This window comes from Syntrophorhabdaceae bacterium (genome assembly GCA_036504895.1).
Lineage (GTDB): Bacteria > Desulfobacterota > Syntrophorhabdia > Syntrophorhabdales > Syntrophorhabdaceae > PNOM01.
The window spans coordinates 1-52,338 of sequence record DASXUJ010000006.1; the positions used below are offsets into that span (position 1 = coordinate 1).

The following is a 52,338-nucleotide window of genomic DNA, read 5'->3' on the forward strand; positions in this document are numbered from 1 at the left end:
CATCATTCTTAATGAATTGCTCACCAATGCCATGAAACACGCCTTTGACGGGATGGAAGAAGGGATCATCAGGGTGGCCCTGTCAATGATCGACAGCCATGTGGTTTTTATCGTTGAAGACAGCGGGAAAGGCATTTCCGAAGACGTCGATGGGTTGAATTCGGAAGGTTTCGGGCTCCAGCTCGTGAGCATGCTCACGGAGCAGCTCGAGGGCGTCCTTCGCATCGAGCGAACCAACGGATCGCGGTTTACCCTGGAGTTCGACCTCTAAAAAATATTGCTCCCGATTTTATCCAGGGTGAACAGGGATACCTGGGTTTTTTCTTTTTTTTCGGGTATAGTATTTAAATAAATTGAATTTAAGACCGCGAGAAATAAGGAGCCATAGCCGGGGGGAGGTAGACAGCGAAAGCACGTATTCTTGTTGTCGAAGATGAGAGAATCGTCGGCAAAGACATAGAGAAAAGATTGAAAGACCTGGGTTACGAGGTAATGGGAGTGGTTTCCACCGGCATCAAGACCCTTGAAAAAATCGAAGGGTCCCTTCCGGACCTTGTCCTCATGGATATAAAGCTGAAAGGAGATATGGACGGCATAGAGGCTGCCGAGGCAATCAAAAGCCGTTTTGACATACCCGTAGTCTATCTCACCGCCTATGCCGATGAAGCCACCCTGGACCGTGCCAAGGTGACGGAGCCCTTCGGGTACATTCTGAAACCTTTCAATGAAAGGGAGCTTTGCGCCACCGTGGAGATGGCGCTTTATAAGCATAAAATGGAAAAGAGACTCGCCCAGAACGAGCAGTGGCTCTCGACTACGCTGAGGAGCATCGGCGACGGGGTCATCGCCACCGATGTAGCGGGCACGGTGACTTTTATGAACCCGATGGCCGAAGCTTTCACCGGAATTGGACAGGATGACGTCCTCGGCAGGCAATTCTCCGAATTTTTTGTGATCACTGAAGAGGGGCTTCATAACCTTCCGGAAAATTTTCTCATAAAGGCGATTACGGAAGGGGTGGGTACGGCGTCCCTGGTCCATTCCACCCTCATGGTACGTAATGGGCGCAGGATACCGGTAGATTCGAGTGTTGCGCCTATCAGGAACACGAAGGGGGCCGTGAGCGGTGCGGTGCTGGTATTCAGGGACGTGACGGAGCGGAAGACTGCGGAGGAGGTGCTTCGGGAGAGCGAGGAGCGGTTCAGGCTCAGCTTCGACCAATCGCCTGTGGGCGAGGCGATCGTTTCCCTCAATCTCCGGTTCCTCCGTGTAAACCGGGAGCTTTGCCGCATTACAGGGTATTCCAGGGAAGAGCTTGCCGATCTCGGACTGCGGGATGTGATTCACGAGGATGACCTTGGGATAAGCCTCGAGCAAGCAAAGGGCTTGAAGTCGGGCAAGGTCAACCAGTATCAGATGGACGCGAGGTGCGTCCGGAAAGAGGGGCCTGCCATCTGGGTCCATCTCACTTCGGGTCTCATGAAGGACAGCCAGGGTAAACCGCTCTATTTTCTCGTCAACGTGGAGGATATTCATGAGCGCAGACAGCTTGAATCCCAGCTCGCCCATTCCCAGGAGATGAAGGTCCTGGGGCAGCTCGCCGCGGGGGTTGCCCACGAGGTGCGTAATCCTCTGAATGCCATATTGGCGATTACGGAGGCGCTTTTTCAGGATATAGGAAGCAACGAAGAGTACGAGCCCTACCTGGAGCACATAAGGACCCAGGTCAATAGGCTCTCCGCGTTGATGAAAGATCTGCTCGAGCTCGGCAAGCCGATACAATCCTCTCTTCTTAGACGCGAATCGCTCCAGGCCATATGCGCGACAAGCCTCGACCTCTGGAAACAGACGAAGATTTCGGAGACCCATCCTGTCCGCTTCATCTCGGAGCTTGAAGGAGATGACGTGCAGGTGACCGTGGATAGCTCACGACTCCAGCAGATATTCCTCAACCTCCTCGATAACAGCGCCCAGCATAGTCCCGAGGGTGGCGAAATCGATCTTGCCCTCCTCCTGCCTTCTTCCGGAACCGCGCGGGTCAGGATTGCCGACAGGGGCGCCGGTATTCCGGCGGATAAGGTGGAGAAGGTCTTCGAGCCCTTTTTTACCACCCGCAGGGGAGGGGTCGGCCTCGGCCTCAGCATCGTCAAGCATTTCATCGAGTCCATGGCAGGCTCGGCACGGGTATGGAATAACGATCCTCCTCCGGGATGCACCGTGGAGGTGGCGCTGCCGGTTGCCCGCGGAGACGATTCATGAAGCCCCGTATCCTCCTAATCGATGATGACCCGGGCATAAGGTTCGGTTTTTCGAAATACCTCTCGAAAACAGGATACCATATAATCGCGGTATCCTGCCTGGCGGAAGGCAAAGAAGCCCTCATCTCGGAGCGGTATGATGCGGTGCTCCTCGATCTCAACCTCCCCGACGGGAGCGGTCTCCCATGGATCGATGATTTGAGGGCGGCCCAGCCCGAGATCGCCATAGTGGTTATTACCGGTCTGAGCGACGTGCCTACCGCGGTGGAGGCCATGCACAGGGGGGCGGATAATTTCCTCACCAAGCCCGTCAACCTGTCCGAGCTCGATATCTTCCTCCAGAAAAGCATCGAAGTGGGGAGCCTTCGACGAAGGAACATCGTAAATCAGCGCCTCTCAAGGCGCGATACGCCTTTTTTCGGGAAAAGCGCTCCCTCGGCACAGGCCATGGAGATGGCCTCTCTTGCCGCGGAAAATGAATCGGTGGTCCTCCTTCAGGGCGAGACCGGAACGGGAAAAGGGGTTCTTGCGCGCTGGATACACGAACACAGCAGCCGCAGGGACGCCCCTTTTGTGGAGATAAACTGTTCCAGCCTCAAAGGAGACTTGCTCGCAAGCGAGCTCTTCGGCCATGCGCGGGGGGCATTTACCGGCGCGGTGCAGGACCGCCAGGGGCTCATAGAAGTGGCCGACGAAGGAACCCTCTTTCTCGACGAGATCGGTGATATGGACATCTCCGTTCAGGCCCACCTCCTCAAGGTGATCGAAGAAAAGCGGTATAGGAGACTTGGAGAGGTGAAGGTCAGGAAGAGCAATTTCCGCCTTATCTGCGCCACCAATAAAGACCTCGAGACCGAGTCGCGGGACGGCAGGTTCCGTCAGGACCTTTTCTTCCGCATCTATATCTTTCCCATCACCGCTCCTCCCTTGAGGGAGCTGGGAAGCGACATACAGGGATTCGTCCGCTATTTCCTCGACCTGTTGCATGCGGCCAGAGCGGAGATTTCCCCGGATGCCATGGAAGCCCTCGTCTCCTATCCATGGCCGGGCAATGTGCGGGAATTGAGAAATGTCCTCGAAAGGGCCCTGCTCCTGTCGCGGGGAGGCCCGCTCGCCCTCGACCATTTTCCCGGAATCAGACGCTCTGCTGAAAAAGAAAGGAATGAGCCGTCCAACAGGAAGCTTAAGGTGCTTGAATCGGATCACATTCAAAACATCCTGAAGTCAGTGGGGGGCGATACGGTAAAAGCCGCGGCCATGCTCGGCATCTCCCGGGCAACACTCTATAGAAAGCTTAAGAAGGTGTAAGTCCTCCCCCTTGAAGCGCTGCTTAAGGCACCAGGTGTACTACTTTCGGCTTTTTGCTTCAACGCATAAACGCCTCACACGCTTTATACTCATCAACGCTTTACACGCTTCACACGCATCATTCTCATTCATTCTCATCAATGAGACGGCAATTGCATGAATGAGAATCTCCTGACGACGCTATTTCCATAAAACCCTTTCAGCACGGGGCGTTTCGCAATTCCATAGTTTTGGCATCCATCTTGCTCTTTCTGTGGAAGCCATGAAGTACGAACAACCAGTTGTTCTCAAAAACTCCCCGGGTTTGTCCACTCTCCCTCAACCCGGGGAGCCCCCCTTATTTCAGGGACCTTCCGTGGCCAGGGAAAGGGAAGGGGAGGCAGATGCCGGCCGATGCTTCGATCACGATGAAAAGAGCGCGACGGAAATGGAAAAGAGGGTGCTCATTGTCGATGACGAAACGGCCATACTTTTCGGGTTCAAGAGGCTTATACAGCGCGATGGAGTGGTCGTAGACACGGCGGAGACCGTGGAAGAGGCCGTGAGTCTCATGGGAAAAAGGGAATATCATTTCATTATTACGGACCTCAAACTCTCCGGCTCATCCAGTGAGGGGGGATTTGAAGTCTTGAGGCACTCAAAAACTTACAAACCCGGGGCAAAAATAATCCTCGTCACCGGGTACGGCACCCCCGAAGTAATGGAAAAAGCCTTGGCCGAAGGCGCTTCGTGCTATTACGAAAAACCTGTTTCAGCCGCCACACTCCGTGAAGCTCTAAAGAAGCTCGGTCTTTAAACGAAGGCAGAGGGTGTTTGATTTTACAATATGATTCGTGATCGATGAAGGGGAGTTTTTCAGTATGGAGACAAAAAGTGAGCCCCAGGGCAAATTAAAAAAATTGTGCCCCCCAGGAATTTCACCATTCAAGTCACAGAAGCAAAAGACGGGGCCTCCAGGCGCTCATCATGCCCACTACCGAATCCCAGGACAAAAAAAGCATGAAGGCAGGGCGCGGGCCGGATCATTAAGCCCTTCAAGCCTGAGCAGCTCCCCTGCCGTGGTGAAGAAGGTGCGGGGATGAGGACAAGGGCAAAGACGGTATAAAATGGCGTTTACCTTCTTCTTCAGGGACCTTCAGATACTCGACCTTATAATGGAGCATGCAGTGCCCCAATTAATGGGCAGGAGCAACGTGAAAGTCTGGGATGCAGGATGCGCCATGGGACAGGAAGTTTACTCTCTCGCGATCCTTTGTGCCGAGCATATGGGCCACTTTGCCTATAAGAACCTCAAGATTTTTGCAACGGACATAGAAGAGAGCAACGATTTCGGGGACATTGTGCGATCGGGGATATACCCGATAGAGGATCTGCAAAGGGTGCCCCCTTTATTTTTTGAGAAATATTTCGCCCCCCTGGAGGGAGGGAAAGAACGACGCCAGGTCATAGACGCGGTGCGGGGCAGGATTACTTATCAGCGCCATAGGACAAACTATCTTTCAAGAAGTGCTCATGCTCCGGTTATTCCGTTCAGATGACCACCCATCCCGAGCATCCGACCCTTCCTCCCCGGGAGACGGGTTGTCTCCCACAGCCGGGGCATACGACGAGAAAGAGCGTTGAAGCCATGAGCAAGGCAAATATTTTAATTGTGGAAGACGAGCTGATTGTGGCCCACGACATCCAGTACAGCCTCAATGTGCTGGGATATATGACGATGGGAATCGTCTCGTCCGGTGAAGGCGCCATAGCGGAGGCACGGAAAAGCCGTCCCGATCTCGCCCTGATGGATATAAGGCTTAAAGGCGCTATGGACGGCATAGAAACCGCACAGATATTGCGGGAAGAGCTCGACATACCGGTAATATACCTCACCGCCTATGCCGATGAGGGTACCCTCGACCGGGCGAAAGTTACGGGACCCTTTGGTTATATTCTCAAGCCCTTTAATGAGAAAGACCTATCCTCCACGATCGAGATGGCCCTGTATAAACATCGGATGGACCGGCAGTTGAAAGAGAGTGAAGAGCGATACAGACAGCTCGTGGAGCTCTCTCCCGATATTATCGTGGTCCATAAAGAAGGCCGGATCGAATTCATCAATGCCGCGGGAGCGAGGCTTCTCGGGGCTGACGACCCAGGGACTTTTATAGGAAATCCTTTTTTCGGCATCGTGGACAAAAGTTTTCACGGTCCCCTACGAGACGCCATCGACCGGATTGCCCGTCAACGCGAAAGTCATCCCGTACTTGAGGGGAAATATGTCCGGTCCGACGGACAGAGGATCGACGTGGAAGTGGTGAGCGTACCCATCACCTATAAGGGCGCCCCCGCGATTCAGTCGGTTGCCAGGGATATTACGGGCCGGAAACGTCTTGAAACACAGTTTCTCCACGCCCAAAAGATGGAGGCCGTGGGAACCCTTGCAGGGGCCATCGCCCATGACTTCAACAATATCCTCACCGCGATCATAGGGTGCGGCAATCTGCTCCTCATGGGTATGAAGGAGAGTCCCCTCGAGCGTTACGTGGCCCAGATCCTCTCCTCAGGAGAGAAAGCGGCCAACCTGACCCGAAGCCTCCTCTCTTTCAGCAGAAAAATGGAGAGCCACCCCGAGCCGGTCGAGCTTAACGGCATCATAAAGAGGATCGGAAAGCTCCTCGCGAGGCTCATCGGGGAAGAGGTAAATCTTTCCACCTCCCTCTCGGACCGGGACCTCATGGTGAGGGCAGATGCCGGGCAGATAGAGCAGATATTGATGAACCTTGCAACCAATGCGAAGGATGCCATGCCCGAGGGCGGCATCCTTGCCATAAACACGGGACGTATCACCATGGACGACCAATTCATAAGCGTCCATGGCTACGGTGCTCCTGGAGAATATGCGGTGATTACCGTGGCGGACACGGGACAGGGGATAGAAAGGGAGACGGCGCCGAAGATTTTCGAACCCTTCTTCACCACAAAAGAGCTGGGAAAAGGAACGGGTCTCGGACTCTCCACGGTGTACGGCATAGTGAAACAGCACAAAGGGTATATAAACGTATACAGCGAGTTGGGCAAAGGCACTCTTTTCACCATATACCTTCCTCTCATCGCATCCAAAACAGAGGAAAAGGGGGCCGAGGAGCACCACTTCCCGCCCACAGGCAACGAAGTGATCCTTTTGGCGGAAGACGACGACCAGGCAAGGGACCTCATAAAGAAGATCCTCGAATCCCACGGATATAAGGTAATCGCGACCGTGGACGGAGAGGACGCCCTCGATGCGTTTAAAAGCCATTCCGATCGGATCACCCTGGCCATCTTCGATGTTATTATGCCGAAAAAAGGGGGAAAGGCCGTCTACGAAGAGATGGCAAAAACGAACCCCGGGCTCAGGGTGCTTTTCATGAGCGGCTATACCGCCGAAGTAATCGAAAAAAAGGGAGTATTGGAACAAAAAGTCAATTTTATTCAAAAACCGATCATGCCCGACAAACTCTTAAGAAAGGTGAGGGACGTGATCGACCGGGAATAGGACCGGCGCCCCGTCCCTGATTTTGTCTTGAATCCGGCTTTCGACTTTCTTGATTAATCATACCGCCTCTGATAGACTCACCTAGTGCTTCGACCCTTCTCTTCATTGAGGAAAGGAAAGCGCCTTTCTTCGCGTTTTTTCACGAAGCAAAGGGATTGGGGTACTATCGAATAAGTGGGAACATGAGGGGAGGAATCATGCGGGTAGTCATCGTCGGCGGCGGGTGGGCCGGTTGCGCCGCGGCTGTTTCTGCAAAAAAACAGGGCGCAGAGGTTATTCTCGTCGAGCGCACCGACATGCTTCTCGGCACGGGCCTCGTGGGCGGCATCATGCGGAACAACGGGCGATTCACTGCAACCGAGGAGGCTTTCGCAATGGGGGGAGGAGACCTCTTCTCCCTTATCGACCATAACCTGCTCCACAAGGATATCGATTTTCCGGGACACAGGCACGCGTCCCTCTACAATGTGGCCACCATGGAGCCTATTGTCAGGGCTCATCTCGATGCACAGGGCATCGAGATTCGCTTTTCGACCCGCATCGACAACGTAAAGACCGCAAACGGGCGCATTGAAAAGGTTTCGGGAAAGACCGGGGACTTCGAGGCGTTTTTTGAGGGGGATGTGTTCGTGGAGACCACGGGCACCGCGGGAGGACCCGCCGTCTGCGGAAAGTATGGCAACGGGTGCGCCATGTGCATCCTGCGCTGCCCGTCCTTCGGGGGCAGGGTCAGTATCGCGGCGAAATGCGGCGTAATTGAGATGCTGGGAAAAAGGGGTGAATCCACGGGAGCCATGAGCGGCTCGTGTAAGCTCCTCAAGGAGTCCCTTTCCAAAGCCGTGGTCGAAGCCCTCGAAAAAGACGGGAAGGTGGTCATTCCCCTGCCTGAATCGATGAAGAGCGCGGAGAAGCTTGCCGCCAAGGCGTGCCAGCAGTATGCCCTTCCCGAATTTCTCGACAATATCATCCTTCTCGATACGGGCCATGCAAAACTCATGACGAGCTACATGCCCCTTCATCTCCTGAGGCAGGTACCGGGCATGGAGCAGGCCCGGTATGAAGACCCCTACGCCGGTGGCCTCGGCAACTCCATTCGATATATCGGCATGTCGCCCCGGGATGACACACTCAAGGTTATGGGGGTGGAAAACCTCTTCTGCGGGGGTGAAAAGGCGGGACTTCTGGTAGGCCATACGGAAGCCATCGTGACCGGCACACTCGCGGGTTATAACGCAGTGAAGCACGCCAAAGGGGAGCAGCCTTTGACCCTTCCCCCGAGTCTCGCCTCCGGCGATGCGATAGCTCATGTACGCGACCGGATGGCTACGGCCGAAGGTCTCGGATATAAATATACCTTTTCGGGCTCGGTCTATTTCGACCGCATGAAAGCAAAAGGGCTTTATACCACGGACGTGGAGGAGATTCGAAAGCGGGTCGAAGAGGCGGGCATGGGGGATGTCTTTTCGTGAAGCCCCGGCCGGTCTCCAGGGACATTATGGGCACATGCAGAGGTCTCTATGGTTGAATTGACGGCGGCCCATTGGATCTACGCCCTTTTCGTTATCCTCGTCCTGATCGCCATGTCTTTCAGGCTCGATACTCCGCTCGTCTGTATCGTGGGCTCCTTCACCCTCTCATGGGTAATCACGGGAAATCTCATCAAGGCGGTGCAGGCGATCTTCAATTCCATCAGTGTGGCCGTGGGCGAGCTTCTCGGGCCGGTGGTCATCATCTCCATGATCGTCTCCATGGCAAAGATGCTCGAGGAATGCGGGATTGCGGACATGATGTTCCGGCCCGTCCGGAGGCTTCTCAAATCTCCTTCCATTGCATTCTGGACCATCGGCCTCGTAATCCTCCTTGTGGCCTGGATCATCTGGCCCTCCCCGGCCATTGCCCTTGTGGGGGCGCTCCTGCTGCCCGCTGCGGTCGAGGCGGGCCTGCCCCCGATATGCGCGGCCATGGCGATCAGCATGTTCGGGTACGGGTGTGCCCTCACCACGGATTTTATTATCCAGGGTGCCCCCGGCATTACGGCCAAGGCATCGGGAGTCCCCGCTGCGGATATCATGGCCAGGAGCCTCCCCATGCTCCTTACCTGGGCCGCGATCGCCCTGCCTCTTTCGTTCCTGTCGGTCAGGAAGGACCTGAAAGCGAATGGCGGCAAGCCTATAAAATGGGCCCCTTTCGAGGTCTCGCCGGAGGCCGCGGCAGAGCAGGAGAAATGGGGCAAGGCGGCCCCCGGTTTCAAGGGATGGGCTCTCTGGATTATCGGCCTCCTCTTCTGCCTCGATATCGGGGCCATGCTCTTCTTCAAAATCCGGGGAGGCGACGCCACGGCTTTGCTGGGTGGCACGGTAGGGCTCATTATGGTGATCGTGAGCTTCGGGGTCTACCGCTTCGAGGGGTTCGGCAAACTGGCTGACCATTCACGGGGGGGCTTCATGTTCGGGGTGCGTATTTTCGCACCCGTCTTCCTCATCGCGAGCTTTTTCTTTATGGGCGCGCCGGGAACGGCCAAGGCGGTCTTCGGAGAGGGGGCCAGGGGCCTTCTTTTCGATCTCGGTCAGGCCCTGGCCCAGGCGGTGCCCCTGAGCCGTGTGCCCGTCGCGATTGTTCAGGGAGTGGTAGGAGGGATCACGGGACTCGACGGCTCGGGCTTTGCAGGATTGCCCTTAATGGGCACTCTCGCCCAGGCCTTAGGTGGGCCCACCCATCTCGATGTGGCGACCCTGGGCGCCCTGGGGCAGTTCTTTGCGGTCTGCGTCGGCGGCGGGACCATCATCCCCTGGGCGGTCATCCCGGCCGCGGCCATCACCGGGACCGATCCCATCGAGATCGCAAGACGCAATTTATGGCCTACCCTGGCCGGTTTTGTGGGGGTGACGGTGGTAGCCATCTTCTTGCTGTGACATTGAAAGAGGAGGTCTTATGGTAGCCTGTAAGAACATACTCTTCTCCACCGATTTTTCAGGACATGCCGGGGCGGCGGTCCCCTTTGCCGTTGACCTGGCGATGAAATACGGGGCCCTGCTCCACGTGGTTCACGTCTATCTGGAGGCAGGCCATATTGCGGAATTCGAGTCCCGCCCCCGGGGCGACGGCGATACGAGGCTCATTCAGCCAACGGGTAAGGAGGCGGAAAAAAAACTCGATCGGCTTTGTGAGGAGATATCGAAGGAACTGGGCTCGTGCCGCAAAAAACTCCTTCGGGGGAAGCCCGCCGCGGAGATCGTCCGGTACGCGAAAGAGGAGGGGATCGACCTTATCGTCATGTCGAGTCACGGCCTCACCGGCCTTAGCCATGCCCTATTCGGAAGCACGGCGGAAAAGGTGGTCCGTGAAAGCCCGTGCAGCGTCTGTGTCATAAAGAGTAAAAATGATTCTTTGAATAAATCAAATATGCATGAGGAGGAGGAACAGAATAATGAGGGTATTGAAGAGTGAAGTTTCTGTGCTGCTTGGGGCAATCATGCTCGTCTGCCTCGCAGGGGCGGCATTCGGCGCGGACAAGGCAATCACGGTGGACGACGTCAAGGAAGCCCTTAATGTTATCACCAACGGCCGGGTGATCATGAAGCCCGAGACGGCCTTCGGCACGGGCAATCCTTTCGTGGTGACGAAAAGCTCCAATATACCGGGAAAGGCGATCACCGAGACCCCGGGGCTGGTCGTGGGCAATCCGAAGGCAACGGTGAAGAAGATCGGCGTGGGGATGACCCTCACGGAAAGCGCCATCGAGCTGGCGGGCGCAACAGGCGTCGACGCCATGGTGCTCCACCATCCCGTGGCGGACGCGGCGAGTAGCGGCGGCGTGCCCCTCCGAAACTACTCCACCCTCTATGGCCTTGCCATATTCGAGGTCCATGAGGCCTTCCACGGCCGTCACCCCGGTATCGCGTGGATGCACGGCCACGTGCCCTTCAAGGCAGATATCCATTATGGCGGCATCTCGGGAAACGTGGTCTTCGTGGGTAAACCACTTCCCGAGGTAAAGACCATAGGGGATATCATAGACCGCCTTACCACGCTCTCAGACCTCGCCCGGGAGAGAACGATTCTGGCCGACGAGAAAAAACAGCGCGCCATTCCGGGTCTGGAAGAAGCGAATATCGCGGCGGGCCCCGAGATTCTGCTGGGCTCGAGGGAGAACAAGGTCGGAACCGTGCTCCATATTTTCCCCCACACAGGGTTTACCCCGGACCATATGCGCCGCCTCAAGAAAGAGTACCCTCAGATCGATACGGTGATCGTCTCGATCAGCCGGGTAAAAAAAGATAATCCCCTGATCGGAACCGCGAAAGAGCTGGGACTGACCATGGTGGCAGGGAACTCCCACGCCCTCGAGATCGTGGAGAATGGCGTGCCCCTCGCCTATGCGCTGAAGAGCCTGCTCCCGGGGGTTGAGGTAGTGCTGTTCCGCGAGAGGATGACGTCTGCGCCCCTCGATGATTTCGGATCCAAAACAATGAGGGATTACGGCCGGGAAATGGCTTCCAAATATCTCGTACCGAAAAAGTAAGGCCCTGATAATAAAAAGGCCGCTCCCATCAGAGGTGAGCGGCCTTTTTGCGTCCAGAGGTTCTTAAGGGGATCAAACCCGGGCAAGGTGCTCATCGGAATGAATCATGGAAGAGCCGCGGAAGACCGAGCCGCCGGAACATCATACAATCTCGTCCGGAATATATCCGTCAGACGGCTCTTTAACCTCTCTGCCCTTCCCGCGACCAATGAAGCTCAGAATGAAGAGGACGGCGAGGGGCAGCACGAGGACTGCCATCTGCTCAAGGGAAGGCCGGGAGAATTCCGGGCTATGGGAGAAGGCGAAGCGCCTGAAATTGGTGATAGCCTCACTGTTTACCTCGATCCACATCCACACCAGGAAGGCCGTAACATTCCATCGGATGACTCTTGTAATGGTGAAATAGAGGACAAAGACCGCTACCGTGTCGAGGAGCCAGGCAACCAAAAGGTTTCGCCATGAAATCCCTGTGTTGTCGGCATAGAGGAAGGCGGCAAAGACGGCCAAACCGAGGATGAGCGTCTCCCGGCGCAGAAACCGGCGGACAAAGGCAGCCATGACAAGGAAGAGGAGGGAGGCGACGATGAGGGACGGCGCCTTGTCCGCGAGATTCAGAAGCTCCGAAAATTGGTTTATTGTAATATTTGTGGTTGCGGCCTGAGGAGTAAAAAGGTCCGGGGCGAGCCACGCCTTTGCCGCGGAGCCCAGGCGATCGAAGCCGGCGCCTATTGCCGCGGCAGCGAATCCGAGGAAGAGACCCTGGCGGTTCTCGATCGATCGGAAACGGGAGGGACGAAGAGGCTCGAGAAGGGTCGCGAATTCGCCATATTCCGGAATCCATGCCCGAAGTACCATGCGCGACAGGAGGACGAGAAAAAAGACGCCCACGGGCATCCAGATTACCTGCACGATGATGCCGAGCACGCCGGTCAGGGTGTAGACCGCAAGGGACTGGGCGGTTTCGTAGAAATAGGCGTGAAAGAAACGGGGATAGCCGTTCAGAGCTTCAAGGAGCGCAGGGATCGCACCGAGGGCGACGCCCCAGAAGACCGCCTGTCTCACATCATTGCGGCGCGCGAGTCGGCGCCGGAAAAGGAGCACGACCTGTACCACAAAGAAAATGAGGAGCCCCACCCCCAGAAATATGGCGAGAATCTGCCTCACGCTGTTCCTCAACCCTTTCTGCAGCACCTCCCTCTTTCTCTCCCACTCCTCCGGGACCTCATATTGAGGGACTGAGAGGGCAGTCACCCGGTCTCCCGATACGACCATGGAAAGTTTTCTCTGGAGGTCTCCCACCGCGAATCTCCGGTCCCGGTAAGTAAGCTCGTAATCGAGGCGGTTCGGCCGGTCTACCTTGTCGGCTTCCATGCATTCCCATGATTCCAATGGAGACGGCCTCGCCCTGGAGAGAAATGCCCCTGCCACTCCCTTGGCAGTCTCCTCCGAGAGCCGTGCCCCCGGGTCTGTCTCTGGGAGCCTTTCTTTGATGGCCAGGAGCCGGCCCCTTTCGTCAATCGAGACGACCATGGTTCGAACGGTTTTTTCCTTATACCAACGGGTCGTCCATAGCGGGTCGTATCCGTAATATCCCCTGAACCGCTCCCATGTGCCGGCAACGCCGTATTGGCTGATTACGTACCGGGGGAGACCCTCGGTCCGGTCCCGAAAAATTGTGTAGGATCTGAAGCCGGCAGGATCGATACCGGATGCCTTCAAGGCCTTTTCACCCAGGGCCGCCCCTTGCTCCCGTGTAAATTTGACGGGAGGCGCTTTTCCGTAAAAGTTCCAGGACGGGGCAAGAAAAGAAAGACCGAATATGAGTGCCGCCGCGAGCAAAAATGCGGCGAATCTCTTCCACGGAACTTTCTCCACACATATCCCTATGGATTCGCCGATTACTTCAGGGGCCGCCGTTGCGGGACCCATCCTCTTTTTATGGCGAAACAAAAGGGACATCAATTGCCTCCATGGGGCGAGGGAGAATACTTTGCGGGCAAAGAAAAGCGCAAGGAGCGGCAAGGTCAGGGCGAGAAGGCCGTTCAGCACGAGACCGGGCTGCCCGGATTGGAGCTGGGGGACGATTCCCACGAATACATTATAAATGAAATGGGATACAAGGGTGGTAACCAGGCCGTAGCGGAGAAATACCCATCCGTAGACGAGGCCCGCAAGGGTAAGCTCCGCCCCGCGGATCCAGACGGGCTCCTGGGGATAGGTCGTGTGGGCGAACCCCCAGATAAAAGCGGGAATAACCACGGCAGGCCAGACACGGCCGAAGAGCCGGTAGAGGATGGCGATCGCAAAGAGGCGAAAGGTGAGCTCCTCCGTAAAGGCAGCACTGAAGCCCGTGTAGATGGCGGTCAGGGAGGGGAAGTAGGTGGCGAAGCTGTTGCTGAATTTAACCTGCACCGGAGACCAGACGCCGATGAACCTTTGTCCGGCCACATAAAAGAGAGTGACATAGCCGATGGCGGCGAAGGCCATGGCATATCCGAGAAGGACCTGCTTTCCCGCGTCTCCCGATGCGAGAAAAGTCCGGGAGAAGACGTTCGAGACCCATGACCTTTCAGGCAGATAGAGGCGTCCTATCGAATCGGTCGCCGCAAAGAGGGGGATAAAGAGAAGGAAACCCGCGATGGACGCGAGAATGGGCATGGCAAGGTATTTAAGCCAGAATACGTTCAATGACTGGGTCGTGTCGTAAAAAAGAAAAGAAAAGGGAAGCTTGTTTATCTGCTCGAGGAAGACCACCGCCCCGCAGAAACCGGCGATTACGAAAGAGCGTCGCCATTTCACATCCGCCGCGTGAGCGCGCCAGAAAAAGACGACGGCCATCCCAAGGTAGAGAAGAAGGATGGGAAGGTAGGCCAGGTTTGCAAGGAGCTCCCGCCTGGCGGTTAAATCCTCCTGCGCAAGGGTCCAGGTCTGGGGAATTTTAAGCCACTCCGAATACGCGCCTATCCTGTCGCCCTGAACCGTCACTCCCACGCGGTACTCCGATCCGCCCGTGCCGCGCCAGTCGAGGGACCTCCAGACGAGAGTCTGATCGAGTCGCCGGGGACAGTCCTCCATGGTCCGCTCGATGTACTCATATCGGGTAAGATCGAAGGCGAGCTCCTTTGCGAGGAAGGCCTCTGCAATGCCACGGGCGTCGTGTTCGTCGAGACGTGCCCCGGGGGCGGACTTGGGGATCTTCCTGCTGAACCCCGCGAGCCGCCCGTCGGGGGTGTATTCGACACTGTACTCCACTTCCTCGAGTTCCCGGAACCACCTGACCGACCACCGCCATACGGCGACCGTTTTGCGAAAGAGGTCGTTGGCCTTCTTCAGCCCGAGAAGGCGCTCCAGAAAATCGATTTGATTCCTCTGCTCCGTGAAAACCGCCACGCTCCTGTATCCGGAAAGATCGAACCCGCGGGCCTTGAGGAATTCGCCACTCTTCGCCGTGATCTCGCCGCGGGAAAGCTTCATATCGAGTGAGGCCTCGGGAAAGGCTTCATTGTAAAAGAACGCAAAGGCGATGAGCCCCAGGATACCGGCGACGATAAACCAGGTTATTGCCCATTTCGGGGCACGCGCGTTCATCGGCTCAGAGACCTTTCAGCCATTCGGGCCGCGGTACGCGCGAAGCCGGCGATTTCCATTGCGCTCTCCTGTTTGTGAGTATGATGGGGTAATGAACTCTTTCCATTCTCCGGTAAATCCCGCTCATTTTCAAGGTGAGTAATTATAACCTAAAATCGGTAAATGTCATTGCCCACAGGGAAATAAGGGTGAATATCAGATAGAGGGAGATTGCCGTGAGAGTGAGACTTCTTAATATCGGGGGAAGAATGTTTTTGAGGCTCGGTGTCGAGCGCGCCGGCATGAGAAGACCTGTGGAGATCCCTGCTACCGCAGCTCCAAGGAGGGAAAGATAAAGGGGGTAGCCCACATAGGAATATTCACCCTGGAGGATGCAAAAGGGGCAGTGATGGGTGGGGAGCTCGTAGAAGTAGAGGGAGATGAAGGAGATGAGCGCGATTATGCAGACGACGAAGGTGACGGCGGACAGGAAGGAAAAGAGGTATCCCGTCGCCGCAGTCTGTTTCCGGATGAAAAATATGCCTGATGCTGAGGTGCACAGGATAGACGCAAAAAAGACCGCCCTTACCGGCGCGACCGGAAGGGCCGGGAGGATCGCACCTACCCCCTTGCCTTCGGGACTGAAGAGGCTTCCGCAGCAGGACGTGATCACGTGGGCGTCGAGCTTGAGAAAGTAGGCCCCCTGAAATATCGTTTCCGCCACGATCAGGGGCGCAAGGGCAAGGAGGAAGAGGTATTTTTTCTTTATGAGAGGGTAATCGATTGCCCTGTTGTCCGTGAAGTTGAGTATGAGCCATATACCCCCGAAAATAAAATTGATGATCTTGAGCGACAGGGCGGGATAGCCGTAGCCGTTCACGTGAAGGGTGCCCGCGGCGCACATGGCGCCCACGAAAAGGCAGCTCACCTTGTCGGCGGTAAAGATGAAGAGAAAAAGGGAGAAGAGCTGAAAGGAGAAAGCATAACTCATGACGGTCGAGATGAGGTAGGTCTGCCTTTCGAGCCCGAGCTGCAGCTCGCTGCCGCTTCGTAAGTCCCAGTGCCTCACGATTCTGATTCCGTGGGCTGACCCGTAGAGGACCAGGAAGGCAACCACGAGGGAGCCCAGGGAGAGGGCTATGATCCCGGGATGCATGATCACGGCTGGACCCCGGAACCCGCGACCCTCCCGTCTCTGAAGTCGATCACTCTTTCCACTACCAGGGACTCATACATGAGGGGGTCATGACTCGCGATGAGTATGGTCTTGCCCTTCCGGTTGAGGTCTACCATGATCTCCATAAATTCTTTTGAAAGTTTCGAATCGAGATGGGCAGTGGGCTCATCGGCGATGATGATATCCGGGTTATTGATGAGGGCCCGGGCGATGGTGACCCGTTGGGCCTCCCCGCCGGAGAGCCATTCCACCTTTGACGACGCTTTTCTCGCCATGCCGAAGAGGTCGAGGAGGTCGAGCGCTCTCTTTCTCAGGATCGCGCGGTTCTCGCCGCCGGGATAGGCGGGAATCATCACGTTTTCGAGGGCCGTGATCCCCCTCAAGAGATTGAAATGCTGAAAGATGAAGCCGAAGCTCGTGCGCCGTATCTGGGCGAGAAACCTTTCGGGCAGGCTTGTGATCTCCCTGCCCGCGACCTCGACCCTGCCCGAGGTAGGTTTGGTCATGGCGCCGATAATGGAGAGGGCGGTCGTTTTCCCGGACCCGCTGGGCCCTCTCAGGACCGTGATTTTCCCCCGGTCTATGGTGAGGCTGACACCGTGGAGGGCGGTAAACTCATTGGAGCCCCCCTTGTTGAATATCTTGGTTACATCCCTGAGATCGATCATGGTTCTAAAGCCTCATCACTTCGTCGGGATCGATTATCGCCGCTTTCCATGAAGGGATGATGGTCGCCGTGGTGTAGGGGACCACGGTAAGGAAGAAGAGGGCGGCGATCTGGTAGGCATCAATGGAGGGAACGAGCCGGAAATGGGGATAGAGGACGGACCATCCTTTGAGCACGGGCTCGAAGAATATGTATGAAGCGAAGAACACGTGGCAGTACCCGGCGATCACGCCAACCAGGAACGAGGTGAGGGACACGGCGATGCCTTCCCATGATTTCATGACTATCACCTCCGAAGTTTCCCATCCCACCGCCTTCAGGATGCCTATCTCCCGTCTTTCCTCGAAGCTCAAGGATGTCGCCTTATCCCACGCGAGTATGGCGAAGGCGAGTACGGCGCCGCCCAGGATGAAGATGAGAAGACCGCCTCTCCAGTCAAAGATCGCGTCATAGGTGCGCAATATCTCGTCTCTCAGGATCGGCCTCGTATCGGGGAGGAGCCTCTTTATCTTGTTCGCCACCGTGACCGTCTCGTTCTTGTTCCTCACGACCAGGGTGATATCGGTCCAGTATCCGTTGTTCATGGAAAAGAGGCCTCGGAAATCTTCCTGATTGATCTCGATAAGGTCGGAAGAGACTATCTCGGACTCGGAGGAAAAGACCCTGTTCACTTCGAAGCTCATGTAACTGCCGTCGGAAGCCTTAAGGGGCGCCACATCCCCTTTGCCCACGTTCAGGGTCCTTGCCACGCCCCATCCCACGTTCATGGCCCCTTCCCGGGGTCCCATGCCGTGCTCCCGGGCTATGACGGTATAATTAGCGCCCGTGGAAGGCTCGAAATAGTATCCCCAGAGGCGGCCCCTGACTTCGCGGACCCCTGGTATGCCACTGATGACGGGTATGTAATTTGCCGGCATGAGATCATGGCGCCCCGCTACAATCCGTTGCACCGTGACCTCGGGAGAAAGGGCGAGCACCCGGGAGGCTTCTTTTTTTATCGATGCCGTGAAAAAGAAGATGGAGGAGAGGATAAAGACGATGATCGTATAGATGAGGAACAGGGCGAGGTTCTTCCCTCTCTTCCTGAGAAGTGACGAAAGGGCGAAATCGATGATGTTTCGCTCTTTTTCAATCCAGGCCATACGCGATACCAGGGGGAGGCGCGATAATCGAGCCCGAAGGGAAATGTTCCAGCGAGAGAGGGTGGTCCTGAAACGGGGTAGCCCTGTCGGCCACGGAAGGATTTCTCGTATATCTCGCATCGGTAAAGAGACAGAGGTCTGTGAGGCCGTAGTCCTTCACGAGGACTTCGCGCTCTTTGATAAAGGCGGCATCGGAGCGGGCCCTGTATGCCCCGTGGACAAAGAGGAGGGCGACCAGGAGAAAGCCTGCGGCGAGGGTGCCCAGAAAGGGGGTGGATCGCCTCATTGCCCTCAATCGAGGGACCCCAGGAGAGTGTTGCTGACTTCCTGGAACCTTAGCACCCTCTTTCCCTGGTGGTCTTTCATGAATGCCCGTGCCTCCGCCTCCTTTTCAAAGGGGATAAGCTCCTTTCCCATGGGGCCGTAGACGTCGCTGCCGAATACATAGAACGCTTTCAATCCGTCGATGAGGGTGAGGCTGTAATAGTCGGTCACCTGTAGGTTGCCGATATCGGCCTGTTCTTTCCTGGGACTATACTTTTTCAGATTGAGGAGGTATCGGAACATGTCCTTCGAACCGTCAAAATAGTCGGACGAACTGTCTTTGAATGTAACCTTGGCCAGGAAATCGGTATATTTCGCCACGAACATGCCGCAGACGGGGCACTTGGTTTTCGGTCCCGGCCCGGCAGGGCCTTTTTCAAGGCCCCATCCTGATGTCGCTGCCAGAAAGACGAATGAAAGAAGAAAGAGAGAAACCTTTTTCAATGACCGTGTCCTTTTTCCATGGAGAGTTTCATTTTCGCCATCCGCCGCTTTTCCCGTATCATCTTGGTATCGGCGTACATATCCTCGTATGCCGCTTTTATGGCATCGTCAAAGGTCGTGATCTGCCCCCCCGTCTCCTTTGCGAATGCCTCCGCCTTCGGCTTGTCGGAGAATGCCCACTTCGCCCTTTTGGTCATTACCCCCTGGGTGCTGCCGCCCACGACCCAGAAGGCCTGTTCGGAATTGATCAGCTCCTTTGTCCCGAAATCTGCGACCTGAATCGCTTTCGGGGTTTTGTCGAGACTTACCGCAAGGTCTACGGCAGCGCAATGGAGGCTGCACAGGGGCATCTCGGCCCCGTCGCTGTAGACTACGAGCATTCTGCTCTGGGCGAATTTCTCCCGGTCCATGCCGCAATAGCCGCACGATTTATGTTTCTCCACGTCGGTCCATGCGAAAAGAATACCGGCCAGGCAAAAAACCATGGCCCCCGCCACACCCATCCACAGTATACTCTTCCTCTTTCCCATTTTCTCCTCCTTTTATGGATGATTGTAATCATTATTGCAAATTAATTGAGGTCGCAAATACCACATTCCAGAGAAAACTATATGGACGAAAGGGGATCGTGTCAATTGCCGTGAAGCGCAAAATAGAATAAATGAAGGGATCGAATAAAAAGCTCCTCCTTTCTTGACGTGCCGGGAAGGGCTGTTTTACACTATGGGGGCAGTTTATTTTATTCTCGAACAGGGGGAGTCAGGGATCTGCGTCGCGTCCGGGGTATGAAATTCATAGGAAAGCTGATGATGCTCCTTCTGGGGGTGTGGATTTGTATACCCTCGGCCTTCGCGCGGGATTTTGTAGTCCGTCGGAATGTGGGCGGCTACACTCTCGACATCGCCATTGACCGGAATCCTCCTATTCTCGGTCTCAACAAGGTGAAAATAGGGGTGAAAGACACGCAGGGAAAGGCCCTCACCGACATTCCCGTGACGGTGAACTACTACATGCCCCCCATGCCGGGCATGCCTCCCATGAACTATACGGTAAAGGCCCTTCCCCGGGGTGCGGAATATACGATGACAATGGATCTCATCATGACGGGTCCGTGGAATATAGTGATAAAGGCGACCGTGCAGGGGAAACTTCTCAGGGTGACGGTCCCGATTGACGTGAGGTGACTATTGGGCTCGGACCGGAACATAGGTGTGTCTTCCCGGACCATCAAAATCTCGATTGGGGGGGCAATAGTTATACTGCTCATCGCGGCAGGCCTCTTGTGTCCCTTTCATAAGGAAGAAAAGACGGCTCCCCCATCCGGAGCGGTGTTGGGGAATCAGTCTGCTTCTCCGGCCGGAGCCGCCCCCGGAGAGAGTGAAGCAACGAAAGTGGAAGTGCCTTCCGATGCGCAGCGCCTCATGGGCATCAAAATTGCGACGGTAATGACGGCGCCCCTCAGGAAGACCCTGAGGACCACGGGAAGGGTCGAGATTGACGAACGGAAGATCACTACCGTAAATATGAAAGTCGACGGTTGGGTAGAGACCCTCTACGTCAATTATGCAGGACAGCGTGTGAAGAAAGGCATGGCCCTCGCCGAGATTTATAGTCCTGAGCTCATGTCGCTCCAGCTGGAGATGATCAACCTTTCGAAGCTCGCGGAGCAGGGTTCCCGTTTTCAGAGAAATATCGAATTTGCATGGGGAGACCGGTATGGGACCACGGGCAGGCTGACCACCTTCGACACGGAGTCCCTTTTCCGCGTGGCCCGGCAGAAGCTTTCCCTCTGGGAGATCCCGGAGGAGCAGATAAGGAAGATCGAGGAGACAAAAACCCCGATCAGGACCGTCACGGTCCGGAGCCCCGCACACGGATATATCTTTCAGAAGCCCGTGGTGAAAGGCTCCCGGGTGGCCCCGGGGGAGAAGCTTTTTGATGTGGTCGATCTCTCCACGGTCTGGATCCTCGCGGATATCTATGAATATGAGGTGCCTTTCGTGAAGGCCGGACAAAAGGCCAGGATCACTCTCAGCTATTATCCGGAGAAGGAGATAGAGTCAAAGGTCGATTTCGTATACCCCTCCCTCTCCGGTCAGACGAGAACCGTGAAAGCTCGTTTTATTGTACCCAACCAGGACGGCCTCCTTAAGCCGCAAATGTTCGCCAATGTGGAGATGGAGATCGATTTAGGGGAGAGGCTCGCCATCCCCGAAACGGCGGTACTCGACACGGGGACGCGGCAGGTAGTCTACGTGGACGTGGGGGACGAACATTTCAGTCCGAGAGAGGTGAAGCTCGGTGCCAGGGGCAACGGCATGGTGGAGGTCCTGAAGGGCCTCAAGGCCGGCGAAAAAGTGGCTTCTTCAGGGGTTTTTCTCATAGATTCGGATGCAAAGCTTAAGGGCGTGAGCCGGTGATCGCACGCATCATCGAGCTTAGCGCGAAGAACCGGGTCGTCACCATATTAGTGGTCCTCATACTGGCGGGGTGGGGGTATTGGGCCCTTACCCAGTCTCCCCTCGACGCGCTCCCCGACCAAAGCGACACCCAGGTGATCGTCTATGCGGACTGGCCCGGCAGAAGTCCGGACCTGGTGGAAAACCAGATTACCTACCCCATCACTTCAACGCTCCTTGCCACCCCAAGGGTCAAGGCCGTGCGGGGGTTCTCCTTTCTCGGCAGCTCATTTATCTATGTCATATTCAAGGACAACACCGATATTTACTGGGCAAGAACGAGGGTCCTCGAATCCCTTCAGGCCGTGCGGGGGAAGATACCCCGGGAAGTGAACCCCGTCCTCGGTCCCGATGCCTCAGGGGTAGGCTGGGGGTTTTCTTATGCGCTGGTACCCGGCAGCGGTAAATTCGAGCCCTCGGAGCTCCGCTCCCTTCAGGACTATTACGTGAAGCTCGCGGTGGAGAGCGTGCCCGGTGTTGCCCAGGTGGCGAGCATCGGCGGGTTCGTCAAGCAGTACCAGGTGACCGTGGACCCGAACCGGCTCCTCTCTTACGGCATACCAATCAATAAAGTCTTCGAAGCCGTGAGGAAAAGCAACAGCGACGTGGAGGGGAGGGTAATCGAATTCTCCGGCGCCGAATATGTCGTACGGGGAAGGGGATATATCCGGAATCTCAAGGACCTCGAATCGGTGCCTGTGGGCGTGGACGGAGGCGGAACCCCGGTCCCTCTCAGGAATATCGCTTCTGTCGTCCTCGGCCCGGAATTGAGGCGAGGAGTCGCCGACCTCGACGGACGGGGAGAGGTGGCAGGGGGCATCGTGGTGGTCCGCTACGGTGAGAACGTGCTCGACGTGCTGGACCGCGTGAAGGAGAAGATTAAAAACGATATCGAGCCCGGCCTCCCGAAGGGGGTGAAGATAGTGCCTACCTATGACCGGTCGGACCTTATCCGGCAGGCGGTCGGCACCCTTCGGAACGAGATCGTCCTGCTTTTCCTCGTGGTCAGCCTCGTGAGCCTCGTCTTTCTGCTCCACCTGCCGAGCGCCCTGGTCGTGGCCCTCACGCTGCCGGGCGCGGTCCTCATCTCCTTCATTTTTCTCTATTACCTCAGGGTCACCTCCAACATCATGAGCTTAAGCGGCATCGCCATCTCCATCGGCGTGCTCGTGGACGCATCCATCATTATGGTGGAGAACGCCCACAAGAGGCTGGAAGAGCTGAGGCAAGGCGGGGAGGGTACGCCCGGGAGGAAAGAGGTGATTATCGAGGCCGCAAAAGAGGTGGGGCCTTCACTTTTCTTCGCCCTCATGGTCATTACCGTGGCCTTTCTTCCCGTTTTTACCCTTCAGGACCAGGAAGGCAGGCTTTTCAGGCCCCTTGCCTTTGCGAAAACCTTCGCCATGCTCGCCGCATCGGGCCTTGCCGTCACCTTGACGCCGGCGCTGATGACGATTTTTATCAGGGGCACTATCCGTCCCGAACATGAAAACCCGGTGAACAGGGCGCTCCAGAGGGTCTACGGGCCCGTGGTCCGCTTCAGCCTCGGAAACCGCGGCAAGGTGATCGCCGTGGCCCTGCTCCTCATGGCTGTTACCGCCTATCCTTGTATTAAACTCGGCAGTGAATCGATGCCGGCCTTTTTTGAGGGCGCCTTGTTCTATATGCCCGTCACGGCTCCGGGCATCGCCATTTCAGAGGCGGCTTCCCTTCTTCAGGCCCAGGACAGGATCATCAAGAGTTTTCCTGAAGTGAGCAGTGTGTTCGGAAAGGCAGGCCGCGCCGAGACGGCGACCGACCCCGCGCCCCTCGAGATGTTCGAGACCACGATTAACCTGAAGCCGAGGGCCCAGTGGCGCAAGGGTATGAGCGTCGAAAAGCTGACCATGGAGATGAACGATGCCCTGACCATGCCCGGTGTATCGAATGCCTTTACGGCACCCATAAAGGCGAGGATCGATATGCTCTCCACCGGCGTCCGCACTCCTCTCGGAATGAAGATCTTCGGTCCCGATATCGGTGAGATAGAAAAGATAGGGATCACGGTGGAGCAGTTCCTCAAAGATGTCCCCGGCACGAGGAGCGTCTATGCCGAGCGGGTCAATACGGGCTACTATCTCGATATCACGGTGAACAGGGAAGAAGCCTCCCGCTACAACCTCTCGGTCGATGAGGTGAACGAGATCATCCAATCCTCGATCGGCGGCGTCAACGTGACCACCACCATCGAAGGCAGGGGGCGCTATCCCGTCAATGTCCGTTACGCGAGGGAGCTTCGGGGTGATGTGGATGCTTTGAAACGGGTCCTCGTGCCTGTTGCCATGTCTTCGGCACAGCCCGATCTGCCGCAGATAGCCTCCCCGGGCTCCGCGCACGTGCCCCTGTCACAGCTCGCGGACATAAGAATTGAAAAGGGCCCTACCCAGATCAAGAGTGAAGCGGGCATGGCTACCGGATACATCTATATCGATCATGCCTCGGGAGATACGGGGACCTATATCGGAGAGGCGAAAAAGCGGCTCGCCTCCTTCAAGCTTCCCGACGGGTACCGCATCGAATGGAGCGGCGACTATCTGAGGCTCGAGAACATGCGGCGCCACCTGATCACGGTCGTGCCCGTTACCATCCTGCTCATCCTGACCCTTATCTATCTGAGCACAGGCTCCTTCGTGAAGACCGGGATCGTGCTCCTCTCCGTCCCCTTTTCACTCGTAGGCTCCTTCTGGTTCCTTTATATTTTCGGATTCCACATGAGCGCCGCAGTATGGGTGGGCATTATCGCCCTTGCGGGACTTGACGCGGAGACAGGGGTGGTCATGCTCCTCTATCTCGAACTTTCGTATTGGAAGAGAAAGAAGGAGGGAAGGTTGAGCAATTACTCGGATCTCACCGGGGCGGTGATGGAAGGCGCGGTAAAGAGGCTGAGACCTAAGATAATGACCGTCGCGACCATGCTCGCGGGCCTTATTCCCATTATGGCGAGCACCGGCATCGGCTCCGAGATCATGAAATCGATCGCCGCGCCGATGATCGGTGGGCTCCTAACCTCCACGGTGCTCGAGCTCGCCATCTATCCCGCCGTCTATCTCTCCTGGAAGAGACGGGAGCTGGCAAAGGTATTGACTGTTCCTTAAGCCCCCTTTACTTCCTCATGTACATGAAATCGACTTTTCCCGTCGCCATGAGGCAGAAGTGGGTGAAGCCGTATTTCTTTATGATCGACAGGGCGCGGTCGGCTTCCGATTTACGCTCCCCGAAGGCGATGAGCGTCCGCTCTCCTTCGCTCAATACCCAGCCCGTTTTTATCTGCCGGACCGTGATCGCGGCCGGAGCGAATGCCTTGCACGCCTCGCCCTTGAATTCTCCTGCAGGCGCCGAATCTCCCGAAAGCATATAATGAAAAGAGGGTTTCGGTCTCCCTATAAAACATGATTTGGTGATACGGTACCGGCTCATGACGGCAAGGCTGTTTTCCGCCTCCCTCTTGTCAACACCGAAGCCGAAAAGCACTTTTTTCCCGTCGCCGATCTTCCATATGTTCTTCTCCTGGTAAGCCCTCACCGCAGCCGCGTCGAAAAGCTCGCAGTCCTCTTGAATCTCGTTCGTTACTGCGGCTCCTTCCGCTCCCGGAGTAGTGCACCTCCCGCTGAAAAAGACGGAGTCGGACCTCACTTTGTTATTGACCGGAAATACGGCCTCGAGGTGGACCCAGCCCTCGAATGGGCTGGTACCGCCTTCGGCGCCGACGGAGAAAGTATGGCTCACCTCTTTGGTTCCGGCCTTTTCGAATGTGAGGATCTCGGGATTAGACGGGGGAGCATCCTTGCGGACGAACTTGTAGGCTACCTTTGTGGGATTATTCGCTGAAATATAGCCTTTGAGGGTAAAGGAGGCAGGGCAGGGTCCTTTGTGCAGGACGGGATTTATTTCAAGAGTTGCCGTTACGGAAACCCCGGTGCGCAGGCGGCGGGGATTGAAGGGGATGCCTTTTATTATTTCCTGCGGCTCGTCGACCGGCTCCGGCCCCGCCGCGGTACTTTCCTGCTCCCCGGCGGCGCTCTCTTCGGGAACGGCTTCCGCCCCGGCAAATCCGGAAACGAAAAGTAAGGTAATGCTGAATAGTGCCAGGGTCGCCAAAGCTGTCGCCCCTTTCTTCCGGATCGCCATAGGTCTCCTCCTGTTTCAGGTAATCGTCGAGTGATTGTACAAAGGGAGGCCCTTCTTGTCAATATCTAAAGCCGGCCGGAGGAGGAGACGCGGGCAGGATGAAAGCATCACGGGCTCTTTTTGCGGAACCACCGATTGAGGAAGAATATCATTTTAATGCGAGACGCCCCGGACCGAAGGGCCGTTCCGTCCCGGTGACTGGGAAGCTCCTGTTGACGGGCTCCCGGGCCATGTGGTAAGAGAACGGACGGCCCGATATCCATAGTAGACCTACTAAGAGAGGGAAAATGAAGGGGCTTCACCACAGGCAATGAAAGGTAAGGAATAATGCGCCACTCAGAATTACGCGGTAAGGCCCTCGCCTTTCTTCTCCTTCTCTGGCTCCTCTGGTTTCTCAATTTCTGCCTGAGGTCCGTCTTCTCCCCCCTGCTGCCTCTCATGGAAGACGAATTTCTCATCTCCCATGCCCGTGCGAGCAGCATATTCCTTTTTGTCTCCGCGGGGTACGCCCTTTCCATGTTCCTCTCGGGCATCTATGCGGGCAGGGTGGGTCTCAAGAAGACGATCCTCTGTTCCCTTTATATTTCTTCCATGGTCTGCCTTGCCATTCCTTTTGTGAAGCTTTTTCCCGCGCTCTATGGCCTTGGGTTCGTCCTCGGATTCTCGATCGGACTCTATCTTCCCGCGGCCATACCCATGATCACGGAATTTTTCATAGAACGAAAATGGGCGAGAGCGATCGCCATTCACGATTCCGGGGCCTCGATTGCAATTCTTGCGACCCCGCTTATCGCTCTCGCGCTCCTTCGCTACCTGTCATGGAGAGGCATCTTCGGCATCTTCGGCGTCGCCTGCCTCGGGTGTGCCGCTTTCTTTCATTTCTCGGTCTCCGAGCTCAGGATCGCCCGCTCAGAGGGCAATCTCTTCAGCGGGATCTTGAAAACAAGGTTTTTTTGGATAATGACGCTTTTGTGGATTTTTGCCGCGGGGGCGAACATAGGTATTTACCTGATAGTGCCGCTCTATCTCACCAAGGAGCTGTCTCTCTCTATGCATTACGCGGATGTCATCCTGAGTATTTCCCGTTTAGGGGGCGCGGCAATAGCCCTCCTGTGCGGATTTCTTGCCGACAGGTTCGATCTGAAGAAGATGATGTTCGTCATGCTCCTCATGGCCGGTATTTTTACCGTACTTATGGGTGTGGCGCCCGCCTCCGCCATAGGGGCCATGCTTCTTATGCAGGCGATCTTCATCACGGGTTTTTTCCCCCTTTCGATGGTATTCGTCACCCAGGCCTTCGGGAGGGAGGAAAGAGGTATGGCCACGGGTCTGATGCTGACCCTCAGCATCATATTCGGAGGAGGGCTTATCCCCTATTTTCTTGGCCTTTCCGGAGACCTCATCAGTTTCAGGTTCGGCATATCGCTCCTCGGGGTCATGGTCATTCTGTCGGCCTGGCTCCTCTTTCTCCTTCGAAAGACCGCCAACCCCATCCTTCTGCCTGGAACGGACACGTTGAAGGGGCAGGAAGACTGATTATATTAATACATGCGTTAAAAACTGCTTCACAGGGAGGGGCCTATGGAAGTGAGGATGTTCGCGAACAACGGCAATGCGGACGAGCTGGAGAAGGATATCAACACGTGGCTGTCCCGGGGTAAAGTCAAGGTAGTCGACATCAAACAGAGTTATACGTGCGACTCCAAGACCTGTTATGCCCTCGTATCCGTCTGGTATGAAAATGTAGACGATATGAACCGCATATAAATAAGAAGGTTTAGCCGCCCCATCAGCTCTCCCCAACAGTGAGGGGGAAAGTGAGGGATGTGCGATCCCGTAAGGAAAGGACCCATCCAGGGCCTCTTCCCGGGCCCGGTGTGCCGCCGGATTTACTCTGCCCGCCTTTTTATGATATATTTCCAGTATCTTTTCAATAATCTATACCGGAATAATGCCGTTTTTTCCTTTCCCCGCCCGGTGCGAGGTCCTCTTCGGAATCGGGGAAGAACGCGTGCCTTCTGCGGGGCAGATGACCTATTACCGGCTTCTCGCCGGGAGGAATAGAAAAGGATGACAGAAAGAAGAAACAGAAAGGTAGTCTTCCTTCCCGGAAAGAATTCGGCAGAATCCGTAGTGACTATACCTCGCGGCGCCGAGGCCCATGATGAATGCCCTCCCTTGCCGCTTTATGAGATGGAAGAGCCTTTCCGCGCGCTCATAGAAAACTGTGAAGAAGGGGTGGTGAAGAGAACTGCCTTTACTGTAACAGGATATTTTCCGAAATGATCGGGTGTGACGATCCCGAAGGCAGAGCAGGGGAAGCTCTTTCGGCCACCTTCTGTCCCGAGCGTCCGAAGGCTGACTTCCCTGTCGCCGAGCAGCAGGAAGAGCCTGCGAAGCCCCGGCGGATGCGGTGCAGGCTTCTCAAAAAGGATGGAACGACAATCCCGGTGGAGCTTTCTTCGTTCCCGATCGTCCTTCGCGATCTCCCCTTGTCCCTCGGGCTCGTGAAAAGCCTGGAAAAAGAAAATGGGCTCGAAGGTGCATTAAGGGAGAGCGAGTCGAGATACAGGGCCCTTTTTGAGGGGGCAAATGATGCCATACTCATCACCCGGGGCGAAGTTTTCGTTGCGTGCAATCCGAAGGCCCTTAAAATGTTCGGATGCGAGAAGGAGCAGATAATCGGGCGTACTCTTTACCGGTTCTCAGCTCCCCTGCAGCCGGACGGCATTGATTCCCGGACCGGCATAAAGGCGAGGGTAGGTGCGGTCCTCTCGGGCGAGCCCCAGTTCTTCGAGTGGCGCCATTGCCGCCTGGACGGGTCCCTTTTTGACGCCGAGGTAAGTCTGAGCGAGATGCGGACGGACAAGGAGACGCTCCTTCAGGCAATTATACGGGACATCACCGACCGCAGGCGGGCGGAGGAGGCGGCAAGAGAGAGCGAGCGGACCTACAGGGAGCTCGCCGATCTCCTGCCCCAGACAGTCGTGGAATTCAATGAAAAGGGATACCTTACTTTCGTGAACCGTAGCGGGTTCGAAGCCTTCGGCTACAGCATGGATGATCTGGTGCAAGGCCTCAGTGTATTTCACGCGATCGCCCAAGGAGAGCATGCCAGGTTGAAGCGGAATATGGAGCGCCTCCTGGAAGGCGAAGCGGTAGGGGGAAACGAATACACCATGCTGAGAAAAGGAGGGTCCGCCTTTCCCGGACTCGTCCATGCGAGTCCCGTGACGCGGGAGGGGAAACCGTCGGGCTTCAGGGCCATTGTAGTTGATATTACCCTTCGGAAACAGGTCGAAGAGGCGCTTGCCAAGAGCGAAGAGGCGCTGCTCGCCATGATCAACGCCACCCGGGAAGGCCTCTTCATGATTGACGGAGAGGGCCGGATACTCGTGGGCAACGGGGTATTCGCCGCGAGAATGGACAGGGGCCTCGATGAGCTTCGCGGGGCGTCCCTTTACGACCTCCTCCCTTTCGGGAGTAAAGACTTGTTCAGGGAAAATATCCGGAAGGTATTTGCCTCAGGAGAAACGGTCATGTTCGAAGACGTCCGGGAAGAGAGAGTATATCAGGCTTACGCCTATCCCGTTTTCCCTCTCTCCGGCCCAATCGAGAGGGTTTCCGTATTCGAGCGGGACATCACGCACCTCAAGGAGGCGGAGAGGGCACTCACCGAATCGGAAGAGCGTTACCGGCAAACCGTGGAGAATTTTCCCGAGGCAGTAGTGCTTGCCGAGGCCGAAAGCTTCTTCACTCTCAATCCCGCGGCCCTGGAGCTTTACGGAGTTAATCGCCCGGAAGGTCTTAAAGGCAAAAAGATTCTTGATTATATTGAGTTAAGGAACCGGGAGGTAGTGGCCGACCGGATCGCGCGGGTCACGCACACGGCCATACCCCTTTCTCTTCGGGAGATACATCTCCTTCGTGTCGACGGTGAGGTCATTCCCACAGATCTGACCCTGGGGACGGTGAACCATCACGGAAAGCGGATGCTTCAGGTGATCTTCAGAGACATCAGCCAAAGGAAGAAGGCGGAAGAGGCGCTCCGCGAGAGCGAAGAGAGATACAGGAACATATTTGAGAATGCCATGGTCGGAATATTCAGGACCTACCGGGAAGGCGGGCATATTGATATGAACCCTGCCCTCGCAAGGATTCACGGCTTCGAAAGCGCGGCGGAGATGACAGCTGAAATCAAGGATATGAGCTCCGTGCTCTATACGAACCCGGAAGACCGGGCCAGGTATGCGGCGGGCATGAGGTCAGCAGGTTTTCTCCAGGATTTCGAGGTCGAGCTCTACCGTAGGGACCGCAGCACCGTGTGGGTTTCAATGAACGTGCGGAGAGTGCGCGGTGCGGAAGGCAGGATGATCTATGATGAAGGAATAGTGGATGATGTGACCGAACGGAAGCGGGCGGAAGAAGCACTGAGGAAGAGAGAAAGAGACCTTGAAATAGAATCGATTCGCCTCGAAGAGGCGAATGCCGCTCTGAGGGTCCTCTTGAGGCATAGGGACGAAGATAAAACGGCGCTCGAAAATGCCGTCATGGATAATGTAAGGGAGCTGGTCCTCCCTTACATTGAAAAATTGAAAAGCCTTCATCCCGGGGGTACCCAGGCTGCGTACCTCACTATCCTCGAGGAGAACCTCAACAGCGTGTTTTCCCCTTTCCTCCAGAAAATGAATGCCCTCTATGCCCGCTTCACCCCCACGGAGGTTCAGGTAGCCAATCTCATCAAGAGCGGGAAGACGACCAAAGAGGTCGCGGAGCTCATGAACGTATCGGCGGGCACGGTCAATTCCCATAGAAACAGCGTGAGAAACAAATTGGGCTTGAGAAATAAGCAAATCAATTTAAGGACTTACCTGATGTCGCTCTAAAAATATAGAGATATCGTCTATATTACCTATATAGTTATATAGTATCACTCAGACTTAATCCCTTTAATTAATTACCCGATTATCCTTGTAGACAAGAAAGACAATCGCCGGAGCCGGACTCGTTGCCCCTGGACAGGGGCCGGCGGGCGCCCGGCAAATGTATGCAGATGAAGAATGAGAATTATTTTCTTGGGCGAATCCTGCAGGAAGGGAGAAGAGGGAAGGCGAAAGCCGGGAAATAGCTGCTTCCTCCGGCAACATCCGGGTGGCGGCCCATGGGGGAAAGCCTGCATCCCTTCCTGGAAAGAATAAGAGCCACAGGGGATATGCCCTGGATTTGGGCACGGATGAAAAGGGCGATGAAGAGTTTGAAAGATATTAGGCGCGGGGTGGAGGACGGGAAGGGAGGCCCGTCGTCCGCTTCCGGTGATTTTAACATTTGAGGGAGTATGGAGGCACAAGGGAGGATGTTATGAAGAGATTTCTGGAGAACATGAAGATTCAGAACAAGCTCAGGATCATCGTGCTCGCGGGTTTGGCGAGCCTCCTGATCATGGAGGCATACTCTGTCCTGTCGCTGAGGACCAGCATGCTTGAAGAGAAGAAGCTCAAGACAAAACATGTGGTCGAGTCAGCCGCAGGTATAGCCGACCATTACTACCGGCTTGTCAAAGAAGGCAGTATGAAGGAGGATGCGGCGAAACGCATGGCCATCAGTACGCTGAGAAGTCTCAGGTATGACGGGAAAGAGTATTTCTGGATCAACGATATGCGTCCCGCGATGGTGATGCACCCCTTTAAGCCGGAGCTTGAAGGAAAGGACCTTTCGGATAACAGGGATCCCAAGGGCAGGAGGATATTCGTCGAATTCACCGATATCGTGAAGAGCTCAAAGGCCGGATTCCTCGAGTATCTCTGGCCCAAGCCGGAAGTAAAGGACCCCGTGCCCAAAGTTTCATACGTGAAAGGTTTTGAGCCCTGGGGATGGGTGATCGGGTCAGGTATCTATGTGGACGACGTGAATGCCCTTTTCTGGAAGAAGGTGACTACCACGGGCATCATTTTTCTCGTAGTGGCAGGGGTGCTCGTACTACTTTCTTTGAAGATTACCCAGTGTATCAGGAAACCCCTCCAGGACCTGGTGACTGCAACCGACAAGCTGGCCATGGGACAGACGGATGTGGTGGTAGAGGGGGAGAGAAAGGACGAGATGGGAATGCTCTCCCGCTCTTTCGGGACTATGGCCGCGAACATAAAACTGCTCATATCGGACGCGGACGAGCTGGTAGGCCAGGCGGTTCAGGGCAGGCTCGATGCAAGGGCCGATGTGGCGCGCCACCAGGGAGATTTCAGGAAGATAATGGAGGGCGTGAACAGGACCCTCGATGCAGTGATAGGCCCCCTCAACGTGGCCGCAGAGTATGTGGACCGCATCTCGAAGGGAGACATACCTTTGAGGATCGAAGAGGATTATAAGGGAGACTTCAAAGAGATCAAGAACAATCTGAATAATTGCATAGATCATATAGGTGCGCTTGTGACAGACGCCGGGATGCTGGTGGGGGCGGCCCTCGAAGGAAAGCTCGATGTCAGGGGAGACGCGTCAAGGCACCAGGGGGACTACCGGAGGATCATCGAAGGCGTGAACGGGACTCTCGACGCGGTGATAGGACCCCTCAACGTGGCAGCCGAATATGTGGACCGCATATCCAAGGGCGATGTCCCCCCGAAGATTACCGAAGATTACAAAGGTGATTTTAAAGAGATTATCGGGAACGTGAACCTCCTTATAGATGCCATGAAGGAGGTGACCGCCGCCACCGAAGAGATCGCCGCAGGGAACCTTACCGTAACCGTAAAGGCCCGCTCTGACCGGGACGACCTGATGAAGGCCCTGGCCAAAATGGTAGAGCGGATCAGCGAAATCGTGGGCAGCGTTCAGGAGGCGACTACCCAGGTAGCGGGGGGCAGCAGCCAGATGAGCGCGGTGGCCGAACAGATCTCCCAGGGTGCATCGGAACAGGCTGCATCGGCGGAAGAAGCATCCGCCTCCATGGAGCAGATGGCATCGAACATAAAACAGAATACCGACAGTGCCCAGCAGACCGAAAGGATCGCCCTGAAATCGGCGGAGGATGCGAGGGAGAGCGGGAAATCGGTGGAGGAGACGGTCCGGGCCATGAAGGAGATCGCGGGGAAGATCACGATTATCGAGGAGATCGCCCGGCAGACGAACCTCCTCGCCCTCAACGCCGCCATAGAAGCGGCGAGAGCAGGGGAACACGGCAAAGGGTTCGCGGTGGTGGCGTCCGAGGTCCGTAAGCTTGCTGAGAGGAGCCAAGGGGCCGCGGGAGAGATCAGCGAGCTTTCCCGCTCCAGTGTGGAGAAAGCGGAAAGGGCCGGGGGCCTGCTCGATAAACTGGTGCCCGACATAAGGAAGACTGCGGAGCTTGTCCAGGAGATCGCCGCGGCGAGTGTGGAGCAGAACGCGGGCGCTTCTCAGGTGAATACCGCAATCCAGCAGCTGAATCAGGTGATACAGCAGAACGCCGGCGCCGCCGAGGAGATGTCTTCCATGTCGGAGGAGCTGTCGTCCCAATCGGCCCAGCTGCAGGGCACCATGGGCTTTTTCAGAACCCATTCGGACTATCGCACGGAGGCCTCTTCCCGGGGAGCGGCTTTTGTGCAGGCGGAGCAGGCAGGACTGAGGGCGGGAGAGGCAAGGAGAAAGGTTATCCCCGTACCGGAGCTTGTGAGGGATAAAGGGAACGGTCACGGTAAGGCGCGGGGTTTTTCCCTGAACCTATCTGACCAGAGCGGCTTTGGTGACGAAGATTTCGAAAGGATATAAGTGAGGAGGATCCTTAAAAGTGACGGTTCGATCAGCAGCTGACAGGGTTACGGGTGCGCCTGCACAGGGCGCACCCCTCAGTTCCGGGGATTTTGTGAGACTGAGCAGCCTCATCTACCGAAAATGCGGCATCAAAATGGCGGAGGCCAAAAAGACAATGCTGAAGGCCCGCCTCCACAAGAGGCTGAAGGCCCTTAATTTCGTGACCTTTGAAGAGTATTGCGCCTATCTTTTCAGTGCCGCCGGCATGGAGCGGGAGCTTGTTCCCATGATCGACCTGGTGACCACGAATAAGACGGATTTCTTCAGAGAGTCCGACCATTTCGATTACCTGATCAATACTGTTCTTCCGGAATTACTCGACCACAGCGGCGCCGGGATCGAGGAACGGCTTCTCGTGTGGAGCTCCGCATGCTCCTCCGGTGAGGAGCCTTATACCCTCGCCATGGTGCTCAATGAATTCGGCTGGACTCGTCGGGGTTATGACTACTCCGTGCTTGCCACGGATATCTCGACCCGCATGATCGAGGCGGGAAAAAAAGCGGTTTACGAGGAGGAGCAGGCCGCGCCCATCCCGGCGGAGCTGAAGAAAAAATACCTCCTGAGAAGTAAGGACAGGGCGCGACAACTTGTGAAGATAGCGCCCCTCATACGGTCCAGGGTGGAGTTTCGCAGAGTCAACCTTATGGATGACCATTATGACATCAAAGAGGCGGTCCACATAATTTTTTGCAGAAACGTGATCATCTACTTCGACAGGCAGACCCAGGAGCGGCTCATCACGAGATTGTGCCGCTACCTTAGAAGCGGCGGTTACCTCTTCATGGGCCATTCCGAAAACCTTCACGGCATGAACCTCCCCCTCATTCAGGCAGGTCCGACGGTTTACAGGAAAATTGCGTGAAGGCGCCCCGGACGGAGCTGCCCCTCTTATACCTTCAGCCGGGGGAGCTCTATTTCTCCGAAACACCGGTACGGGTAGCCACCGTCCTCGGCTCCTGCGTTTCGGTAACCATGTACTGCGCCCGTCTTGTGATCGGAAGCATTTGCCATATCCTTCTGCCCCGGTGCCGCCGCAAAGCATGCATTCCAAATTGTGAGGATGCCTTCCGCTATGCGGACTGCTCCATTAAAGCGATGATCGCATGGTTCATCGATAAAGGGGCGTACCCGGCAGAGCTGGAGGTAAAAGTGTTCGGCGGGTCCGACATTCTCGTGACGGGTCCCGACAGGCGCAATGTATCCGTGGGAAAGCAGAATATAGAAGCCGCGAGGCAAGCCCTCCTTCGGGAAGGGCTCAAGCTCCACGCGAGCCATATCGGGGGAACCTCCGGGAGAAAAATCATATTTTCCACGCAGACAGGTGAAGTACTGATGAAGCGGATCAGAAAGACCGTGCATATAGAGGAGGACTTATGCCGGCGGCAGGCCTTAAAACAAGAATACTGATCGTCGACCCTTGTGTCCGGAGGGCCTTAAAGGATGTCCGACGGCGGCCTGGGAAATGAAAGAGATGAGGGAAACAGGGGCTTTTACCATCGCCCGGGACGAGGTTCCTGCGTGGTCTTCGGGAGGCCGGAGAGGCGATTCTGCCTGGGAGGAGTGGTCCCGGTCCGGACACTGGATACAATCGGAAGAGCCGCAACCGCGGAGTGCGAACGAGAAGTTGCCATAATCACTTGACATTTTCTTTTCATGGGCTATTATCACTACTATGGATCTTTCGGAGATCCTCACTGATTTTCGCAGGCAGATCATTGAAACGTGGGTGGACCGCCTCCATGGCGCGGTGAGTGAGAAGTATAGCCGAAGGCCTGTCGCGGAGCTATTCAGCACCGTGGCCGCGGCGAATGACGCGATCCACACCGCTCTGGTCCATGGCGACAGGTCGAGGGTTGATGCCCATATCGAGTGGATTACCAACATCAGGCTCGAAGGGGGTTTTTCCCTCTCCGAGGTGCAGCATGCCTACGACCTTTACCGGACCGTTCTGGTGCCTATCCTTCTCCACCAGCTTGAGGGGGAGGACCTGCGGGATGCCCTGGAGCGGACGAACGACTGCCTTCTCTACACGATAAAGAAATTCAGCAACTATTATCAATCCCTCCATGAGAAAGAGATCAGAGAGCATGCCCAGGGCCTCGAGCGGGAGGTGGAGAAGAGGACCAGGGAGCTCGGGGAATCGGAGTCGAAATACAGGGTCCTCGTGGAAGAGATCAATGACGGCTACTTCGTGAATCAGGCAGGCCATATCGTCTTCGCCAACCAGGCGTTCTGCGACCTCCACGGCTATGAGCCCAATGAGATCGTCGGGAAGGCCTATACGGAGATCGTGGCCGCCAAATCCCTTCCCACGGTGCAGAGGCTTTACGAGAAAAGGATGACTGGCGAGGATACGGACGACCTTTACGTCTATCTGCGCCGTCACAAGAACGGCGATGTCCTGCCTACGGAGAACAAGGTGAAGAGGATTCTCTACCGGGGCGAATTTGCCGTGGCAGGCATCTGCAGGGACATTACGGAGCGCATGGAGACGGAGAAGAGGATCAGGGAATCGGAGCGTCTCGCCCATATCGGAAAGCTGACCACATCCCTTGCCCATGAGATCAGAAACCCCCTTTCATCGGTCAAGATGAACAGCCAGATTATCCTCAAGAACGCGGCCCTCGACGGGAACAACAAGAGACGAATGGAGATTATCGTCCATGAAATCTCACGCCTCGAGCGGATTCTCGATGAGATGCTCGATTTTGCCAGGCCTTTAAGGCTAAACCTGCGTTCCCTTTCAATAAACACGGTGATGGATGCCTGTCTCGACGTCATGGATGAGAGGATCAGGGAAAAGGGGATCACCGTGAAGAAGCGGTACACAGGGACTGTTCCCGAGACGGGCCTCGATCAGGAAAAGATCGAGCAGGGATTCATCAACGTCCTTCTCAATGCGATCGATGCCCTTACAGAAGGGGGAAATATAGAGGTCGCCACGGGCAGGACCAGGGGCAGACCCGCGGCGCTCAGGATCGACATCACCGACGACGGACCCGGCATCAGCAAGGAGGACCTCCCTTATGTGTTCGACCCCTTTTTCAGCAACAAGAAAAAGGGCACGGGGCTCGGGCTTTCAAATGTCAAAAGGATAATCGAGGCCCACGGAGGGACAGGGACCATAACCAACGTAAAACCCCATGGAACCCGGGTGAGCCTTACCATACCTCTCAAGGAGGCAACGTGAAGGAGAAGCGGATCCTCATTATCGATGACGAGCGGGCGCTCCTCGAGTCCCTGGAGATGTTTCTCTCCGAAAAAGGGTATGCCACGGCCTCAGCCATGTCCGCGGCCGAGGGGTTGCGCCAATGCACCCTTTTCGATCCCCATGTCATTATCCTCGACATAAGGCTTCCCGATATGAACGGTCTCGACGTGCTCCAGACGCTGGTCGGCCAGGGCAGGAAGAATATTATCATCATTACGGCCTTCCACGATATGGATATCACGATCAAAGCGGTCAAGCGGGGGGCTTTCGATTATATCGCCAAGCCGCTCGATGCCGACGAGCTCGAGCGGGCGATCGACAAGGCCCTGAAATCACTCGATACGCCGTGCCGCTGCGACGACCTCGCCGTCGATTGCTCCCTTCCCTACGCGGAGGGCAAGCTGGTGGGGAGAGACAGGTCGATGAAAGAGATTTTCAAGACCATCGGGGTCCTTTCGGATAACAGGGTCACCGTCCTTATCGAGGGCGAGACGGGAACGGGCAAGGAGCTGATCGCCCGGGCGATCCACTGCAACAGCCCGTACAAGCACCACCCTTTCCGGGCGATAAGCTGCTCCACCATCGTGGGGCCCCTCCTGGAGAGCGAGCTTTTCGGCCACGAGAAGGGGGCGTTTACGGGCGCCGTCACGGCCCGGAAGGGGAAATTCGAGCTGGCCGGAGCAGGGACTATTTTTCTCGACGAGATCGGGGAGATCCCCTTCGAGCTTCAGTCGAAGCTCCTCCGGTTCCTCCAGGAGAAAGAGATCGAGCGCCTGGGGGGAGAGAGGAAGATCAAGTCTGACGCGCGAGTGATCGCCGCTACGAATAAAGACCTGTGGAATATGGCGGAATCGGGGCTGTTCAGGAAGGACCTCTATTACAGGCTGAGCGTTGCTACCATCAAAGTGCCCTCTCTCAGGGAAAGGAAGGCGGATATTCCGCTCCTGGTAGCCCACATTCTCCGGCGCATCAACCGGGACCTCAGAAAAGATATCACCAAGGTAGAGGAGAAGGCCATAAGCAGAATGAGGACATATGACTGGCCGGGAAACGTGCGGGAGCTGGAGAACGTCCTCACCCATGCGGCCATCAAGACACAGGGCGATTGCATTATGGAAGAGTCGGTGGGTCCCATGCTCGGCAAGAAATCAACACCTCATCCGGGTCGGGAGACGGCACAGGGTATTGAGCAGAGTCTCGGCGACGTGGAGAGGGAGCATATTATCTCGATCCTGAACCGCACCCACTGGCATTTCGGCAAGTCCTGCGCCCTTCTGGGCATCACCAGGCCCACGCTACGCCAGAAACTCAAGACCTACGGTATCACCGGGTCTGCCCCCGGACCTGTCCAAAGAAAGGAGATGTGAAAAATTCTTTCAATTTTAGATAATATTTTTCATCACACCCACGCATTTCCTCACATATTACTACCTTAACCCCTCGTAATCAGAAGAATATCCCTTATGAACCGATAGTGGCACAACTATTGCTCCCGTGGTCATGATGCGGCTCACGGCATAGGGGAAGTGTGGAAAAAAGAGATTTAAAGAAGGTCAGACAAAAAAGGGGGCATTATGAAGCGAGCAGGTTTCTGTGCGATTGCATTGGTCCTGGTTTTTTGCGCGGTCCCGTGCTTTACCGGCGCGGCCGAGAAACCGATCATCATCGGAGCGCCCTTATCCACCGCCTTTCTCTACGGTTGGGATGCGGAGCGGGGGGTGAAGCTCGCGGTGGAGGAGATTAACAGCGCGGGAGGGGTCAACGTGGCAGGGAAAAAGCGGCCCTTCCAAGTGGAGGTCATCGATACGCGCGATCTGGAACCAGGCGTCCCTGTGAGTGAAGCGCTCCTTGCCCTGGAAAAACTGGTTCTCGATAAGAAAGCGGATTTTATCATAGGAGGACCCATCCGTTCGGAGGCGGCCCTTGCCGCCATGGACCTCCTGTCGAAGTACAAAAAAGTGAGCATCCTGACTACCGGCGCGCTCACTCCCCTCTATCACAAAAAAGTGGAAGACAACTACAAAAAATACAAATATTGCTTCCGGAACTCGAGCCACTCGGGAGTCATGATGACCGAGTTCGTCACCCTTCTCGAAGGTATGAGGAAAACGAACGGCTTCAATAAGGCCTACATCATGGTCCAGGATGTGGAGCATGCCCGCAAAGGCGGCGAATTTATGAAAAAGGCCTTGAGCGAGAAGGGGTGGAGCGTAATCGACCTGAAGATTTATCCCACAGGGACGGTCGATTATTCCATGGGTCTCCATGACGCGGGGAAAAAGGGCGCCCAGATACTCTTCCTCTGGATGGACATGCCCGAGAGCGCCGTGCTCCTCAAGCAGTGGAGTGACCTGAAAATGAAGTCGATCCCCGTAGGGTTCGTGAACGCGGCGGAGCAGCCGGGGTTCTGGAAGGCCACATCCGGCAAAGGGGAGTACCTCATCGTGAACCTTGTCAACGGAGGCAACGCGCCGGCAAAGATCACGCCGTGGACCATGAAATTCGTGAATGCCTACAATAAAAAATATGGTCTCGAGCCCGAAGGGTACGGCACTTCATCGAGCTATATGGCGGTCTATCAACTGAAAGAAGCGATCGAGAAGGCGGGAAGCATCGATGCGGAAAAGGTGATCCCGGCCCTCGAGAATCTCGATATGGTAGGCGTCTACGGCAGGATGCGCTTCGACAAGAAATCGCACCAGATAATCTCATCCATGGACCCCAAAGAGGGCGCGGTGACCTGTATCCTCCAGTGGCAGAACGGGAAGCGGGTCCAAGTCTTCCCCGCCTCCGTCGCGGAAGGCAAGATCCTCCTGCCCCCGTGGATGAAGTAGGCATATTGAAAGGGGGTTACCCATGGAAATCCTCATATACGGCATCATCAACAGCATTGTACTCTCCCTGCTCTCCCTCGGCTTCGCGCTCGTCTACAGTATCTCGCGACTGCCGAATTTTGCCCATGGAGCGCTCTACATCACCGCGGGCTATCTCGTCTGGATCTTCCTCAATAAGGCGGGTCTTCCCTATGTGGTCTCCATACTGCTCGGCATCGCGGCGACAAGCTTTATCGGGGCCATGATCTACCGGTTCATCATCATGAGGATAAGGGGTATGGAGATCTCCGAGATCATCGGCACCTATGCCATCGGCCTCGCAATCATCGAAGGTTTGCGGTGGGGAGGGCTCCGGGGCATGACCTATACCCTTCCCGTCTTTATCAACGGCTCCACGACCATCGCGGGGGTGGCGGTCGATTACCAAAGACTTTTGATCGTGGCGGCGGGGATTCTGACCTTTGTCCTCCTCTTTCTCTTTACCCGCTTTAACAAGATCGGCCTTGCCCTGCGCGGCATCGCCCAGGACGAAAGGGCGGCCATGATGCTGGGGATCGATTCGGACATGACCGCCATTATCTCACTCGCCATAGGCTCCGGACTCGCCGCCTTCGCCGCGGTCCTGCTCCTGCCTCTCGGCAACATCGTGGTGGAGCAGGGGTATAACGTGCTCATCTTCGCGGTGGCGGTCTGCATCATAGGGGGCCTGGGGAGTTGGAGCGGGACTATCGTTGCCTCCTTCATCATCGGCTTCGCCCAGATCCTCACCGAGACCCTCGTCTCGACCCATTTCCTCATGGTCGTGGCCCTTCTCGCCATCATCGTAACGCTCCTCGTCAAGCCTTCCGGCATATTCGGGAAGCAGAAGCAGCTCGAAGAGAGGGTGTAAGCCATGGAAATGACACGAAACGAAAGGATCGACCGGGGACTCAAGGTGAGAACCGAGGGTATATACGCCATTTCGTCATTCGAAGAGATCGGATACCTTGTGGGACCGAGGCTGCTGCTTATTGTAGGGGTGCTGGCTTTGCCCCTGGTCCTCGAGCTCGCACCCTACTGGAAACGGGTGGTCAATATCATGTGCGTCTACGCCATACTTGCCCTGGCCTTTGATTTTCTGGCGAATTATGTGGGTCTCGTCTGCCTGGGCGGCGCCCTGTTTATCGGCGTGGGGGGCTATCTCACCGCTATATTCAACGTCTATCTCTCCTTGCCCATCTTTCTCTCCATTCCGCTGGCCACCGTGTGCGGCGCCGGCGTCTGTACCTTACTCATCTTGCCGTGCCTTCCTTTGAGGGGCGTCTATTTTGCCATCGTCACCCTTCTTTATCCCATCCTCCTGTCGAGAATCATCGAGGCTTTCGACATCCTCGGGGGGACGAACGGCATATCGGGGGTCGACAGCTTTCCGGGAGACTACACGGAGCAGTATATGATCATCATCGTCATGCTCCTCGCCCTCTTCGGCATGAGGCGGCTCGTAAACGAGGACCTCGGCCTCGTGCTCCGGGGCGTCAAGGACAACGACCAGTCGGTGAGGGCCTCGGGCATCAACGTGACTTCCATGAAATCACTCGCCGTATTCATCGCCGCTTTTATGGGGTGCTTCAGCGGGGCCTACATCGCCCATCTCTACATGTGGGCGGGCCTCTCGCTCTTCGCCCTCGACTTCTCCATTATCCCTATCGCCGCGGTGGTGATGGGCGGGGGAGGAACCCTGGTGGGGGCCGTGATAGGCTGTTTCATCCTCGTCCCCCTCTCTGAATTCCTGAGGTTCTTCGGCACCTTCAGGATCGTGATCTATTGCGCGGCGCTCACGGGCTTTATCGTATTCAAGAGCGAGGGGCTCATGGTCTATCTCCAGAGGAAGTACCACCAGTTCGAAAGGTTGGTGAAGGTATGAGCCAAACCGTCATTCTCTCCACCCACGGTATCTCCAAGTCCTTCGGGGGCTTAAAGGCCCTCATGGACGTCAGCTTCGACGTGTACCAGGGCGAGATTTACGGCATCATAGGGCCGAACGGCTCGGGCAAGACGACGCTGATCAACTGCATTACGGGGTTCATCAAACCGGACGCGGGACGGGTCGCGCTCAGGGACGAGGATATCACCCGATGGCCCGCCCATAAGATAGCCCGCATCGGCGTGGCGAGGACCTTTCAGATTATGAGGCCCTATTATTCGCTGCCCGCCTACAAGAACCTCATCATCCCCCTGTGGTCTCCCCGGGCGAAGAAACTCGGAGGATGGCGCGGGGGAGGCAGGCACGGCGACAGGGACACGGTGGCAGTCGACATACTGGAAGAGATCGGCTTCGAGCGAGATTCGAGGGTCCCCTATAAGCTGGCCTCCACGCTGCCCACGGGATATCAGAAGAGGCTCGAGCTGGCGAGGTGCATGGCGCTCAGACCCGATGTGATTTTCTGCGATGAGGTGTTCTCGGGCTTGAGCATGAGCGAGATCGCCGGAATGCTGCCGCTCATAGAGAAGCTCAAGATGGACGGCATCACCCTTATCATGGTGGAGCACAGACTGAGAGAGCTTTTCAGGGTGGCCGACCGGGTAATGGCCCTCAATTTCGGGGAAAAGATCGCGGAGGGAGATTACACGGAGGTCATCCAGGATAAACGGGTTAGGGAAGCCTATCTCGGAAGCGAGGAGGTGTAGCCATGTTTGAAGGCCGCGAACTGATGGTATTCTACGAAAACATGCTCGCCCTCAATAACGTGAGCCTCGCCTGCGAAGAGGGATCCATCATCGGCATCTTCGGGTCGAACAGCGCGGGGAAAAGCACCCTCATGTACGCCCTCTCCGGGATTATCATCGATATCAGAAAAAAGGAAGAGATGCGCGGCGGAGAGAGGATATCCCTTTACGGGGGCGTCTTCCTCGACGGGGTGGATATCACAAAAGTCAAACCCCACGAGAGGGCGAGGCTCGGCATCGTCCTCTGTCCCGAGAGGAGACGCATCTTTCCCGAAAGCTCGGTCCTCGAGAACCTGAAGATCGGGGCCTACCTCTCCACCCGGAAAGAGACGAAGGAGAACCTGGAATATGTCCTCGACCTTTTTCCCAGGCTGAAAGACCACCTCTCCCGACAGGGAGGGTTCTTGAGTGGAGGGGAGCAGCAGATGCTCGCCATCGGGAGGGCCCTCATGGCCCATCCCAAGATACTCCTTCTCGACGAGCCGCTCCTCGGCCTCTCGCCGGCCTACCAGGATATCGTGGTGAATGGGACAAGGGCCATAAGGGACACCAAGGGGATTACCATCATCGTGACGGAGCAGTACGCCCGGCCGGTGATCCCCATCATCGACAGGGGCTATATTCTGGAGAACGGCTCGAGTGTGCTCTCAGGGACGAAGGAGGAGCTGCTCGACAACCCGGATGTAAAATCCGCATATTTTGGGGTATAAAGGAGCCTGATGATGGAACTCTACAAGGAAGAATATACCTTTTCCCGTTTTGACGAGATGTGCGAGAAGGAGCCGGGAAACACGGCACTCTATTACCTGGGGGAGCGCTTCAGCTACGGAAGGCTGACCATGCTCATCGACCGGTTTGCCGCGGGCCTCGCGAAGATCGGGGTCAGGCCCCAGGACCGGGTCATGCTCTACATCCCCAACTGCCCGCAGTGGATCATCGCAAATTTCGCCATCAACAAGATCGGTGCGGTCATGGTTCCCGTGTCGCCCATCTATACGGCTTATGAGATCGAGTACATGATCGAAGATGCGGACATAAAGACCGTGATCTGCCTCGACACGAACTTCGTCTACATCAGGGAGGTCATGAGAAAGACCCACCTCGAGCGCGTCATCATCACCAACCTCGTGGAGCTGATCCCCATGTGGAAACAGGTGGTGGGACGGCTCTTCGACAAGATTCCCCATGGAAAGATAGAAAAAGGCAACGAGGTCTACTCTTTCTGGCAGCTTATCAAAGAGAATTGGCCGAAGCCGCCCAAGATCGAGATCAATCCGTGGACGGACCTTGCCTATATCATGTACACAGGAGGCACCACGGGTTTTCCCAAGGGGGTGCCGGGAAGTCACATGGGCGAGGTCTCCTATATCAGGGATATCATGGGGGACCTGCTTCCGGGCCACATGACCGAGTCGAAGGAGACGGTGCTCATGGTGAATCCCCTTTTCCATATCATGGCAAAAGGCTTCACCATCGCCTTCGGGTTCAATTTCGGGAACAAGGTGATCCTCATGCCGACCCCCGAGGTCGACCCTACCCTGAAGGCAATAGAACGGTACAAGGTGGGGTGGATGCTGGGCGTCCCTGCCCTCTACCGCATGATCCTCGAAAACGACAGGGTCGACCAGTACGACCTCTCGTCCCTCAAATTCTGCTACTGCGGGGGAGACGTATTGCCTGCCGAGGTCTACAAAACCTGGAAGGCGAAATATGGGGTGCCCATCTATCAGGTCTATGGGTCGACCGAGGTGGGCCACGTGACCTACAGCCTTCTCGATAAGGAGCCGAAGCCGACCGTGGTGGGCTCACCGCTTCGGTCGAGGAAATGCATCCTGGGCGATCAGGTCACGATGGAGCCGGTGGCGCAGGGCGAAGTAGGCGAGCTTATGGTCACCTCGCCCTATACGATCAAGAGCTACTGGAAAAAACCGGAGGAGACGGAGCGCTCCTTCGTGGCCTTAAACGGGGACATCTATTACCGTATGGGCGATTTCATGAAGATGAACGAGGACGGGGAGCTCGAGTTTGTGGAGAGGACGGCAGATACGATCAAGTATAAGGCATACCGTATATCGGCCTCCGAGATCGAGGCGGTCCTCCAGGACCACCCGACGGTGATAGGCGCGTGCGCGGTAGGCATTCCCGACCCGCGGGTGGGCGAGCGAATCAAGGCGATCGTGGTATTGAAAGAAGATGCCAAAGGCGTGGGCAGCAGCGAGCTCACGAAATGGTGCAGGGACCGCCTCGCGCCCTATAAGATCCCCCATTACATTGAGTTCAGGGATATGCTGCCCAAGTCGAAAGTGGGGAAGCTCTTAAGGAGGGAGATCAGGGATGAGGAGAAGAGGCGGCTCCAGAAGGAGAAGAAAGTCCATGCCTGAAATGGCTTAAGTTAAAATGTGACGGGGCGCGGCAGAATTTTTTTCCTGCCGCGCCCCGTCACGTATGGGAAGTTTTGACCGGTTTACTTATTGGATTCCCTTCCCCGTGAGCGTCACCGTCGGAGAAGCGGCGGGGTCGTTGGAGGTGAAGGTAATCTGGGCGGTCTTGGGAGCATCAGACGCAGTTGGCGGTTGAAAGACCACCTTAAACGTGCATGTCTTGTTGGCCTGAAGGGTAGCGCCGTCGCACGTGTTCGCCGTAAGGGTGTAATCCGGGGTGGCTCCCGTAAGATTCACGGAAGCGATTGCCAGATTGGCGAACCCTTTCGTCGTCTTGTTCCGTACGGTAAAGAGGGCGGTGACCGATTTTACGGTGCCTGCCTTTACACTTCCGAAGTTCCTCGTCACCGGGGCGACCGAAAGGGTGGGGTTGGAAGAGAAAACAGCTGTCACTGACTTTGAATTATCCATGGTCACCGCGCAGGTCGGTCTCGTACCGGAACAGGCCCCTCCCCATGTCTCGAACACGTATCCCGTGCCCGCCCTTGCGGTGAGGTTCACAATTTTGCCGGTCTGGAACGCCTGGGCACATTGAGCGCCCGAAGCGGTGCAGTTTATGCCCGGGGGGCTGCCCTTTACGGTACCGCTTCCTGTTACCCCCACATCGAGAAAGCGCGGGACGGTCCCTGTCCCAATGCTCACATTGGTGAAATAGCCCATTGCCGTCCCGTCCACCTCAGGCCGGGTGATGGCGCTGTAGAGGGCCTTCATGGGCCCTTTGGCAGGGACGGCGCTCACTAGTAATTCAGAGGGCACCACGAAGGAGCCGGTCTTGCCGCCTCCCGCAAACACGAATTTTGTTCCGTCCCAGGTTACGGAGAGTCTGTAGGAGCCGGTAATCGAGACGGCGCCCAGCTCGCCCTTCGAGATCTCCTCCTGGTCATAATCGGTCGAACCTACGAAACGGGTTACCTTCCAGCGGCATATTTTGCTCCCGTCCGCCATGGATTGGAGCCGTACGAATGCGCCGATATCGCCGATATAACCGTCGCCCAGGGTGCCGTCGTTAAAAAACCGGCCCCCTACGCCGACTATGGCATGACCCAGAGTATTTGTGGTGTAGTCGAGTATGGGGGCCCGTACAGTCGCCTGAATGGCCCATACGGAGTCAGGGTCTTTTATCGGGAGGAGGTTCGCGGTATAGGTGGCGGAGTCCGTGGTGCCCCGGGCCAGCAGGATGAGGTGCCTGTCGTCGGCCTTGAGCTTCCTGACAAACTCGTAGGTAGTCCATTTGGACTGGTCGATCGGATCGGACCCAAAGTCGTCGTAGAGAACGTAGCCGCCGGGGCCGTTTGCATAGACGTTGTCAAAATAGGCGGCGATATAGGCCTCCTTGCCCGCATTATTAGACACACGCGTAAGGAGCCCTTTAAACGAGGAGTTGGGAGGGTTTCTCGTCCCGCCGGGCGTGAAGGTGTGAGTCTCGCTGTTATAGGTGAAGGTCATCGTGGTGCCGTCCCACTCGATGGTCACGGGGTAGGGAGTCCCCACCGTCACGGCGCCGTCAAAGGCGCCCCCTTGCAACACTTGGGTTTCCGTGCAATCCGAGTTGGTGAATCTCACCACGTTCCAATAGAGAATCTGCCCGCTCTCGGTGTAGGAGGGATTCCCTATCCCCACCTGGCCGAGTACATCGTTCGTGCAGTCGGTGGAGTCGGAGCTGTTGTAGAAGATTCCCCCCACGGCGGCCATGGTATGAGGACCATCCCCGGTGGTCGGATTGAAATGGTCCTTGGGAGTAATGGTCGCCCCGAATTTCGTCTTTTCCGAAGGATTTACGAAGGTGAGGGCGCTCAACACCGGCTGGGTCGAGAGGGCGGCGCTTCTGACGCCGAGGTGCATCCTCCCATCGCCGGTTTTCATGTCAATGACACGCACATTCTCGTAGGAGAGCCACTTATCGGATTTGATAAGCTCGCCTGTCATTGTATCATAGGGCGTCAGGGCGAACGCTTCCAGGGCCCCCAGGGTGAAGCCGGCGGTCAGAATAAGAACAAAGCAAAAACACACGAATCCATTGATCCTACTGCCTCTCATCATCATATTTTCCTTTTGCAACAAGATAGGGCTTTTCTCCACAGATGAGGCTGTTTTTCCAGTTAATGCAGGCATGGTAAAGCGTCTCGGGTAGTTCGTCCATCTTCCGGATCATTTATTGCCCTCAAGGGGGACACCTAATACTACACCTAAATATCTCAAAAGGAAACTTATAAAACAATTCGCGGAATGTAACTAATCCGTCTCCGGCAAGAAAGAAGGCATTGGTTAAAAGGAGCAGAGATGACAGGGCTTGGAGCGGGAACTTTGCGAGAATTGTGATGTATGTGAAAGTGTCTGGTTCGTAATTGCTCCGATGAATTTTCCTCCGAAGAAAGAGGTTCAGGGAGAGGAGGCCTTGACCCTTAAGGCCGCTCAGGCTCCGGGGTCGTGCCTATCCGTTGCTTCCGAGCCTGAATTCGTAGGCTTTCAGCTCTTCGGCTACTCCCGCACGGACGAGGAAAGTGTCCACCAGATCGCGGAACTCCAGGGCTGTCTCTTTTGCGGCCTCATAATCCTTTGCGTTCCGGGTGGTCTTTGTATAATTTACTTCCGCATAAATAAAGATTATATAATCTATCTTGTCATAACCGGCATCGCTGTAGGCGAGGTGGTCTCTCGCCACCACGAGTCGGTAGGGAACACCGGTGCGGCGCCACACAAAGGTCTGCCCCAGGAATATGGCCTTTCTCACCGAATCCAGGGAGGGCATGGTCACGCCGTTCGGGCCGGTGTCGACATTGGCCCATTCCCTAAAGAGGCGCAGTATCTCGAGGTAAAGTTTCCCCTTTATGTCGTCACGGGGGGCCGCCAAATTGGAAAGCTTCACCCCGAAGGGCACACTTCTCTTCCCTTGCGGCTGACTCCGGTCTTCCTTCGCCTCGAGCTCCTGTGCCTATTGAAATGATTCATCAGCGGCGGCTGCTGCAACGACAACTTCCGCAGGTGATATCTCACCCGTGTCCGAAGACGATATCTTTTCAGAAGAAGGCGCTTGAAATTCTATTTCTTCAGGAGTAATTGCCATTACACTCTCTGCGATTTTTTTCATATCAAAAATTCACCTTTGCCTGCAGTGGGGCCTGATATTCCGGTCATAAGCCCTTTCTTAAACTACGCGTCGATTCTGAGTGGGGCGGCAAATTCTGAGATCATCTTCTTTGTGCCTCATGTATTCGAACCGGATGTGACCCCTAACGCGCGTATTAAGGGCCGGCTACACCGCGTAAACCGCGATGGGACGAAAGGCATGGGACGATGTAATGCTCGCTCCCGGATTCTATTATATCATATTGACCGAGCTGAAGAAATATCGGGCCCTTCCGGAATGAAGATGTCTTTGATAATAGACCGATATTATTATAATTTATTCGATAAGCCCCTTCCTTTCCTGCGGATCCCCTATAGAAAACCAGTACTGGCGGGGTTTACCTGTCGAGAATCTCTCTCACCTTAGCAAGCATCTCGTCGGGGGCGATAGGCTTGGAAATGAAATCAACCTCTTTCGTCTCGATCCCCTTATCGAGCACCACGTCCCGCGTATAGCCACTCGTAAAAATTACCCTGATGCCGGGATTCACGGTCCGCGCCTCATCCCATACTTCCCGTCCGTTCTTCTTGGGCATGACCGAATCGAGGATCACGAGGTCTATGCGCTTTGTGGTCCTGATCCGGTCTACCGCGTCCTGACCGTCTACTGCCTCCAAGACCGTATATCCATATTTTGTGAGTATGCTACGGATAAGCCGCCGTACATCCCCGTTATCTTCAGCGACCAGAATGGTCTCATTTCCCCGCCGTAATTCGGGCGGCGCAGGCTTCTTTTCAAAAGTCATCGACTGCAACGCAGGAAAATAGAGACGGAAGGTCGTCCCCGCGCCCGGCTCGCTGTAGACGGTGATGAATCCGTTATGCTGTTTCATTACCCCGTAAACTGTGGAAAGACCGAGCCCCGTGCCCTTGCCAAGCTCTTTCGTGGTGAAAAAAGGGTCGAAGATTTTTTCCTGCGTTGCGGCGTCCATTCCGAGGCCCGTATCGGAGACGGAAAGGCGGGCATACATACCGGGGGCGCCGTAGCCGTAGGCCTTGATGAAATCTTCATCCAGCTCCACGAGCCCCGTCTCGATCGTGAGGGCGCCACCCCGCTGCATGGCATCCCGCGCATTCGTGCCGAGGTTGAAGAGGATCTGCTCCAACTGGGTAGGATCAGCCATGATCACTACATCTTCTGCGGCAAGAATGGTTTTGAGCTCGACGTCCTCGGGAAGAAGCCTCTTCAGGAGCTTTTCGGTTGCCTTGATCTCCCGGTTCAAGTTGAGAGAGGTGAGGCTTACGGGCTGTTGCCTGCTGAAGGCGAGAAGACTTTTGGTAAGGTTGGCGGCCTTTTCCGTGGATGCAAGGATAGGATCTATGTAGGATCTCAAAGGGCTCGTATTTTCAACCGCCATTTTGAGCAGAGAGCCGTATCCTGAGATTACGGTCAAAATATTGTTAAAGTCGTGGGCGATCCCTCCGGCAAGGGTACCTACGGCCTCCATCTTCTGAGCTTGGCGAAGCTGGGATTCCAGTCGTTTCTGGCTTGTGATGTCATTGAAAATCGTGGCGAACCGACCTTTTTTGGGGGAGAAGGCGGAGACATGGAAATCCCTCTTCATGCTCTCGTGGCGCGCCTCGAAGCTGTAAGACTTTCCCGTGGCTGCTACCGTTGAATAGATCGAAAGGTAAGGAGGTCTACCGCCCCCATAGAGATCGCTTGCGAGACTGCCCACTGCGGTCCTGCGTGTAATGCCCGTATGCCTTTCATATGCGGGGTTCACGTCGATGATGCGGTAATCGACGGCCCTTCCCGTCTCCCCATAGACCATTTCATGGAGCGCGACTCCTTCGGCCATATAACGGAAGAGGGAGTGGAAACGCTCCTCGCTCTCCTTCAGCGCTTCTTCCGATAGTCTTCGCTCGGTAATGTCGTGACTGAAGGCAACGCTCAGCTCCTTCCCCTCACGGACGAGGTAATTCGCCCTTACCTCGATGGGATATTCGGTCCCGTTTTTCCTTTTATGAAAAGTCTCGAAGGAGAGGGCTCCTTTCCGCCTCAGTCTTTCCCAGAATTTGCGATGTACCTCGGGAGTATATGCGCGGTCGAGATCGGAGATGGTGAGCCCGAGCAGCTCATCCCGCGAATATCCGAGCATCTCGCATTGGGCGTCATTTACGTAGGTGAGCCTGCCGTCGGGGGAGATCACGTGGACCGCCTCGGAAGCCTTGTCCATGATAAATTGTGCAAAGCGAAGGGTATCTTCCGCCTCCTTGCGTCCCGCGATATCGCGAACCGTGCCCAGGACGAAATCCCTGCCCCCGATGGTTGTCCGTCTGAGGCTCACTTCCACCCAAAAGAGGCGCCCTGATTTATGCTTCGAAAGCCATTCGAAGAGTTGGGGCTCCCCTGCTGCGGCCAGGCGGACCCTCTTATGGGCCTCTTCATCCGTATAAGGCGGCTCTCCTGCGCTCGAGTCTCCCGCCTTGAGCAAAAGCACCTCATCGTGGGGGTAGCCGTACATTTCACAGGCGCGGAGGTTAACGTCCACAAGGGCCCCGGTATCGCATTCGTGAATGAATACCCCATCATTGATCGAATCGAATATGATTCGCAGGCGCTCGTTATCCTCCCTCAAATCCTGCCCGGTATCGCGATTCTCGAGATCGGCAATGTGCCTGCGGGCTACGGCCAGCTCTCTTTCAAGCCTCTCTATTTCTTCTTTTTCAGTCATGCCGTCCCTTTGGGATTGATAGTTTAGAATAATATAACGCATATTTCATGTTTTTGCCTTCCCCTATTTATTGACATGATTCATGGGCCATGATAGACATTTTAGCATACAGATTATTTCTGGAGGCCGAAAGTTGGATCAGGGGGAAGCCCTGCCAATACCGGTCTCGTAAAAACCATTCAAGGAGACTCGCCATGAACGTCGCTACGAATCTTGAGGCATCTGCGTATTTTTTCCCGGATCGGCCGGCTATACGTGAGGGCAAGCTGGAACTCACCTACGCCTCACTTAATCAGCAGGCGAACAAGGCCGCAACGGGCCTCATCAACCTTGGCGTTGCACCCGGTGAGCTCGTGGCCATCTGCGCCGCAAACTCGGCCCAATGGGTCACCTTCTATTATGGTGTCCTCAAAGCAGGGGCGGTAGCCGTGACCCTTTCGAGCGGCCTCACGCCCGACGAGCTGACACTCCTTCTCAATCATGCGAAACCGCGCATCATCTTTGCCGATCCATTCAGGCTGGGAGATCTGAAGGGATCGAAGGCCCCCGCAACGATCGAAAAAGTGATCTGCCAGGGCGGCGATATAGATTTCGAGGGGCTTCTGGCGACGGGCTCGGCGGATTTCAAGGCCATCGACAGGGACCGGGCGGATACGGCGGCGGTCCTTTATACCGGAGGGACCACGGGCATGCCGAAAGGCGTCATGCTCACCCATGAAGGCATCAATTTTTCCTACCGCGCGGTAGCGGCAAGCGAGCGTACTACCCAGGACGACTGTGCCCTCTGTTTCCTTCCCTTCAACCACGTTTTTGGTCAGAACCATATCATGGGATCGACGATCCACAGCGCAGGGTGCGTTGAGCTCATGCCCGCCTTCGATGTGGAGCCCGTCCTGGAGGCGACCTCGTCAGGCAGGGTCACGAAGTTTTTTGCCGTGCCCACCATCTATGTCCGTCTCCTGACCGTCGAGAACCTGAAGGCGAGGCTCGGCAAACTCCGCTACTGTTTCTCCGCAGGGTCGAGCATGCCCCTCGAAGTAGTGAGGCAGTGGAAGGAGAAGACAGGGATCACCATCTCGGAGTCCTACGGCATGACGGAAGGGATTCCCGTAACCTTTAACCATCTATACCCGGAAAAGCACGTAGTGGGCTCTGTGGGCACCCCGGTCCATGGTATGGAGCTGCAGATCAGGGATGCAACGGGTAAGGTGCTCGGAGAGGGCCAGGAAGGGGAGATCTGCTTCAGGGGCAGAAATGTAATGAAAGGCTACCTCTATAACGAGGAAGCAACGGCGGATACCTTCTGGGAAGGCGGGTGGCTGAGATCAGGCGATATCGGCCTGTTCAAGGAAGGGAATTATTTCTATATAGTCGATCGTCTAAAAGACCTGATCATCACCGGCGGAGAGAACGTCTACCCGAGGGAAGTGGAGGAGATCCTTTACACGAGACCGGAGGTGCAGGAATGCGCGGTAATCGGGCTGCCCGACCCCCAGTGGGGAGAGAAGGTAGCAGCCGTAATGGTGGCAAAGGAAGGCAAAACAATAGTGAAGGATGAGCTGAAGGCATACCTGAAAAGCCGTCTCTCCCCATTCAAGGTCCCCAAGGAGTACATAATAGTGGAAGAGCTCCCGAAGAGCCCCGCAGGCAAGATCCTGAAGAGGGAGATCAGAAAGCGCCTTGCGGAAGAGGCGAAAAAGTAGGGAAATATCTGAGGCAGCGGGAGTTGGAAAGAGCAAGATCAAGGGTCAGGCATAATGCCTGACCCTTTGTTTTCTTGGTGTCGACTTCGTCGACCGGCTCCTGGCACGAGACGAAAGTCCCATCTGCACCACTATGGTCCGCTCGGGTGCTCTGCCGTACATTCAGTACGGAACCCGTGAAGCAATCACTTTCCCCGTGGCTCTGTTTCCTGATTTTAGGGGATTTTTATAGGGTAATCAGTGAAGAAGTCGCTCTGCCTATGGTGACATATCCCTCCTTCTCGTGGTCTGTGAGGAGTTCTACT

42 protein-coding genes are annotated in these 52,338 nt (G+C 55.9%); 29 read left to right on the forward strand and 13 right to left on the reverse strand.

The annotated features are described in order from the left end of the window. The 10 genes from VGJ94_00600 to VGJ94_00645 form a co-directional block, all read left to right on the forward strand. On the forward strand, window positions 1-271 hold a 271-nt coding region (locus VGJ94_00600; GenBank protein HEY3275091.1), incomplete at its 5' end, for a sensor histidine kinase. 146 nt (window positions 272-417) lie between these two features. Further along, window positions 418-2,259: a PAS domain S-box protein gene (locus VGJ94_00605; GenBank protein ID HEY3275092.1), complete on the forward strand. Its 1,842-nt coding sequence runs from the start codon at window positions 418-420 to the stop codon at window positions 2,257-2,259. Then, entirely contained in the window at window positions 2,256-3,566 is a 1,311-nt protein-coding gene (locus VGJ94_00610) for a sigma-54 dependent transcriptional regulator (protein HEY3275093.1), read from the forward strand. The genes VGJ94_00605 and VGJ94_00610 overlap by 4 nt, the downstream gene beginning before the upstream one ends. Before the next feature lie 355 nt (window positions 3,567-3,921). Continuing rightward, window positions 3,922-4,362, forward strand: a complete 441-nt coding sequence (locus VGJ94_00615; GenBank protein HEY3275094.1) for a response regulator — start codon at window positions 3,922-3,924, stop codon at window positions 4,360-4,362. Window positions 4,363-4,672: 310 nt separating this feature from the next. Next, window positions 4,673-5,104, forward strand: coding sequence for a CheR family methyltransferase (locus tag VGJ94_00620; GenBank protein ID HEY3275095.1), 432 nt, complete (start codon window positions 4,673-4,675; stop codon window positions 5,102-5,104). An 89-nt stretch (window positions 5,105-5,193) separates the two neighbouring features. Next, on the forward strand, window positions 5,194-7,086 hold the full coding sequence (locus tag VGJ94_00625; GenBank protein HEY3275096.1) for a response regulator: 1,893 nt from the start codon (window positions 5,194-5,196) through the stop codon (window positions 7,084-7,086). 197 nt (window positions 7,087-7,283) lie between these two features. After that, window positions 7,284-8,555 carry an FAD-dependent oxidoreductase gene (locus tag VGJ94_00630; protein HEY3275097.1) on the forward strand — a complete coding sequence of 424 codons (1,272 nt, stop codon included), beginning with the start codon at window positions 7,284-7,286 and terminating at the stop codon, window positions 8,553-8,555. A gap of 48 nt (window positions 8,556-8,603) precedes the next feature. Next, the gene (locus VGJ94_00635; GenBank protein HEY3275098.1) at window positions 8,604-9,998 is read left to right on the forward strand and encodes a hypothetical protein; all 1,395 of its coding nucleotides are present in this window, start codon (window positions 8,604-8,606) and stop codon (window positions 9,996-9,998) included. Between the two features lie 19 nt (window positions 9,999-10,017). After that, the gene (locus VGJ94_00640; protein ID HEY3275099.1) at window positions 10,018-10,533 is read left to right on the forward strand and encodes a universal stress protein; all 516 of its coding nucleotides are present in this window, start codon (window positions 10,018-10,020) and stop codon (window positions 10,531-10,533) included. Next, window positions 10,514-11,608: a Nif3-like dinuclear metal center hexameric protein gene (locus tag VGJ94_00645; GenBank protein ID HEY3275100.1), complete on the forward strand. Its 1,095-nt coding sequence runs from the start codon at window positions 10,514-10,516 to the stop codon at window positions 11,606-11,608. Before VGJ94_00640 ends, VGJ94_00645 begins: the two co-directional genes overlap by 20 nt. A gap of 141 nt (window positions 11,609-11,749) precedes the next feature. Here the strand turns inward: VGJ94_00645 and VGJ94_00650 are convergent, their stop codons facing one another. The 7 genes from VGJ94_00650 to VGJ94_00680 all read right to left on the reverse strand — a co-directional run bounded on the left by VGJ94_00650 (window position 11,750) and on the right by VGJ94_00680 (window position 19,459). After that, window positions 11,750-15,196: a type II CAAX endopeptidase family protein gene (locus VGJ94_00650; GenBank protein ID HEY3275101.1), complete on the reverse strand. Its 3,447-nt coding sequence runs from the start codon at window positions 15,194-15,196 to the stop codon at window positions 11,750-11,752. A gap of 142 nt (window positions 15,197-15,338) precedes the next feature. Next, window positions 15,339-16,337, reverse strand: coding sequence for a hypothetical protein (locus VGJ94_00655; GenBank protein HEY3275102.1), 999 nt, complete (start codon window positions 16,335-16,337; stop codon window positions 15,339-15,341). Beyond that, entirely contained in the window at window positions 16,334-17,020 is a 687-nt protein-coding gene (locus tag VGJ94_00660; protein HEY3275103.1) for an ABC transporter ATP-binding protein, read from the reverse strand. The genes VGJ94_00655 and VGJ94_00660 overlap by 4 nt, the downstream gene beginning before the upstream one ends. A 4-nt stretch (window positions 17,021-17,024) precedes the next feature. Next, complete coding sequence (locus VGJ94_00665; GenBank protein HEY3275104.1) at window positions 17,025-18,161, reverse strand: FtsX-like permease family protein; 1,137 nt, start codon at window positions 18,159-18,161, stop codon at window positions 17,025-17,027. After that, window positions 18,148-18,447 carry a hypothetical protein gene (locus VGJ94_00670; protein ID HEY3275105.1) on the reverse strand — a complete coding sequence of 100 codons (300 nt, stop codon included), beginning with the start codon at window positions 18,445-18,447 and terminating at the stop codon, window positions 18,148-18,150. Before VGJ94_00670 ends, VGJ94_00665 begins: the two co-directional genes overlap by 14 nt. 5 nt (window positions 18,448-18,452) lie before the next feature. Continuing rightward, complete coding sequence (locus tag VGJ94_00675; protein HEY3275106.1) at window positions 18,453-18,929, reverse strand: nitrous oxide reductase accessory protein NosL; 477 nt, start codon at window positions 18,927-18,929, stop codon at window positions 18,453-18,455. After that, a complete protein-coding gene (locus tag VGJ94_00680) occupies window positions 18,926-19,459 on the reverse strand; it encodes a nitrous oxide reductase accessory protein NosL (GenBank protein HEY3275107.1) in 534 nt (177 codons plus the stop codon). Before VGJ94_00680 ends, VGJ94_00675 begins: the two co-directional genes overlap by 4 nt. A gap of 276 nt (window positions 19,460-19,735) precedes the next feature. Between VGJ94_00680 and VGJ94_00685 the strand changes: the two genes are divergently transcribed. The 3 genes from VGJ94_00685 to VGJ94_00695 all read left to right on the forward strand — a co-directional run bounded on the left by VGJ94_00685 (window position 19,736) and on the right by VGJ94_00695 (window position 24,522). Next, window positions 19,736-20,113, forward strand: coding sequence for a FixH family protein (locus VGJ94_00685; GenBank protein ID HEY3275108.1), 378 nt, complete (start codon window positions 19,736-19,738; stop codon window positions 20,111-20,113). A gap of 147 nt (window positions 20,114-20,260) precedes the next feature. Continuing rightward, a complete protein-coding gene (locus VGJ94_00690; protein ID HEY3275109.1) occupies window positions 20,261-21,349 on the forward strand; it encodes an efflux RND transporter periplasmic adaptor subunit in 1,089 nt (362 codons plus the stop codon). Further along, window positions 21,346-24,522: a CusA/CzcA family heavy metal efflux RND transporter gene (locus tag VGJ94_00695; protein HEY3275110.1), complete on the forward strand. Its 3,177-nt coding sequence runs from the start codon at window positions 21,346-21,348 to the stop codon at window positions 24,520-24,522. Before VGJ94_00690 ends, VGJ94_00695 begins: the two co-directional genes overlap by 4 nt. A gap of 7 nt (window positions 24,523-24,529) precedes the next feature. Here the strand turns inward: VGJ94_00695 and VGJ94_00700 are convergent, their stop codons facing one another. Further along, window positions 24,530-25,555: a hypothetical protein gene (locus tag VGJ94_00700; GenBank protein HEY3275111.1), complete on the reverse strand. Its 1,026-nt coding sequence runs from the start codon at window positions 25,553-25,555 to the stop codon at window positions 24,530-24,532. Between the two features lie 327 nt (window positions 25,556-25,882). On the opposite strand from VGJ94_00700, the gene VGJ94_00705 reads away from it, so the two are divergent. The 15 genes from VGJ94_00705 to VGJ94_00775 all read left to right on the forward strand — a co-directional run bounded on the left by VGJ94_00705 (window position 25,883) and on the right by VGJ94_00775 (window position 44,466). Further along, on the forward strand, window positions 25,883-27,091 hold the full coding sequence (locus VGJ94_00705; GenBank protein HEY3275112.1) for an MFS transporter: 1,209 nt from the start codon (window positions 25,883-25,885) through the stop codon (window positions 27,089-27,091). 45 nt (window positions 27,092-27,136) lie between these two features. Next, entirely contained in the window at window positions 27,137-27,322 is a 186-nt protein-coding gene (locus tag VGJ94_00710; protein ID HEY3275113.1) for a hypothetical protein, read from the forward strand. A 303-nt stretch (window positions 27,323-27,625) separates the two neighbouring features. Continuing rightward, entirely contained in the window at window positions 27,626-27,841 is a 216-nt protein-coding gene (locus VGJ94_00715) for a hypothetical protein (protein HEY3275114.1), read from the forward strand. Further along, entirely contained in the window at window positions 27,838-30,441 is a 2,604-nt protein-coding gene (locus VGJ94_00720; GenBank protein ID HEY3275115.1) for a PAS domain S-box protein, read from the forward strand. The genes VGJ94_00715 and VGJ94_00720 overlap by 4 nt, the downstream gene beginning before the upstream one ends. Window positions 30,442-30,913: 472 nt before the next feature. Beyond that, on the forward strand, window positions 30,914-33,292 hold the full coding sequence (locus VGJ94_00725) for a cache domain-containing protein (GenBank protein ID HEY3275116.1): 2,379 nt from the start codon (window positions 30,914-30,916) through the stop codon (window positions 33,290-33,292). Between the two features lie 19 nt (window positions 33,293-33,311). Next, complete coding sequence (locus tag VGJ94_00730) at window positions 33,312-34,196, forward strand: CheR family methyltransferase (protein HEY3275117.1); 885 nt, start codon at window positions 33,312-33,314, stop codon at window positions 34,194-34,196. Then, window positions 34,193-34,741, forward strand: a complete 549-nt coding sequence (locus tag VGJ94_00735; GenBank protein HEY3275118.1) for a chemotaxis protein CheD — start codon at window positions 34,193-34,195, stop codon at window positions 34,739-34,741. The genes VGJ94_00730 and VGJ94_00735 overlap by 4 nt, the downstream gene beginning before the upstream one ends. A 265-nt stretch (window positions 34,742-35,006) precedes the next feature. Beyond that, window positions 35,007-36,524 carry an ATP-binding protein gene (locus tag VGJ94_00740; GenBank protein HEY3275119.1) on the forward strand — a complete coding sequence of 506 codons (1,518 nt, stop codon included), beginning with the start codon at window positions 35,007-35,009 and terminating at the stop codon, window positions 36,522-36,524. After that, window positions 36,521-37,912 carry a sigma-54 dependent transcriptional regulator gene (locus VGJ94_00745; GenBank protein ID HEY3275120.1) on the forward strand — a complete coding sequence of 464 codons (1,392 nt, stop codon included), beginning with the start codon at window positions 36,521-36,523 and terminating at the stop codon, window positions 37,910-37,912. Before VGJ94_00740 ends, VGJ94_00745 begins: the two co-directional genes overlap by 4 nt. 207 nt (window positions 37,913-38,119) lie before the next feature. Continuing rightward, complete coding sequence (locus tag VGJ94_00750) at window positions 38,120-39,379, forward strand: ABC transporter substrate-binding protein (GenBank protein ID HEY3275121.1); 1,260 nt, start codon at window positions 38,120-38,122, stop codon at window positions 39,377-39,379. A gap of 22 nt (window positions 39,380-39,401) precedes the next feature. Then, on the forward strand, window positions 39,402-40,268 hold the full coding sequence (locus VGJ94_00755) for a branched-chain amino acid ABC transporter permease (protein ID HEY3275122.1): 867 nt from the start codon (window positions 39,402-39,404) through the stop codon (window positions 40,266-40,268). A gap of 3 nt (window positions 40,269-40,271) precedes the next feature. Beyond that, window positions 40,272-41,282, forward strand: a complete 1,011-nt coding sequence (locus VGJ94_00760; protein HEY3275123.1) for a branched-chain amino acid ABC transporter permease — start codon at window positions 40,272-40,274, stop codon at window positions 41,280-41,282. Beyond that, window positions 41,279-42,046, forward strand: a complete 768-nt coding sequence (locus tag VGJ94_00765) for an ABC transporter ATP-binding protein (GenBank protein HEY3275124.1) — start codon at window positions 41,279-41,281, stop codon at window positions 42,044-42,046. The genes VGJ94_00760 and VGJ94_00765 overlap by 4 nt, the downstream gene beginning before the upstream one ends. A 2-nt stretch (window positions 42,047-42,048) precedes the next feature. After that, complete coding sequence (locus VGJ94_00770; protein HEY3275125.1) at window positions 42,049-42,795, forward strand: ATP-binding cassette domain-containing protein; 747 nt, start codon at window positions 42,049-42,051, stop codon at window positions 42,793-42,795. Between the two features lie 9 nt (window positions 42,796-42,804). Next, window positions 42,805-44,466, forward strand: coding sequence for an AMP-binding protein (locus tag VGJ94_00775; protein ID HEY3275126.1), 1,662 nt, complete (start codon window positions 42,805-42,807; stop codon window positions 44,464-44,466). An 87-nt stretch (window positions 44,467-44,553) separates the two neighbouring features. Here the strand turns inward: VGJ94_00775 and VGJ94_00780 are convergent, their stop codons facing one another. The 5 genes from VGJ94_00780 to VGJ94_00800 form a co-directional block, all read right to left on the reverse strand. Then, entirely contained in the window at window positions 44,554-46,566 is a 2,013-nt protein-coding gene (locus VGJ94_00780; GenBank protein ID HEY3275127.1) for a hypothetical protein, read from the reverse strand. Further along, window positions 46,550-46,678: a hypothetical protein gene (locus tag VGJ94_00785; protein ID HEY3275128.1), complete on the reverse strand. Its 129-nt coding sequence runs from the start codon at window positions 46,676-46,678 to the stop codon at window positions 46,550-46,552. Before VGJ94_00785 ends, VGJ94_00780 begins: the two co-directional genes overlap by 17 nt. 279 nt (window positions 46,679-46,957) lie before the next feature. Continuing rightward, window positions 46,958-47,404, reverse strand: coding sequence for a hypothetical protein (locus tag VGJ94_00790; protein ID HEY3275129.1), 447 nt, complete (start codon window positions 47,402-47,404; stop codon window positions 46,958-46,960). A gap of 54 nt (window positions 47,405-47,458) precedes the next feature. Further along, window positions 47,459-47,614 carry a hypothetical protein gene (locus VGJ94_00795; protein ID HEY3275130.1) on the reverse strand — a complete coding sequence of 52 codons (156 nt, stop codon included), beginning with the start codon at window positions 47,612-47,614 and terminating at the stop codon, window positions 47,459-47,461. Between the two features lie 376 nt (window positions 47,615-47,990). Then, complete coding sequence (locus tag VGJ94_00800; GenBank protein HEY3275131.1) at window positions 47,991-50,330, reverse strand: PAS domain S-box protein; 2,340 nt, start codon at window positions 50,328-50,330, stop codon at window positions 47,991-47,993. A 194-nt stretch (window positions 50,331-50,524) separates the two neighbouring features. Here VGJ94_00800 and VGJ94_00805 point away from each other — a divergent pair, with 194 nt between their 5' ends. Then, window positions 50,525-52,033, forward strand: coding sequence for an AMP-binding protein (locus tag VGJ94_00805; protein HEY3275132.1), 1,509 nt, complete (start codon window positions 50,525-50,527; stop codon window positions 52,031-52,033). The last annotated feature ends 305 nt before the right edge of the window (window positions 52,034-52,338 follow it).

Coding starts and splice junctions, on each gene's coding strand:
- VGJ94_00610 (HEY3275093.1), top strand. CDS start 2,256: ATGAAGCCCCGTATCCTCCTAATCGATGATGACCCGGGCATAAGGTTC.
- VGJ94_00620 (HEY3275095.1), top strand. CDS start 4,673: ATGGCGTTTACCTTCTTCTTCAGGGACCTTCAGATACTCGACCTTATA.
- VGJ94_00625 (HEY3275096.1), top strand. CDS start 5,194: ATGAGCAAGGCAAATATTTTAATTGTGGAAGACGAGCTGATTGTGGCC.
- VGJ94_00630 (HEY3275097.1), top strand. CDS start 7,284: ATGCGGGTAGTCATCGTCGGCGGCGGGTGGGCCGGTTGCGCCGCGGCT.
- VGJ94_00635 (HEY3275098.1), top strand. CDS start 8,604: ATGGTTGAATTGACGGCGGCCCATTGGATCTACGCCCTTTTCGTTATC.
- VGJ94_00640 (HEY3275099.1), top strand. CDS start 10,018: ATGGTAGCCTGTAAGAACATACTCTTCTCCACCGATTTTTCAGGACAT.
- VGJ94_00645 (HEY3275100.1), top strand. CDS start 10,514: ATGAGGGTATTGAAGAGTGAAGTTTCTGTGCTGCTTGGGGCAATCATG.
- VGJ94_00650 (HEY3275101.1), bottom strand. CDS start 15,196: ATGAACGCGCGTGCCCCGAAATGGGCAATAACCTGGTTTATCGTCGCC.
- VGJ94_00660 (HEY3275103.1), bottom strand. CDS start 17,020: ATGATCGATCTCAGGGATGTAACCAAGATATTCAACAAGGGGGGCTCC.
- VGJ94_00665 (HEY3275104.1), bottom strand. CDS start 18,161: ATGGCCTGGATTGAAAAAGAGCGAAACATCATCGATTTCGCCCTTTCG.
- VGJ94_00670 (HEY3275105.1), bottom strand. CDS start 18,447: ATGAGGCGATCCACCCCCTTTCTGGGCACCCTCGCCGCAGGCTTTCTC.
- VGJ94_00680 (HEY3275107.1), bottom strand. CDS start 19,459: ATGGGAAAGAGGAAGAGTATACTGTGGATGGGTGTGGCGGGGGCCATG.
- VGJ94_00685 (HEY3275108.1), top strand. CDS start 19,736: ATGATGCTCCTTCTGGGGGTGTGGATTTGTATACCCTCGGCCTTCGCG.
- VGJ94_00700 (HEY3275111.1), bottom strand. CDS start 25,555: ATGGCGATCCGGAAGAAAGGGGCGACAGCTTTGGCGACCCTGGCACTA.
- VGJ94_00705 (HEY3275112.1), top strand. CDS start 25,883: ATGCGCCACTCAGAATTACGCGGTAAGGCCCTCGCCTTTCTTCTCCTT.
- VGJ94_00710 (HEY3275113.1), top strand. CDS start 27,137: ATGGAAGTGAGGATGTTCGCGAACAACGGCAATGCGGACGAGCTGGAG.
- VGJ94_00715 (HEY3275114.1), top strand. CDS start 27,626: ATGACAGAAAGAAGAAACAGAAAGGTAGTCTTCCTTCCCGGAAAGAAT.
- VGJ94_00720 (HEY3275115.1), top strand. CDS start 27,838: ATGATCGGGTGTGACGATCCCGAAGGCAGAGCAGGGGAAGCTCTTTCG.
- VGJ94_00725 (HEY3275116.1), top strand. CDS start 30,914: ATGAAGAGATTTCTGGAGAACATGAAGATTCAGAACAAGCTCAGGATC.
- VGJ94_00740 (HEY3275119.1), top strand. CDS start 35,007: ATGGATCTTTCGGAGATCCTCACTGATTTTCGCAGGCAGATCATTGAA.
- VGJ94_00750 (HEY3275121.1), top strand. CDS start 38,120: ATGAAGCGAGCAGGTTTCTGTGCGATTGCATTGGTCCTGGTTTTTTGC.
- VGJ94_00755 (HEY3275122.1), top strand. CDS start 39,402: ATGGAAATCCTCATATACGGCATCATCAACAGCATTGTACTCTCCCTG.
- VGJ94_00760 (HEY3275123.1), top strand. CDS start 40,272: ATGGAAATGACACGAAACGAAAGGATCGACCGGGGACTCAAGGTGAGA.
- VGJ94_00765 (HEY3275124.1), top strand. CDS start 41,279: ATGAGCCAAACCGTCATTCTCTCCACCCACGGTATCTCCAAGTCCTTC.
- VGJ94_00770 (HEY3275125.1), top strand. CDS start 42,049: ATGTTTGAAGGCCGCGAACTGATGGTATTCTACGAAAACATGCTCGCC.
- VGJ94_00775 (HEY3275126.1), top strand. CDS start 42,805: ATGATGGAACTCTACAAGGAAGAATATACCTTTTCCCGTTTTGACGAG.
- VGJ94_00780 (HEY3275127.1), bottom strand. CDS start 46,566: ATGATGAGAGGCAGTAGGATCAATGGATTCGTGTGTTTTTGCTTTGTT.
- VGJ94_00785 (HEY3275128.1), bottom strand. CDS start 46,678: ATGATCCGGAAGATGGACGAACTACCCGAGACGCTTTACCATGCCTGC.
- VGJ94_00795 (HEY3275130.1), bottom strand. CDS start 47,614: ATGAAAAAAATCGCAGAGAGTGTAATGGCAATTACTCCTGAAGAAATA.
- VGJ94_00800 (HEY3275131.1), bottom strand. CDS start 50,330: ATGACTGAAAAAGAAGAAATAGAGAGGCTTGAAAGAGAGCTGGCCGTA.
- VGJ94_00805 (HEY3275132.1), top strand. CDS start 50,525: ATGAACGTCGCTACGAATCTTGAGGCATCTGCGTATTTTTTCCCGGAT.